Here is a 56,647-nt window from a genome sequence, read left to right as displayed (position 1 = left end):
CTGGGCATGATCTCGGCCCGCCAATGCTACGCCGCCGTACTGGCAGAGAACGGCAGCCTCGCCGATGGCGATGTCGGCCTGACCAGCTGGGTCAACGAGCTGATCTGGCGTGAGTTCTACCAGCACATCCTGGTCGGCTTCCCGCGCGTCAATCGCCACCGTCCCTTCCAGCGCCATACCGAGGCCCTGCAGTGGCGCGATGACGACGCAGGCTTCGCCGCCTGGTGCGAGGGCCGCACCGGCTACCCCATCGTCGATGCCGCCATGCGGCAGCTGGTGCAGACCGGCTGGATGCACAATCGCCTGCGCATGGTGACGGCGATGTTCCTCACCAAGCATCTGCTGATCGACTGGCGGCGTGGCGAGGCCTTCTTCATGACCCATCTCGTCGATGGTGAGCTGGGCGCCAACAATGGTGGCTGGCAATGGGCGGCTTCCACCGGCACCGATGCCGCGCCCTATTTCCGCATCTTCAATCCAACCACCCAGGGCCAGCGCTTCGACAAGGGCGGCGAGTTCATCGCGAGCATGGTGCCGGAACTGGCCGAGCTGCCGGCCAAGCGGCGCCACCAGCCCAGTGCGGATGACTGCCAACAGACGGGCTATCCACGACCGATCGTCGATCACAAGGCCGCCCGCCAGCGGGCGCTGGATACCTTCAAGGCGCTGTCAAAAAGCGAATGACCCCTCAAGCGGCCTGCTGATCTTCAGCAGGCCGCTCTTGTATCCCCCCTTCAGGAGCATTGCCATGCAATCGCTACCCGACGAGATGAGCCCGGCCCTGACTCGGGTATGTCGTCTTTACGAAAAGCTGGACAAAACCTCTACAGAACTGCTCAAATCAGTCTACAGTGACGATATCGTCTTCCGCGACCCCCTGCATGAAGTCCGCGGTCTGACGGCACTCAACGCCTATTTCTCAGGGTTGTACATGAATGTCGCCGCCATCGACTTCGTCTTTCATCACCCGCTGGGGCCGGTGCCTGCGCAAGCCGCCGGCCCTGCGGATGAAGGCAATGAACAGGGACTTGCCTGGCTAAGCTGGACGATGACCTATCGCCATACCCGTCTGAACGGGGGCAAGGACATCAGCGTGCAGGGCGCCTCACGCCTCGAGTTCCGAGACGGGAAGGTCATCCAGCACCGTGATTTCTTCGATGCCGGTGAGCTGCTCTACGAGCAGGTGCCTGTACTGCGCAACGTGATCGGCCTGCTGAAACGTCGCATGGACTGAGCAGCAGAGGGTTGAACCTTGGCGACATCCATACGGACACGCCCGGCGTTCTCTGAGTCAGTGCCATCCAGATTCGCCAGGCCAGGCAAGGCGCAGACACGCAGACACGCAGACACACAGACACACAGACACGCAGAGACAGACAGGCACGCCAGACACATACATGCCAAGGAGGGGAAATGGCCAGTCATGGTTCGAGCACCACATCGACGACCACATCGACGACTGCAAAGGCTCGCAAACGCATCTGGCTGACCGGCGCCAGCTCCGGCATCGGCGAAGGTCTGGCGCGCCGGCTGCTGGCGGATGGCCACCGGGTCGCCCTGAGCGCGCGCTCCGCCGACAAGCTGGAAGCCATCGCAGCCGATGCCGAGCAAGGCCCCGGGGAAGCGCTGGTCGTGACGCTCGACCTCACCGACCGTGAGGCCATCCGCGCGGCGGCCAGCCAGATAGAGGCCCGCTTTGGTGGACTCGACCTTGCACTGCTCAACGCTGGCACCTGCGAATATCTGGATGCACGGGAATTCGAGGCAGACCTGGTCCACCGCGTGTTCGCGACCAACTTCCAGGCCGCCGTGGATGTGATCGAAAGCGCCTTGCCGCTGCTGCGCATGGCAGCGGCAGACGGCGGTGAGCGACCGCAGCTGGCAGCGGTCTCCAGTGCCTCGGCCTACCTGCCGTTGCCACGCGCGGAGGCGTATGGCGCCTCCAAGGCCGCGGTGAGCTACTTCCTGGAGTCGCTGCGACTGGACCTCGACAACCAGGGCATCGATGTCAGCGTGATTCACCCCGGCTTCGTCAAGACGCCGCTGACCGAACGCAATGACTTCCCGATGCCGATGCAGGTCACTGTCGACCAGGCGGTCGAGGCGATCGTGGCGGGGCTCGCGCGTCACCGGCTCGACATCCATTTCCCGCGCCGCTTCACGCTGTTGGTCAAGTTGCTGGGCATCCTGCCCGCCCCCTTGCGCCGCAGCATCGGCCTGCGCATGACCCGCGACTGACGATTCATTGCCGGTGAGGCAAACAGGCCTGCCAGTGCACCTTCCCGCAGCCCAGCTGCTGACGACATGGTTCGACTCGTTTTCCTTCTGGAGTGGCATGAATACAACAACGACACACGCGACAGCACCTCTGGACCGCCAGCGCATCGCCGTCATCGGCAGCGGCGTCAGCGGCATGTCAGCGGCCTACTACCTGAGTCGCAAGCATGAAGTACATGTCTTCGAGTCAGCCGAGCGCCTGGGCGGTCACACCGCCACCATGGATGTACAGTGCGCCGATGGCAGCGACTGGGCCATCGACACCGGCTTCATCGTCTTCAATGACCGCACCTACCCGCATTTCCAGCGCCTGCTGGAACGCCTCGACGTGGCCTATCAGCCCACCGAGATGAGCTTCTCGGTGCACACCACCGCCGAGGACTTCGAGTACAACGGCCATACCCTGCTGTCGCTGTTCGCCCAGAAGCGCAATCTGCTGCGCCCGCGCTTCTATCGCCTGCTGCGCGACATCCTGCGCTTCAACAAGCAGGCTGCCGCCGACCTGGACAACGGCAAGCTCGCCGAGGGCGCGACCCTGGGCAGCTACCTGGATGCCAATGGCTACTCGCAGGTATTCCGTGAGCATGACCTGCTGCCGATGGGCGCAGCGATCTGGTCCGCCAGCATCGCGGACATCGCGCAATTCCCGCTGCTGTTCTTCGTGCGCTTCTTCCGCCATCACGGCCTGCTGTCGGTCAATGATCGCCCACAGTGGTTCACGCTGGTCGGTGGCTCGCGCGCCTATATCGCGCCGCTGACCGAGGGCTATGCCGAGCGCATTCGCCTCAACAGCAAGATCACCCGGGTCCTGCGTGACGCCGACGGCGTGACGCTTGAGCATGCCGATGGCCGCCGTGAACGCTTCGACCAGGTGGTGATGGCGTGTCATGCGCCGCAGGCACTGGCGCTGCTCGGCGATGCCAGCGAGCAGGAGCGCGCGGTGCTGGGGGCGATCACGACCCAGCGCAATGAGGTGGTGATGCATACCGACACCTCGCTGCTGCCCAGGCGCAAGGCAGCCTGGGCGAGCTGGAACTACCGCCTCGATGGACGCGACGACGCCCAGCGGGCCAGTGTCACCTACGACATGAACATCCTGCAACGCCTTGATGAGCGCGAGCACCCGCCCCGCGAGACCTTCTGCATCACGCTCAATGACAGCGACGCGATTGATCCCGCTCGGGTGCTGGGCCGTTATGCCTATGACCACCCGCGCTTCACGCTGGCCGCCGAAGCCGCCAAGGCACGCTTCACGCAGATTTCCGGCGCGCAGGCCAAGGCGGAGGGCGCGGTGGGCCGAACCCATTTCTGTGGCGCCTGGTGGCGCAACGGCTTTCACGAGGATGGCGTATGGAGTGCGCTGCGGGTCGCCGAGGCACTGGGTGCGCGCGAGGCAGACGATTGAAGGCGCCCGCCAGCCGCATCGGTTATGGCACGCTGCGCCACCGTCGCCACGCGCCGCGCCAGCATGCCTTTCGCTATCGCGTCGCCATGGCATGGCTGGCACTGGATGAGTTGCCGGCACTGATGGCCGGCAAGCGCCTGGTGAGCGCCAGTCACGCCGCGCCACTGGCCTTTCGCGACAGTGACCATCTGCCGGCCGCGGTCCACGACATTGCCGATGGCCCACTCGAGGAACGGGTGCGCGCCGCCTGCCAGCGCGAGCTTGCCCGCAATGGCGATCACGCGCCGCTGCCGCAGGGACGCATCTTTCTGCTGACCCAGCTGCGCCACTTCGGGATCGGCTTCAACCCGATCCGCCTCTATTACCTCTATCACGCCTCAGGCCAGCTGGGCGCCGTGCTCGGTGAGGTAACCAATATCCCCTGGGGAGAGCGCGTACTGTATGCCGCCCGCACGGACCCGCAGCGACGCATGCAGGCGGCGCAGTTCGACAAGCGCATGCATGTCTCGCCCTTCATGCCGATGGGCATGCGCTATCACTGGCGCTTCAACGACCCCAGCGCGGATGAGCTGTTGCTGCACATGGAAAACCACCCCCTCTCCGGGGATACGGCGCGGAAAGCGCAGCACTCGCTGTTCGATGCCAGCCTGAGCCTGCATCTGGAACCGGCTACGCCGCGCGCCTTTCATCGCCTGCTGCTGCGTTTCCCCTGGATGACGCTCAAGACGGTCGCAGGCATTCATTTCGAGGCGCTGCGTCTGGCGCTCAAGCGCGTGCCGATCTTCGACCATCCGCGCTCGCCGTCTTCATCATGAGGAACTCATCATGAGCCAATTCGAACCCGCTCCCCCCACACTGGCCACGACCCGGGCACCGGCGGACCGCCTGACGCGGCTGCTGCGGCCACGCCTGCTGCGCATGCTCGACAAGCTCGAGGGTGGCAGCCTGACGGTGCTGGAAGGCCGTGAGCGCCACGTGCTGGGCAAGGGCGGCGCGCGCAACGTCACGCTGCGTATCCATGACTCACGCGCGTGGCGGCGCATGGCGCTGGGTGGCACCGTCGCGGCGGCGGAGGCCTACATGGATGGCCAGTGGGAGACGGATGATCTGGTCGGGCTGGTGCGCCTGTTCGCCTACAACCTCGAACAGGTCAATGACTCGGTGGACAGCGGGACGTCGCGCCTGTCCAAGTGGGCGCTGAGCGTCGCCTACGCGCTGGCACGCAATACACTGGCGGGTTCGAAGCGCAATATCTCGGCGCATTACGATCTCGGCAATGATCTCTTCGAGCTGTTCCTCGATCGCGAGCACCGCATGTATTCCGCGGCGGTGTTCCCCTATCCCGAGGCCAGCCTGGAAGCGGCCTCGACCCACAAGCTGGAGAAGCTGTTCAACCTGCTGGAACTCGGGCCTCAGCATCACCTGCTGGAAATCGGCACCGGCTGGGGCGGGCTGGCGATCCATGCCGCAAGAACACGCGGCTGCCGCGTGACCACCACGACCATTTCCGATGAGCAGCACGCCTATACCAGGGCGCGTATCGCCGCGGAAGGGCTGGAAGATCGCATCACGCTGCTCAAGGAAGACTACCGGGCACTGGAAGGTCGCTTCGATCGCATCGTCTCGGTGGAGATGATCGAGGCGGTCGGCCATCAGTATCTGCCGACCTATCTGAAGACCCTCGAGCGCCTGCTCGAGCCGTCAGGCCTGATCGCGCTGCAGGCCATCACGATTCGCGATCAGCGCTTCGTGGCCGCCAGCCGCGAGATGGACTTCATCAAGCGCTACATCTTCCCCGGCGGCTTCCTGCCGTCCCATGCGGCGATTCTCAGCGCCATGCAACAGGATACCCAGCTGAACCTGTTGCAGCTCGAGGATATCGGCCTGCACTACGCCGCCACGCTCAAGGCTTGGGGGCAGCGCTTCGAGGCGCGTCTCGGGGAGGTCTATGCGCAGGGCTACGACGAGCGCTTCGTGCGCATGTGGCGTTACTACCTGGCGTACTGCGAGGGGGGCTTCCGCGAGCGCACCATCGGCACCTGTCAGCTGCTGCTGGGGGGGGCCGGGGGCGCGCCCGACACAGGCGGGGCTCCAGGATTGGGACGCCTGAACATGCTGTCCGAGCGCCCTGGAGCACTACTCAATGCCGGGCTCTTCCAGCTCGGCTGGTTCTGCTGCGTGCTGGCCGGCTCGACGGTCGCCCTGCTGGCCACGCCGCTGATACTGGCCGTGCATCTGTGGCTGATCGTGCCGACGAGTGAGCGCCTGCGCGAGCTGCGCTGGCTGGCCGCCTTCGTGGCGCTGGGCATGGTGGTGGATGGCAGCCTGTCACTGGCCGGTGGCTACACCATCACCTCGGACACGCCTGACTGGGAGCACTGGCTGCCCCTGCCTGTCTGGATGTGGTGTCTGTGGCCACTGTTCGCCAGCACGATCCATCATGCGCTGCGCTGGTTGTGGCAGCGGCCCTGGCTTGCGGCGGCTGGCGGTGCCATCAGTGCCCCGCTGTCCTATTACGGCGGGGCGCAGCTCGCCAATGTGACCCTCGCCGACTGGCTGCTACCGGCGCAGGCGCTGATCTGGGGCGGCCTGTGCCTGGGTATCGCACGTCTGCAGGGGCATGCCGAGCGCGCCTGAGGACATCAGGCAGCCTTGATGGCCAGATTGCCGGCCTCGTAGCCATTGAGCCGCTCGATGACCTCCCCCGCGGGTGCCGGCCGCGAGAAGTAGAACCCCTGGATCCAGCCGCAGCCATTCGATACCAGATATTCACGCTGTTCGGCGGTCTCGACGCCTTCCGCGATCATCTCCATGCCCAGGCCCTTGGCCATCGCCAGCACCGCCATGGTGATGGCGGCATCCGCACGCTCGCCGGGTAGACTGCGGATGAAGGCGCGGTCCAGCTTGAGCTTGTCCACCGGCAGGTCCTTCAGATAGGCGAGTGACGAATAGCCGGTGCCGAAGTCATCCACCGCGATCTGGTGGCCGCGAGCGCGTAGTGCCGCCAGGCGCCGTGAGACGTCGCCGGCACGCTCATCCAGCAATACCGATTCCGTCAGCTCCAGCCCAATGGAGCTGGCAGGCACGCCATACTCCATCAACAGGCCCGCCAGCGAGGCCTCAAAGCCACCCTGGATCAGCTGCAAGGCCGAGACATTGACCCAGATGCACAGGCGGTGACCGGCGCGCCGCCAGCTGGCCTGCTGCTGTACCGCCTCGCGCAGCACCCAGTTGCCCAGGCGCAGCATCAGGCCATGGCGCTCGGCCAGCGGCACGAATTCGGCCGGTGAGATGGCACCCCGCAGCGGGTGCTTCCAGCGCAACAGCGCCTCGACACTCGCGACCTTGCCGGTGCTGGCGTCGTGCTGACATTGATAGTGCAGCTGCAATTGCCCCTGGCTCTCGATGGCGACCCGCAGGTCATTCGCCAGCCCCAGCTGCAGGTCACCACCAGCATCCAGTGCGGGCTGGAAGCGCATGTCGGTATTGCGGCCATGCCGCTTGGCGGCATACAGGGCACTTTCCAGACTCTGCATCAGCACATCGGCATCAGCGCCATCCTCCGGGGCGCGGCAGCTGCCGATCGACAGCGCAAGGTGCAGCGCCTGATCGCCGATCTCGAAAGGCTTGGTCAGCACCTGGCGCAGCTCATCCACCCAGGCGGTATGCTCGCCACCCGCCGTGGAGCGCAGAATGACGAACTCGTCGCCGCCGATGCGCCCTACCACACCGCCACGCGCCAGCGCCGTCAGACGCTGGGAGAACTGCTGCAGCAGGCGATCGCCCCCTTCCGCGCCCAGGGCATCATTGATGCTCTTGAGCGCATCGATATCGATCAATGCCAGGTCCATCGCCTCCCCGGCGCGCAGGCCATTGAGGCGACTGACCAGCAGGTCGCCCAGCCGGCGGCGATTGGGCAGGCCCGTCAGGGCATCTTCCAGCCCCAGGCGCTGCAGATCCTGCTCGCGTGCCTTGTGGCGGGTGATATCGGTAAAGAGAGCGACATGAAAGACGTCGCCGCCCTGCTCGATACGGCGTGCTCGCAGCCACTCGGGGTATTCATCCCCCTGCTTGCGCCGGTTCCAGACCTCGCCTTCCCAGTGGCCATTGGCCTCGAGCGCCTGGCGATAACGGGCGTGAAACTCCTCGTCATGGCGCCCGGAAGACAGCAGGGAAGGGTTGCGACCGATGATCTCTTCCGGTGCGTAACCGGTGATATGACTGAAGGCGGCGTTCACGGCCAGCACCCGATTGTGGCGATCACTGATCACCAGACCATCACTGCTCAGGTGCACGGCGGCTTCCAGCAGCTGACGATGCAGCAGCTGGCGACGACGCTGGCGCGCGATGTCCAGCCCCGCCAGAACGGCAGGCAGCAACGCGGCAAGACGCAGCTCGAGCCCCGGCAACCAGGGCAGCGCTGTCAAGGCAACGAACGCCCCGATGATCAGGGGCCGATTGAAGTGGGCTTGCGGCCACATAAGCAGCTCTCGGTGGAAGGGGTCATCGGGGGTGATCCTGCATTTGCAGGCAGCGGGCCACTCTCGGCATGGCTCCAGCGGATTGCGGCCGATGCCGGCAAAGGGGATCCCGCGCGAATCACACACTAGCTCCTATCGACCACTTCCCCCCCAGCTGTAGGACTTATTTGCACCCGCCCTTGCCGCCCTTTAGTCTGGCCCCCACGTGCATTCAGGGGTGCCAGCCATTAGACTAGCCCCATTCAGGCGCTCAGGTGCCTCGTACGGCATTACCATCCCGCTACTCGGAATGACTCAGTGACCAAGCAACACTCCTTTACTCGCGACGAGCTGCTGGCCTGTGGCCAGGGCGAACTCTTCGGCCCGGGCAATGCGCAACTGCCTGCTCCCAACATGCTGATGCTGGATCGCATCACTCACATCAGTGAGGAAGGCGGTAGCCACGGCAAGGGTCAGCTGATTGCTGAGCTGGATATCTCTCCGGACCTGTGGTTCTTCGACTGCCACTTCCCGGGTGATCCGGTGATGCCGGGCTGCCTGGGCCTCGATGCCATGTGGCAGCTGGTGGGCTTCCACCTCGGCTGGCTGGGCAATCCGGGCCGTGGCCGCGCGCTGGGCTGCGGCGAGGTCAAGTTCTCTGGCCAGGTGCTGCCGACCGCCAAGAAAGTGACCTACACCATCAACATCAAGCGAGTCATCACTCGCAAGCTGATCCTCGGCATCGCCGATGGTACAGTGACAGTTGACGGTCGCGACATCTATCAGGCCAACGACCTGCGCGTCGGTCTGTTCACCTCCACTGCGAACTTCTGAACGGGAGGCTCCCATGCGTAGAGTGGTAGTCACCGGGCTGGGCATTGTTTCCTGCCTGGGCAATGATCGCCAGCAGGTCCTGGAATCGCTCCGCGAAGGACGTTCTGGTATCCGCCGCAAAGAGGAATACGCCGAGCTGGGCTTCCGTAGCCACGTGGCCGGCGTTGTCGACATCAATCTCGAAGACCACATCGATCGCAAGCAATTGCGCTTCATGGGGGATGCTGCGGCCTATGCCTACATCTCCATGGCGCAGGCGATTGCCGATTCCGGTCTCACCGAAGAGCAGGTTTCCCACGAGCGTACCGGCCTGATCGCCGGTTCCGGTGGCGCTTCCTCCGCGAACCAGGTCGAGGCCGCAGACGTGATGCGCGCCAAGGGCCTGCGTCGCGTCGGTCCCTACCGCGTCACTCGCACCATGGGCTCGACCGTCTCTGCCTGTCTGGCCACGCCGTTCAAGATCAAGGGTATCAACTACTCGATCTCCTCGGCCTGTGCCACGTCTGCCCACTGCATCGGTAGCGCCGTGGAACAGATCCAGCTGAACAAGCAGGACATCGTGTTTGCCGGTGGCGGTGAAGAAGAGCACTGGACCCTGTCCTGCCTGTTCGACGCCATGGGCGCCCTGTCCACCAGCTACAACGACACGCCGGAAACCGCGTCGCGTCCTTACGACAAGACCCGTGATGGCTTCGTCATCGCTGGCGGCGGCGGCATGCTGGTACTCGAGGAGCTGGAACACGCCAAGGCACGCGGCGCGAAGATCTACGCCGAAGTGACCGGCTATGGCGCGACCTCCGATGGCCACGACATGGTGGCACCGTCCGGCGAAGGTGCAGCACGCTGCATGCGTCAGGCGATGGCAACCGTGAATGGCGATATCGACTACATCAACACCCACGGCACCTCGACGCCGGTGGGCGATGTGGCCGAGCTCAAGGCCATCCAGGAAGTCTTCGGCGCCGCCAGCCCGGCAATGAGCTCGACCAAGTCGCTGACGGGTCACTCGCTGGGCGCCACTGGCGTGCAGGAAGCTATCTACTCCATGCTGATGATGGAGAACGACTTCATTGCCGCGTCTGCCAACGTCAGCGAGCTGGATGACCGCGCCGAAGGCCTCGACATCGTCACGACCCGTCGTGATGGCGTCAAGATCGACCGTGTGCTGTCCAACAGCTTCGGCTTCGGTGGCACCAACGCCTGCCTGATTCTGGAACGTTTCCAGGACTGATTCAGCACGCGTTCAGCAGACATGCAGTCTGCAGATACGCGCTGGTGTTAGACACGAAAAGGCCGCCCTTCGGGGCGGCCTTTTTGGTGGCTGTCCGGTGCTCGCTGGCAGCACCGGATGCATCAGCCGAGCAACAGTGAAGGCGAGAGACAGTCAGGCGCCGACGCTATCGGCCGCCGCTTCCTCTTCCAGCGGCGGACGCTGGACACTGGAGATTTCCTGCAGCTTGGCCTCGACCCAGGCCTCGACATCGGCGATCACCGCATCCGGCTTGCGCCCCGCCGTCTCGATGGCCGGGCCATAGGCGACATGGATGGTGCCCGGGCGCTTGATCCAGCTGTCATTGGGCCAGATCTCACCGGCATTGTGCGCCACCGGCACCACCGGCACGCCGGCACGGCAGGCAATCGCGGCGCCGGACTTGTTGAACTTCTTGCGCGTCCCCGGCGCGATGCGCGTGCCTTCCGGGAAGATCAGCACTGTAAAGCCGTCCTTGAGGCGCTGGGTACCCACTGACAGCACCTGTTTGAGCGCCTTGGCCGGCTGGGTGCGATCCAGCGGAATCGGCTCCAGCAGTTTCAGCCCCCAGCCGAAGACCGGAATCTTCAGCAGCTCCTGCTTGAGCACGGTGCATAGCGGGCGCTTGGCCACCTGCAGATAGATGGTTTCCCACTCGCTCTGGTGGTTGGCCAGCAGCACGCAGGCCCCCTCAGGCAAGGCGTCACGTCCAGTCACCTGCACCTTCACGCCGCAGGTCAGACGGAACCACCACAGCACGATATGGTTGTAGCTATGCAGGACACGGTAGCGCGCCTGTAGCGGAAGGCAGGCCGCCAGCGGCACCAGCACCACGGCGCTGAGCAGCAACGCCATGAAATAACCTACATAAAACAGCACGCTACGCAGCGCATTCACAGGCACAGTCTCCACAGGTCAGATCGAATCAGGGCGAGATGAGCCGGAGGCGCGCTGCGCGATCCAGTCATCCATCAGGCGGGATAGTTCGAGGCGCCACGGCTTCTGATGCACACCGAAGGTGTCCAGCACGCGACGACAGTTGAGCACACGCCGCAGCGGCGTACCGGCGTTGAGGGTCAGCGCCTTGAGCGGGCCCGCGGCCACCGTCTCGCCAAGCCCCTCGAGGCGGGTGATCAACTGGGTGCGTACGACACTGACGAAGGCGTAGGTGCTGATGGGCTCGGTGCCGGCCAGATGGTAGGCCCCCCAGGCACCCGCACCGCAGCGCTGTTGCTGGAGCATGCCGATCAACGCCATCGCCACGGCATCGACACTGGTCGGGCACAGGATGACGTCTTCGGCGGCACGCACCTCTTCCCCCGCCAGCAGGCGCTCGATCAGCGTCGGCAGCCAGGCATCACGCCCTTCCGGGCCGAACAGCGGGCCAAGACGCACGATCAGGTGATTGGGCAGCTCGGCACGGATGCGATCACCGGTCGCGATGACGCGGCGCAGCGCCGTATCGATCGGCGAGGGCACCTCGTCCTCGTCGAGCAAGCCTTCGCCGCCCTGCTCGAACATCTGATCTGCCACGCACCACACCAGCGGTGTGCCGGTCTCGATGCAGGCGGCCAGCACTTGCTCCACCGCCTCGGCATGCGCCATCACCTCGGCAGGTGCGGAATCGGCCGGGCGTGCGAACGGCGGCACGATGACGACATCCGCCTGGCTGGCGCGGATGTCATCGGCACCAATACGGTCAGACTCGACGGCGTTGAGCTCAAGATCGGCGCGCGTACCGGCCGCACGAATCAGACCCAGGCCAAGACAATGCCCGGCATCTAGCAGCAAGAGTTTCACAGGCAGGCTCCAGCAAACAGGAGCATCGCCGCAAGAGGCGACGATGCAAAGGTGTCATTCTATCAACCTTGCAGACTGGCTGCAGGCCCGTTGTTGCGTGGAGTGATGGGGATCAAAGGGGCGCCGATCGGGTGAGGGCGACCGATGCCGTAGCCTTGCACGAAGTCGACACCGATCAGCTCGAGGGCGGGGATCAGCTCAAGGCGCTCGACATATTCCGCCACCGTGATGATGCCCATCTGGGCACAGATGCCACAGATGGCGGAGACGATGGCGGCGTCGAGGCTATCGCGAGTCAGGTTGCGCACGAAGGCGCCGTCGATCTTGAGCTGGTTGACCGGCAGCTCCTTGAGGTAGGCAAAGGACGACATGCCACTGCCGAAGTCATCCAGGGCGAAGCTGCAGCCGAGCCGGCGCATGCTATAGATGAACTCGCGCGCCTGGGCCAGATTGCTGATGGCCGCCGTCTCGGTGATCTCGAAGCACAGCCGCTGGGGCATGACGGAGCTTTGCGTGACCAGCGCCGCCAGCTGATCGCGCATGCGCAGGTCACCCATGCTCTGGCCGGAGAGGTTGATCGCCAGCACGGCGTCCGATTCGATGCGACCATCATCGGACTCCAGCACCTGCAGCGCCTGGGTGACGACCCAGATATCAATCTCGGGCATCAGGCCGAATCGCTCCGCCGTCGCCATGAAGTGCGCCGGGGCCAGGTGCTCGCCCGAGTCGTTGACGTAGCGCAGCAGCACCTCATAGTAGGGCTTGCTGGTGGCATCACTCAGCGAGCGGATCGGCTGGATATACAGCGTGAAGCGATCATTCTCCAGCGCCTCGTGCAGCAGCGGCAGCCATTGTACCTCGCGCTGGGCGCGCTCGAACCCCGCATCTCCGTCATGGTAGGCATGCACCTGATTGCGCCCGCTCTGCTTGGCCATGTAGCAGGCCCCATCCGCCTGACGCAGGACTTCGGAGGCCTGGACACCGCCCTCGACCGGCGCGACCCCGATGCTGACGCCCAACTGGAATGGCCGCCCCTCATCATAGTAGCGATAGGCACTGACGGCCGCGCACAGCGCTTCGGCACGCTCGATGGCCTGCTCGCGAGAACAGCGATAGAGCAGCACGGCGAATTCATCGCCCCCCAGGCGTGCCAGTACATCCGTTTCCCGCACATGTGCTCGCATCAGCGCGGAGAGCTCGCGCAATACGGTGTCTCCCGCCGCGTGCCCACAGGTGTCGTTGACCACCTTGAAGAAGTCGAGATCCAGGTACAGCAGCTGGTGAAAGCCGCCATCGGCCAGCGCCGCGGTGAGAGCGTCATCGAAGGCGGTGCGATTGTGCAGGCCGGTCAGACTGTCGTGATGCGCCTGAAAGTTGAGGCGCCGAATCATGGCCTGGCGATAGCTGATGTCGCGGAAGACCAGTACGGCCCCCTCGACATCCCCACTGCGACGGCGCACGGGCGAGGCCTTGAGCTCCACGGCACATTCACTGCCATCACGTGCCACCAGCAGCGTCTGGCTGGACATGTGCACCACTTCGCCACGCTGCAAGACCCCTTCCAGCTGGCTGGCAACCGACTGCAACGTACCTTCATGGCGCAGCTGCAAGATGCGCACCCAGGGACGACCGCGGGCCAACGACGGGTCCCAGCCACACAGTTCGGCAGCGATGGGATTGATGTGCTGGATATGGCCCTCGTGATCAAGGCTGATCACTCCTTCATCGATGGAATCCAGCATGACCGCCACCTGATCGCGCTCATGACGCAACTCCCGGGTCCGATACTCCAGCAGGCCATCCAGACGCGAGCGGTAATGGCGACTGCGACGCATGCGCTGCTCGGCACTGATGGCTAGGAGTGCCAGCCCCAGCACGGCCAGGGTCGCGATAGCGATGGCCAGGGCCAGCCACAGATTCTGCCCGGAGTTCATGCCCGCCCCGGCGGGAGAGATGATGGGCGTGGTCAGCGGCATCATCTCCATCGCCGCCATGCCGATGTAATGCATGCCGGCGATCGCAAGTCCCATCGCGCCGGCCGCCAGGGCCTGATAGATGCGATTGGGGCGGCGCTGGCGCAAGAAGAAACCTCCCAGCCACAGGGCCGCCGTCGCGGCCACCACCGCCACCACGATGGACACCGCGAACAGCAGCGGGTCATAGCGGTATGGCATGTGCATCTGCATCGCCGCCATGCCGGTGTAGTGCATCGTGGCGATGCCGCCGCCCATGATGGTCCCGCTCGTCATCAACAGCATCGGCGTCAGGCGTGGCAGCGTATTCACCCAGAGCGCCAGCCCCGAGGCCAGCATTGCGATCAGCACCGACAACGCCGTCAGGCCGGGCGCATAGGTGACCGAAGCCTGGCTTTCATACGCCAGCATGCCGATGAAATGCATGGCCCAGACACCCAGCCCCATCGCCACGGCTCCGCCCACCAGCCAGCCGAGGCTGGTGGCGCGCGAAGGGGCCAGCGCGACCTGACGAATCAGCTGCAGCGCTGCATGTGAAGCCAGCACGGCGACCACGATTGACAGGGCGACCAGTGGGTAGGAATAACTGCCATGCATGAATAACCTCAATCATCAGGGGCATGCCACAGTCGGCAAGATAGGGGCGGAAATCCGACAACGGCGTCATGTCGCCAGCACCCCCTCTGGAGTACCACGACAGGCTTCTCAGGCCATGGATTGCCACCCGACAACACTGGCAGTCCAACGGCGAGATACCAAGAGAATACGGCCATGAAGCGTTTTTGCACAACGCTCGTTTGCAACGCATGTATGAGCCGCAATGGAGTGGCGCTCAACCTCCCTTACGCGCGGCACAAGCCACTGGATGTCGCGCTCGGCACCATTTTTCATGATCAGAAATAATTCATGAAAAACAGACGCTTACATAAACAAAAACGCGAACATCTTATGGTTAATTCAAAAAAAAAGCCCTCGCTGAACGAGGGCCTTTTCATCGCTATCGCTTGCGCGTTCTATCGGCGCACAGACGAAAAACTTTATTCAGAACGGGATTTCATCATCGAAATCATCGAAGCTGCCCGCGGGCGGCGCACCAAAATTGTTGTTCTGGGAGCTGTTCTGCTGCGCAGGCTGCTGGCCACCGAAGTTGTTGCCCTGCTGAGGTGCCGGCTGCTGACCACCGAACTGACCGCCTTGCTGAGGGGCTGGCTGCTGACCACCGAACTGGCCACCTTGCTGCGGGGCCGGCTGCTGACCACCGAACTGGCCACCCTGCTGGGGTGCTGCGGCCGGTTGCTGGCCGCCCTGCTGAGGCGCCTGCTGCGGGCGACCACCAGCGAAGTTGCCGCCGCCACCTTCACCACGCGTATCCAGCATCTGCATGTCGTTGGCCACGATTTCGGTGCTGTAACGGTCATTGCCGTTCTGATCCTGCCACTTGCGCGTCTGCAGGCGACCTTCGATATACAGGCGTGAGCCTTTCTTGACGTATTGCTGGGCCACTTCAGCCAGCTTGTTGAACATCACCACACGGTGCCATTCGGTACGTTCCTGACGCTGACCGCTCTGGCGATCATTCCAGGTGTCCGTCGTCGCGAGGTTCAGGTTGCACACCGCACTACCGGACGGGGTGAAGCGAACTTCCGGGTCTTGACCGAGATTACCGATCAGAATGACCTTGTTTACGCCACGAGCCATGAAGATTACTCCTGCAAATAGACCGGCGCGCCATGGGCACCGGAGAAGGTATCGAGTGCACCGGCAATGTGTTGCCGATGTCAGGGTTCAGCTGGCAGGCACTTCCGCGCCTGCCGGAGTTTCGTCATCACGCTGGCGAGTGAAGCGGGCCAGCGCCTTGTCATCCAGTGTATCGCGTGTGACCTTGAGATAAGCGACCCGTTCCTCACGCACCACGAGCGCCTCTTCCACGCCGGCGATCGCCAGCAGGCGTGTCTGCAGCTCGACGGCCGACAATTGCGCGGCCTCGGGTGACAGGCCGATCACTTCACTGCCCAGATGTCGCGGCGGTTGCATGCCCCACACCACGGCCAGCCACAGAATGGCGACCAGTCCCATGGCGAAGAACACGCCGCTCAGACCGAAATGCCCGGTCAACCAGCCGCCCCCGACACCGCCCACGAAGGCGCCCAGGAACTGACTGGTGGAATAGACCCCCATCGCCGTGCCCTTGGCACCGGCCGGGGCCAGCTTTGAGATCATCGACGGCAAGGTCGCCTCAAGCAGATTGAAGGCGACGAAGAACAGCCACAGCAGGCCGAGGAACATCGCCAGCCCCGCATGCTCGATGCCATCGACTCCCAGCAGCAGCAAGCTTGTCGCGATGGTCGCGACGGCCCCCAGGAAGACGGGCTTCATGCGCCGATACTTCTCGGCCACGACGACCAGCGGCAGCATGGCGACAAAGGCCAGCCCCATCAATGGCAGGTAGATCCAGCCATGATGCGCGGGGGCGATGCCGAAATTGACCAGCTGCTGGGGAATGGCCACGAAGCAGGCGGTCAGGATCATGTGCAGCGCAAAGATCGACACATCCATGCGCAACAAGGCGGAATTCGCGAGGATACCCTTGAGCTGGCGCCTATCAAGCCCCACATCCTGATGTTGACGCCTGGGCGCAGCCGGCACCAGCTTCCAGAGCACGAACAGGCTCGCGACGGCCATCACGGCGGTCAACCAGAAGACCCCCGACAGGCCGAAGGCATCTGCAGCCAGTGGCCCTGCGACCATCGCCAGTGCAAAGGCGACCCCGATCGACATGCCGATGGAGGCCATCGCCATGGTGCGAACCTCCTCCCGGGTCTGATCGGCCAGCAGTGCCATGATCGCTCCCGCCACGGCGCCGCTGCCCTGCAGACAGCGCCCGAGGATGATCATCTCGATGCTGTCGGCCGTCGCCGCGACCAGCGAGCCCAGAATGAACAACCCGAGCCCGAAGCCGATCACGGCCTTGCGCCCCAGTCGGTCTGACAGCCAGCCGAACGGAATCTGCAGCAATGCCTGGGTCAGCCCGTAGCCACCCAGCGCCACACCGACCAGTGTCGGCGTCGCTCCGGCGAAGTCACGGGTATAGAGCGCCAGCACCGGCAACACCATGAACAGCCCCAGCATGCGAGTCGCATAGAGGCTGGCAAGGCCGACGATGGCGCGGCGTTCCGGCGCGAGCAGTCGAGAGGTTTTCATGGGCGGCGGCGGGCTCCGGAGCATGACAGTCAAGAAGAGGGAGGCCGACCACGTGGGTCGCCGAGATGTGACATCCAACGGTGGTCGCCCACCAATGGACTGCATATTCTAAGGCCCGCTTGGCGGCTTTGAAAGCATGCAGCCTTTGCCGGGTGTTTCACCCGCGCCTTATAATCGTTGCTTTTATCGACGCAGCCCGAGGTGGCAATGGACAGGATTCAGGTGAGGGGTGCGCGCACCCACAACCTCAAGAACATCGATGTCGAACTGCCGCGTGACAAGCTGATCGTGGTGACCGGACTTTCCGGTTCCGGCAAGTCTTCACTTGCCTTTGACACTCTCTATGCCGAGGGACAGCGGCGCTACGTCGAATCACTGTCCACCTACGCACGTCAGTTCCTGTCGATGATGGAAAAGCCGGACATCGACCATATCGAAGGTCTGTCACCGGCGATTTCCATCGAACAGAAATCGACCTCGCACAACCCGCGCTCCACCGTCGGCACCATTACCGAGATCTACGATTACCTGCGCCTGCTGTATGCACGCGCCGGTACGCCGCGCTGCCCGGACCACGCGATCGACCTGGAAGCCCAGACCATCTCGCAGATGGTCGATCAGGCGCTCGCCTTGCCGGAAGGCAGCAAGCTGATGCTGCTGGCTCCCGTGGTCAGTGGCCGCAAGGGTGAGCACCTCCAGCTGCTGTCAGAGCTGCGCGCCCAGGGCTTCGTGCGGGCCCGCATCGACGGCGTGATCGTCGAGCTGGATGATCTCAAGCCGCTGGAGAAGAACAAGAAGCATGACATCGACGTCGTCGTCGATCGTTTCAAGGTGCGCGAAGACCTCAAGCAGCGCCTGGCCGAATCCTTCGAGACCGCGCTGAATCTGGCCGACGGCAGCGCGCGCCTGCACTTCATGGATGGCGAACAGGAAGACCTCGTCTTCTCCTCGCGCTTCGCCTGCCCGGTGTGTGGCTATGCGCTGGCCGAGCTGGAACCGCGCCTGTTCTCCTTCAACAACCCGGCGGGCGCCTGCCCGACCTGTGACGGCCTCGGCGTGAAGCAGTATTTCGATCCCGACAAGCTGATCAGCCATCCTGAGCTGTCACTGGCCGAAGGCGTCATCAAGGGCTGGGACCGCCGCAGTGTCTACTACTTCAGCCAGCTGCAGGCCGTTGCCGAGCATTATGGCTTCGCGCTGGAAGCGGCCTGGGAGTCGCTCAGCGATGAAGCGCGTGACGCCGTGCTCAACGGCAGCGGCCGCGAGGACATCGCCTTCAGCTACGTGAATGACCGTGGCCGCAAGGTGACCCGCGAGCACCCCTTCGAGGGCGTGCTGCCCAACATGGAGCGCCGTTACCGCGAGACCGAATCCAACATGGTGCGCGAGGACCTCGCCCGCTATCTGGCGGTCCAGCCGTGCCCGAGCTGCGACGGCTCGCGCCTGCGTCGTGAAGCGCGCAACGTCTATGTCGATGACCGCACACTCTCCGAGGTCGTGCGTCAGCCGATCGGTGAAGCATGGGAAGAGTTCGGCAAGCTGAGCCTGCCGGGACGCAAGGGCGAGATCGCCGCCAAGATCGTGCATGAGATCCAGGCGCGCCTCGAATTTCTCGTCAATGTCGGCCTCGACTATCTGACCCTGGAGCGCAGCGCCGACACCCTGTCTGGCGGTGAGGCGCAGCGTATCCGTCTCGCCAGCCAGATCGGTGCCGGCCTGGTCGGGGTGATGTACATCCTCGATGAGCCGTCCATCGGCCTGCATCAGCGTGACAATGATCGCCTGCTCAAGACGCTGATCCATCTGCGCGACCTGGGCAACACCGTGATCGTGGTCGAGCATGATGAGGACGCGATTCGCGCCGCCGACCACGTGCTGGATATCGGCCCGGGCGCCGGCGTGCATGGTGGCGAGATCGTCGCCCAGGGCACGCCGGAGCAGATCGAGGCCACGCCTGGCTCATTGACCGGGCAATATCTGAGCGGCGAGCGCGAGATCGCCGTGCCGCCCTACCGCCTTCCGGCCAACCCTGACAAGGTGCTGCGCCTGACCGGTGCCACCGGCAACAACCTGCAGGATGTGACGCTGACGCTGCCGACAGGCCTGCTGACGTGCATCACCGGGGTCTCGGGCTCAGGCAAGTCGACGCTGATCAATGCTACCCTGATGCCGCTGGCGGCGCGTGAGCTCAATCGGGCCACCACCCTGACGCCCGCGCCCTACGGCACCATCGAAGGGCTGGACCTGTTCGACAAGATGGTGGATATCGACCAGAGCCCCATCGGGCGGACGCCGCGCTCCAATCCGGCGACCTATACCGGCATCTTCACGCCGATTCGCGAGCTGTTTTCAGGCACCCAGGAAGCACGCGCCCGCGGCTACAAGCCGGGCCGCTTCAGCTTCAACGTCAAGGGCGGCCGCTGCGAGGCCTGTCAGGGCGACGGCCTGATCAAGGTCGAGATGCACTTCCTGCCCGACATGTACGTGCCCTGCGATGTCTGCAAGGGCAAGCGCTACAACCGCGAGACGCTTGAAGTGCAGTACAAGGGCAAGAACATCCACGAAGTGCTGGAGATGACTATCGAGGAGGCGCTGGAGTTCTTCTCGCCGGTTCCGGCCATCGCCCGTCGTCTGCAGACGCTGATGGATGTCGGCCTCTCCTACGTACGCCTCGGCCAGAGTGCGACCACGCTGTCCGGCGGTGAAGCCCAGCGCGTCAAGCTGGCACGCGAGCTGGCCAAGCGCGATACCGGCAAGACGCTCTATATTCTCGATGAGCCGACCACCGGTCTGCACTTCGAGGATATTCGCCAGCTGCTGGTCGTGTTGCACCGCCTGCGCGATCACGGCAACACCGTGGTCGTGATCGAGCACAACCTGGATGTGATAAAGACCGCCGACTGGCTGATCGACCTTGGCCCGGAGGGCGGCTCAGCCGGCGGCCAGATCATCGCCGAAGGCACGCCGGAGCAACTGGCCACGCAGGAGATCTCGCACACCGGTCGCTTCCTGGCCCCGCTGCTGGAGCGCCAGAAAGCCACCAGTGCCACCGCGAGCAGCAAGAAGAAGGCCGAGACCAGCAGCTAGGCGCCGGCTCACGCCCCTTCCGCTCCTCTGATTCACCTCGCCCCAGCACACTCTCAGCACACCCCGGGGCGAGGTGAATCTCCGGCAAATGACACGCCCGTGTCACCCGGCCAACTGCCAGGCATAAAAAAAGGCCAACCCGTGAGGGTTGGCCTTTTCTTGTGGACGAAGCAAGCCGAAGCTTACTCTTCGCCCGCTGCCTCGGAGGCAACCGGACGATCGACCAGCTCGACGAATGCCATCGGGGCATTGTCACCGGCGCGATAGCCGCACTTCAGGATGCGCAGGTAACCGCCCGGACGGGAGGTGTAGCGCGGGCCGAGCTCATTGAAGAGCTTGCCGACCGCTTCCTTGGAGCGCGTGCGAGAGAACGCCAAACGGCGGTTCGCAACGGTGTCCTGCTTGGCCAGGGTGATCAGCGGCTCGATATGACGACGCAGTTCCTTGGCTTTCGGCAGGGTAGTCTTGATGACTTCGTGCTCTACCAGAGAGATGCACATGTTCTTGAACATGGCTTCACGGTGAGAGCTGGTACGGTTCAGGTGACGACCACTCTTACGATGACGCATGGTTGTGATTCCTTACCAGTCTGGGGCTTGAGCCGACCGGGCTTCCTTAAGCGGAAGCCTTGTCGTCCTTCAGGCTTGCGGGCGGCCAGTTTTCCAACCGCATGCCGAGGGACAGACCACGCGCGGACAGCACGTCCTTGATTTCATTCAAGGACTTCTTGCCGAGATTCGGGGTCTTCAGCAGCTCAACTTCGGTGCGCTGAATGAGATCACCGATGTAATAGATATTCTCGGCCTTGAGACAGTTCGCACTGCGAACAGTCAGCTCAAGATCGTCTACGGGACGGAGAAGGATCGGATCGATTTGATCTTCCTCTTCTTCGACTTCCTGTTCCTTGTCTGCTTCCAGATCAACGAAGGCGGCCAGCTGCTCCTGCAGGATAGTTGCGGAGCGGCGGATCGCTTCTTCCGGATCCAGTGTGCCGTCGGTTTCCAGGTCGATCACCAGCTTGTCGAGGTTGGTGCGCTGTTCAACACGCGCAGCCTCGACGGCATAGGAGACCCGACGAACCGGGGTAAAGGTCGCATCCAGCTGGAGGCGGCCAATGGCACGTGATTCGTCATCAGCAGAGATGCGAGCATCTGCCGCTTCGTAGCCGCGGCCACGAGCGATCTTGAGCTGCATCTTCAGCTCGCCACCATCATTGAGGTGAGCGATGACGTGATCCGGATTCACGATTTCGAGATCGTGGTCGCCAGCGATGTCGCCAGCAGTCACGATACCCGGGCCCTTCTTGTTCAGCGCCAGCACAGCTTCGTCGCGACCATGCATCTTGATGGCCACGTCCTTGAGGTTCAGCAGGATTTCGATTACATCCTCCTGCACCCCTTCAATGGCGCTGTACTCGTGCAGAACGCCTTCGATCTCAGCTTCCACGACGGCACAGCCGGGCATGGAAGAAAGCAGGATGCGACGCAGAGCATTCCCCAGGGTGTGGCCGAAACCACGCTCGAAGGGTTCGAGGACGATTCGCGCGTGATGGGCGCTGACTTCCTCGACCTTGATATCGCGAGGACGGAGAAACTCTGTCACTGAGCGCTGCATAAGAACACCTTTAAGGCTGCCAAACGGATAATCTGGGTACTCCAGCCGGGCCGACGAATCGGCCCGGCGTTACATTACTTGGAGTACAGCTCGACGATCAGGTTTTCGTTGATATCGGCAGACAGGTCGCCACGCTCGGGGACAGCCTTGAAAGTGCCTTCCATCTTCTTGGAGTCGACGTCGACCCAGGAGACATCACCGCGGTTGGCAGCGAGTGCCAGAGACTGCTGGATGCGAGCCTGGTTCTTGGCCTTCTCACGAACGGTGACCACATCGCCAGCCTTCACTTTGAAGGAAGCAACGTTGACGGTACGGCCGTTCACGGCGATCGCCTTGTGGCTGACCAGCTGACGTGCCTCGGAACGCGTGGAGCCGAAGCCCATGCGGTAGACGACGTTGTCGAGACGAGTCTCGAGGAGCTGGAGCAGAACCTCACCGGTCGCACCCTTGAGGCGAGCGGCTTCTTTGTAGTAGTTGCGGAATTGCTTTTCCAGCACGCCGTACATGCGACGTACCTTCTGCTTTTCACGCAGCTGCAGGCCGTAGTCTGAAAGACGCTGACGGCGCTGGCCATGAACACCCGGGGGTTGTTCGGATTTGCACTTCTTCTCGAACGGAGTCACGCCACTCTTCAGGAAGAGGTCGGTGCCTTCACGACGAGACAGTTTGCACTTCGGTCCAATATAACGAGCCATGAGTCTGTCTCCTTAAACGCGGCGTTTCTTCGGCGGACGGCACCCATTATGCGGGATGGGGGTCACGTCGGTGATGCTTTGCACGCGGAAGCCTGCGGCATTGAGAGCACGCACGGCGGACTCACGACCCGGACCCGGGCCCTTGACCAGCACGTCGACGTTCTTCACACCATATTCGGCTGCAGCGGTCGCTGCACGTTCACTTGCGACTTGCGCAGCGAACGGGGTGCTCTTGCGAGAACCACGAAAACCCGAACCACCGGCAGTTGCCCAGGAAAGAGCATTGCCCTGGCGGTCTGTGATCGTCACGATAGTGTTGTTAAAAGAGGCGTGGATATGCGCGATGGCATCCACTACCTGCTTTTTAACCTTCTTGCGCTTACTCGGGTTAGCCATTAGATGTTTCCTGTCTAAACGCCAGTTCGTTTACTTGCGAATCGGTTTACGCGGACCTTTGCGTGTACGTGCGTTGGTCTTGGTGCGCTGACCGCGCAACGGAAGACCACGACGATGGCGCAGGCCACGATAGCAACCGAGGTCCATGAGACGCTTGATGTTCAGCGTGATCTCACGACGCAGGTCGCCTTCGACGGTGTACTTACCCACCTCGGCACGAACCAGGTCCAGTTGTTCAACAGACAGATCAGCGATCTTGACGCTCGGTTCTAAACCGAGAGCGGCGCAGATCTGCTGTGCACGCGTACGGCCAATCCCGAAGATATAAGTCAGCGAGATCGCCGCGTGCTTGTTGTCCGGGATATTGACGCCAGCAATACGGGCCATCAGTTTTCTCCGAAAGGTTAGCGGCGGATTTTACATCCACAAAGGGCGCAATAGCATACCCCTTGATCCCATTGGGAACAAGGGGGTATGCCAGCACCCGAGCTTGTATTCAGCTAAGCGGGTCGAGGGAATTAACCCTGACGCTGCTTGTGGCGGGGCTCAGTGCAGATGACCCGCACTGCGCCACGACGCCGAATGATCTTGCAGTTACGGCAAATTTTCTTGACGGAAGCTCGAACTTTCATCGTTCTCTCCAGTTTGCTAACAGGGGCTGCGCAATCAGCGCATCATGCCACCGCTGCCATAGCCTTTGAGGTTGGCCTTCTTCATCACCGACGCATACTGATTTGACATCAGATGCGACTGCACCTGGGCCATGAAGTCCATGACCACCACGACCACGATGAGCAGAGAGGTGCCGCCGAAATAGAACGGAACCTGCCATGCAACAACGAGGAATTGAGGCATCAGGGAGACTAGGGTGATGTAGAGGGCGCCGAACAGCGTCAGGCGAGTCATCACCTTATCGATGTAACGGGCGGTCTGTTCGCCTGGGCGAATACCCGGCAGAAACGCTCCTGACTTCTTGAGGTTGTCAGCAACATCCTTCGGATTGAAGACCAGCGCCGTGTAGAAGAAGCAGAAGAATACTACAGCGGCAGCGAAAAGCAAGATATACAGTGGCTGACCCGGCCCGAGAGCCTGAGATGCCGTCTGCAACCATTGCATGCTTTCACTCTGGCCAAACCATTGACCCATCGACGCAGGGAACAGCAGGATGCTTGACGCGAAGATCGGCGGGATGACCCCGGCCATGTTGACCTTCATCGGCAAGTAGCTGCTCTGACCTGCATACATCTTGTTGCCAACCTGACGGCGCGGATAGTTCACCGTGATGCGGCGTTGGCCGCGTTCGATGAACACCACGAAGGCAACGGTAATGACTGCGAGCAGCGTCAGCGCCAGCAGCGGAAGCACATTCCAGGCACCATCATTGCGCGCCAGTTCGAAAGACTGGCCGATGGCACTCGGCAGCCCGGCGACAATACCAGCAAAGATGATCAGTGAGATCCCGTTGCCGATACCCTTCTCGGTGATCTGCTCTCCCAGCCACATCAGGAACACTGCACCAGCCACGAACGTACTCACGGCGGTGAAGTAGAAGCTGAAGTCAGCGGAATAGGCGACACCGTTTCCGACCAGTCCGACTGCCATGCCGATCGATTGGACCAGGGCCAGTACTACCGTGCCGTAGCGCGTGTACTGGCTGATCTTGCGACGGCCGGCCTCGCCTTCCTTTTTCAACTGCTCAAGCTGAGGCGAGACCACCGTCAGGAGCTGCATGATGATCGACGCGGATATGTAGGGCATGATGCCCAGCGCGAAGATACTCATTCGCTCCAGTGCACCACCGGAGAACATGTTGAACATGCTCAGGATGGTGCCCTGGTTTTCCCTGAACAAGGCAGCAAGCTGGTCAGGATTGATACCGGGAACGGGGATGTGTGCACCGATTCGGTACACCACGATGGCGATGAACACGAAGCGCAAACGCGCCCAGAGTTCGCTCAACCCACTTCCCTGCATCGCCGGTACGTTTCCTGACTTAGCCATTTAGTCCTCTACCTTGCCACCGGCAGCTTCGATCGCAGCACGGGCACCCTTGGTGACCTTAATGCCGCGAACCGTGACTGCCTTGTCCAGTTCGCCGGAGAGCATGACCTTCGCGAACTTCGTGGAATCACGAAGCACGTTGGCCTTCTTCAGCGTTTCGAGGTCGACGATCTCGCCGTCTACCAGTGCCAGTTCGCTCAGGCGCACTTCTTCGGAAATCAGAGACTTCGCGGAAGTGAAACCAAACTTCGGCAGGCGACGCTGCATAGGCATCTGACCGCCTTCGAAGCCCGGCTTGACGCTGCCACCGGAACGGGACTTCTGGCCCTTGTGGCCACGACCGCCGGTCTTACCAAGACCGGAGCCGATACCACGACCGACACGCTTTGCAGCGTGCTTGGAGCCCGGGGCCGGACTCAGGGTATTCAATTTCATGGATTACTCTCCCTCAACACGGACAAGGTAGTGAACCTTGTTGATCATGCCGCGTACCGCGGGGGTGTCTTCCAGCTCGACAGTGTGACCGATGCGGCGCAGGCCAAGACCTTTCATAGTGGCCTTGTGCTTTTCGAGGACGCCGATGGTGCTGCGGATCTGGGTTACCGTGATCTTAGCTGCCATGGTGCCTTACCCCGCAATCTTGTCGACAGACAGGCCACGCTTGGCGGCGATGTCTTCCGGAGATTTCATGGCAGCGAGACCGTTGATGGTCGCGCGCACCACGTTGACCGGATTGGTGGAACCGTAGCACTTGGCCAGGACGTCATGGACGCCTGCCAGTTCGAGCACGGAACGCATCGCACCGCCGGCAATGATGCCGGTACCTTCGGACGCTGGCTGCATGTAGATCTTGGATGCGCCGTGACGAGCCTTCACCGGGTACTGCAGGGTGTGGCCCTTCAGGTCAACCTTGATCATGTTGCGACGAGCTTGGTCCATTGCCTTCTGGATCGCGACCGGCACTTCACGCGCCTTGCCACGGCCGAAGCCAACACGACCATTGCCGTCACCAACGACAGTCAGAGCGGTGAAACCGAAGATACGGCCGCCCTTGACTACCTTGGCGACGCGGTTGATCTGCACGAGCTTCTCTTGCAGGTCACCGCCCTTCTGTTCGATATTCGCCATCGTAAAACCCTTTAGAATTCCAGGCCGCCTTCACGTGCGGCATCGGCCAGGGCCTTCACGCGACCGTGGTACTTGTACCCGGAGCGATCGAAAGCCACTTGCTTGATACCCGCTTCCTTCGCGCGCTCGGCAATCAGAGCACCCACCTTGGCGGCGGAGTCCGAGTTACCGGTAGAACCTTCGCGCAGGCTCTTGTCGAGCGTGGATGCGGTGGCCAGGACCTGGCCGCCATCCGGCGAGATGATCTGCGCGTAGATGTGACGCGGGGTGCGGTTCACGCACAGGCGAAACACGCCCAGCTCGCGGATTTTCGCACGAGCGCGGCGGGCACGACGGAGACGAGATTCTTTCTTCGCGTTCATAACCCTGCCTTACTTCTTCTTGGCTTCTTTACGACGGACGACTTCGTCGCTGTACCGAATACCTTTGCCCTTGTAGGGCTCCGGCGGACGGAATGCGCGAATCTCTGCGGCGACCTGACCCAAAGCCTGCTTGTCAGCAGACGTGAGGACGATCTGAGTGTTCTTCGGCGTTTCAGCCGTAACACTTGCCGGCAGTTCATAGTCGACCGGGTGTGAGAAGCCCAGTGTCAGGTTGATTGTCTGGCCTTTGGCCTGGGCACGATAACCCACACCATTGATTTCCAGAGACTTTGTGAAGCCTACGGAAACACCAGACACCATGTTGTTGACCAGAGCACGAGTGGTACCAACCATTGCCCAGTTCTTGGCGGTCTCGGACGGAGCGAAGGTCATTTGACCTTCTTCCATAGAGATGACCACGTCCTGGTGGACGGTCAGTTCCAGCTGGCCTTTGCTGCCCTTCACGGTCAGCTTGTCGCCGTCGAGCTTTGCCTCGACGCCGTTCGGCAATTTAACCGGATACTTGGCTACGCGGGACATTCCAAACTCCTAGAATACGGTGCAGAGGACTTCGCCGCCGACACCAGCTTGACGGGCCGCACGATCGGTCATCACGCCCCGGGAGGTGGAAACGATCGCAATACCCAGGCCATCTGCGACTTTCGGAAGCTCACCCTTGCCTTTGTACTGGCGCAGGGACGGCTTGGAAATACGCTTGATGCTCTCGATAACCGACTTGCCTTCGAAGTACTTGAGGGTCACGGTCAGTTCCGGCTTGGCGCCTTCTGCGACGGCAAACTCGGAAATATAACCCTCTTCCTTCAATACGCGGGCCACTTCAACCTTGAGCTTGGAAGACGGCATGGTAACCGTCTCCTTGGTGGCCATCTGCGCATTGCGGATACGAGTGAACATATCCGCCAGAGTGTCTTGCATGCTCATTTACGTTGCGCTCCTGAATTCTTGCAGTGGTGTTACCAGCTGGACTTGGTCAGACCAGGCACGTCACCACGCATAGCGGCTTCACGCAGCTTGTTGCGGCTCAGGCCGAACTTGTTGTAGTAGCCGTGCGGACGGCCAGTGATACGGCAGCGGTTACGCTGACGGACCGGGCTGGCATCACGCGGCAGCTGCTGCAGCTTCAGCTGTGCGTCGAAGCGCTCTTCTTCAGAAGCGTTGACGTCGTTGATGATGGTCTTCAGTGCGTCGCGTTTGGCGGCGTACTTAGCGACCAGCTTGGTGCGCTTGAGCTCGCGCTCAACCATGCTTTTCTTTGCCATGATCCACCCTTATTTCTTGAACGGGAAGTTCAGCGCGCCCAGCAACGCACGACCTTCATCATCGGTGTTGGCGCTAGTGGTGATGGTGATGTCCAGGCCACGAATCCGGTCGATCTTATCATACTCGATCTCCGGGAAGATGATCTGCTCACGCACACCCATGGAGTAGTTTCCACGGCCATCGAAGGACTTCGGGTTCAGACCACGGAAGTCACGAACGCGCGGGATAGCCACGTTCACGAGACGGTCCAGGAAGTCCCACATACGATCGCTGCGCAGGGTCACCTTAACACCGATCGGCCATCCTTCGCGGACTTTGAAGCCAGCGATGGACTTGCGTGCCTTGGTGACGATGGGCTTCTGACCAGAAAGCATCTGGAGATCGGCAAACGCGTTGTCGATCAGCTTCTTGTCAGCGGTGGCTTCACCGATACCCATGTTCAGGGTCACCTTGGTGATGCGGGGAACCTGCATCACATTGGCGTAGCCGAACTGCTCTTTAAGCTGGGCGGCCACTTCGTTCTGATAACGTTCTTTCAAGTTCGCCATGTTGTACCCGACTCGCGTTAGGCGTCGATCAGCTTCTGAGTCGACTTAAAGATGCGTACCTTAGTACCGTCTTCCTGTACCTGGATTCCGACACGATCCGCCTTGCCGGTCTCCTGGTTGAAGATGGCCACGTTGGACGCGTGAATCGGAGCCTCGCGCTCGACGATACCCCCCTGGGTGCCCAGCATCGGGTTGGGCTTGGTGTGACGCTTGATCATATTCACACCGGACACGAGCAGACGCTCACCTTTCAGCACCTTGCTGATGGTACCGCGCTTGCCCTTGTCCTTCCCGGCGATGACGATGACTTCATCGTCACGTTTGATCTTTTGCATATCCGCTTCCGCTCCTTACAGCACTTCGGGCGCCAGGGAAATGATCTTCATGAACTTCTCACTGCGAAGTTCACGGGTAACCGGGCCGAAGATACGGGTACCGATCGGCTGTTCGTTGGTGTTGTTCAACAGAACGGCCGCATTACCGTCGAAGCGGATCACGGAACCGTCATTACGACGGACACCGGCTTTGGTACGAACGACCACTGCCTTCATGACCTGGCCTTTCTTGACCTTGCCACGCGGGATAGCTTCTTTGACGGTGACCTTGATGATGTCTCCAACACGAGCGTAACGGCGGTGTGAACCACCCAGCACCTTGATGCATTGCACCCGGCGCGCGCCACTGTTGTCGGCGACATCCAGCATTGTCTGAGTCTGAATCATCGGTTTTCTCCAAACCTAATCTGACTGCCTGGTGGGAACTGGCCTAGGGATTAACCCTTGGCCTGTTCAACCACCTCGACCAGGGTCCAGGCTTTCTTCTTGGACAGCGGACGAGTCTCGGCGATAGAGACGGTGTCACCGATCCGAGCCTGATTCGCCTCATCATGGGCGTGCAGCTTGGTGGAGCGTCTCAGGTACTTGCCATAGATCGGGTGACGCTCACGGCGCTCGACCATGACAACGATGGATTTTTCCATCTTGTCACTCACCACCTTGCCGGTGAGTGTGCGTGCTTTAGTTTCTTCGGCCATTTTACTCACCTGACTTCTGGTTGAGCACAGTCTTAACCTGAGCAATTTGGCGACGAGTCTGCTTGAGCAGGTGAACCTGGCTCAGCTGGCCTGTTGCCTTCTGCATGCGCAGATTGAATTGCTCACGCAGCAGTTCGAACAACTGCTCCTGGAGCGCCTCGACTGACTTTTCACGGAGTTCTTGGGCTTTCATCACATCACCGTCCGCTTAACAAAGGTGGTGGAGATCGGCATCTTCATAGCGGCCAGGCTAAATGCTTCACGGGCCAGCTCTTCGGATACACCTTCGATCTCGTAGAGGACCTTGCCGGGCTGGATCTGAGCGACCCAGTACTCGACAGAACCCTTACCTTTACCCATACGAACTTCCAACGGCTTGTTGGAGATCGGCTTGTCTGGGAAGACACGGATCCAGATCTTACCGCCACGCTTGACGTGACGAGTGATGGCACGACGGCCAGCTTCGATCTGACGAGCGGTGATACGACCACGGCCGGTGGCTTTCAGGCCAAACTCACCAAAGCTTACCTTGCTTCCGCGATGCGCCAGGCCACGGTTGCGACCTTTCTGCATCTTGCGGAATTTCATACGCTTGGGCTGTAACATCGATTACCCCCTTACTTGCCTTTCTTCTTGGGTGCGGACGCGGGCTGCTTCGCCTTGGCTCGCACCTCTTCGATGCCACCGAGGATCTCGCCTTTGAAGATCCAGACCTTGACACCAATGATGCCGTAGGTGGTGTGAGCTTCGAAGGTGGAGTAATCAATGTCAGCACGCAGGGTGTGAAGCGGAACGCGGCCTTCGCGGTACCATTCGGTACGGGCGATTTCGGCACCGCCGAGACGACCAGAGAGCTGAATCTTGATGCCCTTGGCGCCCAGACGCATTGCGTTCTGCACAGCACGCTTCATCGCACGACGGAACATGACACGACGCTCGAGCTGACCTGCCACATTGGCAGCAACCAGCTTGGCATCGAGTTCCGGCTTGCGAATCTCCTCGATGTTGATGTGGACGGGAACGCCCATCATCTCGGAAACTTCACGACGAAGGCGGTCGACATCTTCACCTTTCTTACCGATCACGATACCCGGACGGGCGGTGTGAATGGTAATACGGGCGTTGTTTGCCGGACGCTCGATGCTGATGCGGCTCACGGAAGCGCTTTTCAGACGCTCTTCCAGGAATCCACGCACCTGCAGATCGTTGTTCAGTTTGTCGGCATAGGTAGCGCCTTCGGCGTACCAGACAGAGGTATGATCCTTGACAATACCCAGTCGGAAACCTGTCGGATTAACTTTCTGACCCATTGGTCGTCTCCTACTTCTCGGCTACCTTGACGGTGATATGACAAGTGCGCTTCAAGATACGATCCGCACGGCCTTTGGCACGTGGCTGGATGCGCTTGAGCGTCATGCCCTCGTCGACACAGATAGTCGAGACGCGAAGCTCGTCAATGTCCATGCCGTTGTTTTCTTCCGCATTCGCGATCGCGGACTGCAGAACCTTGCGAACAATCTTCGCGGCCTTCTTCGGTGAGAAAGCGAGCAGATTCAGCGCCTCGGCGACCGGCTTACCGCGCACCTGGTCAGCCACCAAACGGGCCTTCTGGGCGGATAAACGAGCGCCGCGCAGCTTAGCAGCTACTTCCATCTCTTAAATCCTCTCTGGCTTACCGTTTGGCTTTTTTATCTGCAGCGTGCCCGCGGTATGTGCGGGTGGCAGCAAACTCGCCGAGCTTGTGACCGACCATTTCCTCAGAAACGAGAACCGGGACATGCTGGCGACCGTTATGGACGGCAATGGTGAGCCCGACCATGTTCGGCAGGATCATGGAACGACGCGACCAGGTCTTGATCGGTTTGCGGTCGTTCTTTTCCACTGCTGTCTCAACCTTCTTCAGCAGATGAAGGTCAATAAAAGGACCTTTCTTCAGTGAACGTGGCACAGCCGTTACCCCTCAATATCTGTTACTTGGCCTTGCGGCGACGGACGATAAGCTTATCGGTGCGCTTGTTCTTGCGAGTCTTGTGACCCTTGGTCGGGACGCCCCACGGGCTGACCGGGTGACGGCCACCAGAGGTACGACCTTCACCACCACCATGCGGGTGATCGACCGGGTTCATCGCGACACCGCGAACAGTCGGGCGCACGCCTCTCCAACGCTTAGCACCGGCCTTGCCCAGTTGACGGAGGCTGTGCTCGGAGTTGCCCACTTCGCCGAGAGTTGCACGGCATTCGGACAGCACCTTACGCATCTCGCCAGAGCGCAGACGCAGCGTGGTGTAGTTACCGTCACGCGCCACGACCTGGGCACTGGTACCTGCACTACGAGCGATCTGGGCGCCCTTGCCTGGCTTCAGCTCTACACAGTGAACGGTGGAACCCACCGGGACATTGCGCAGCGGCAGAGCGTTGCCTTTCTTGATCGGTGCGTTAACACCAGACTCGAGACGATCGCCAGCAGAGACACCTTTCGGTGCAATGATGTAGCGACGTTCGCCGTCAAGGTACTTCACCAGCGCGATGTTCGCGCTACGGTTCGGATCGTACTCCAGACGCTCAACGATGGCCGGAATGCCATCCTTGTTGCGCTTGAAATCGACCAGACGGTAATGGTGACGATGACCACCGCCGATGTGGCGAGTAGTGATGCGACCATTATTGTTACGACCACCGGACTTTGACTGCTTTTCAAGCAGCGGAGCGTACGCGCGACCTTTGAAAAGTTCGTCATTGACGACCTTTACCAGGTGGCGGCGACCGGCGGAGGTAGGTTTTGTCTTAACAATTGCCATGTTCCGTACTCCTGCCTTACTCGGCGCCAGAGAAGTCTTCGATGGTCTCGCCGGCGGCCAGAGTTACATAGGCCTTGCGATAACCAGCGCGACGACCAACACCGCGAGCGGTGCGCTTGGTCTTGCCTTTCATGTTCAGAACCTGAACACGATCGACTTTCTTACCAAACAGCGCTTCGACGGCTTTCTTGATTTCGGGCTTTGTCGCGTCGCTGGCAACCTTGAACACGTACTGGTTGTTCTCGGCAGCGACCGCGGCCTTCTCGGTCATGTGAGGACCAAGCAGGACCTTGAATACGCGTTCCTGATTCATCCCAGGTTCTCCTCGAACTTGCGCAGGGCAGCGACAGTCATCAGCACCTTGTCGTAACCGACGAGGCTGACCGGGTCAGCGCCAGCGACATTGACGACGTCAACATACGGGATGTTGCGCGCGGCCAGGTACAGGTTGACGTCCTGCTCTTCAGTGACGATCAGCGCTTTCTCAAGGCCCAGTTCCTGGAGCTTGGCGATCAGCAGCTTGGTCTTCGGAGCTTCGACGCTGATAGCATCGACCGCGACCAGGCGATCCTGACGGACCAGCTCGGACAGGATGGAACGCATGGCAGCGCGATACATCTTGCGGTTGACCTTGTGCGAGTGGTCCTGAGGACGCGCCGCAAAGGTCACACCGCCAGAACGCCACAGCGGGGAACGGATGGTACCGGCACGTGCACGACCAGTACCTTTCTGACGCCACGGCTTCTTGCCACCGCCGGACACGTCAGAACGGGTCTTCTGAGCCACGGTACCTTGACGTGCACCAGCCAGATAGGCGGTGACGACCTGGTGAACCAGAGCCTCGTTGAAGTCCTTACCAAAGGTGGCATCGGAGACGTCTACTGCGCCGCCTGCACCTGCAAGATTAAGATTCATCGGTTAATTCCCCTCAGCGAGCTTTCACAGCGGAACGCACGATCACTTCGCCGCCCGGAGCACCTGGAACGGCACCCTTGACCAGCAGAAGATTGCGTTCAGCGTCGACGCGGACCACTTCCAGGCTCTGGACGGTGGAACGGACGTTGCCCATCTGGCCAGCCATCTTCTTACCTTTGAAGACGCGGCCCGGGGTCTGACAGTTACCGATGGAACCCGGCGCGCGGTGCGACAGTGAGTTACCGTGGGTAGCGTCTTGGGTGCGGAAGTTCCAGCGCTTAACTGCGCCCTGGAAACCTTTACCCTTGGAGGTGCCGGTCACGTCAATCTTTTGACCAGCTTCAAAGAGGGATACGGTGAGTTCGCCGCCCACTGCAGGAGCTTCGTCGCCTTCGTTCAGGCGGAATTCCATCAGGGTACGGCCAGCCTCAACACCCGCCTTGGCATACTGACCAGCAGTTGCCTTGGTAAGGTGCTTGGCTTTACGAGAGCCAGTTGTCACCTGAATAGCATTGTAGCCGTCAGTCTCGAGAGACTTGATGGTCACGATGCGGTTCGGCTCAACTTCAATCACGGTAACCGGCACAGAGGCGCCAGCTTCGGTGAAGACACGGGTCATCCCGGCCTTCTTACCGACTAAACCGATAGACATGTTCAGTCTCCTTTAGTGTACGGGGCTGTCACCCGCTATGGCTGCCCTTTCCAGAGCATTCCACTAGCACATTGTATGACGCCATCCCGGCGTGGCGGCTGCTGCTCTATCAGTGAGAGCGCTGGGCCGCAGTGACTAGTGAGGTATCAGTCAACCTTGATCTGGACGTCCACACCGGCAGCCAGGTCAAGCTTCATCAGCGCGTCGACAGTCTTCTCTGTCGGCTCGACGATGTCGAGAACGCGCTTGTGGGTACGAATCTCATACTGGTCACGCGCGTCCTTGTTGACGTGCGGAGAGACCAGGATGGTGTAACGCTCGCGACGGGTCGGCAGCGGGATCGGGCCACGAACCTGAGCACCGGTACGCTTTGCAGTTTCAACGATCTCTGCAGAGGACTGGTCGATCAGACGGTGGTCGAATGCTTTCAACCGGATGCGAATCTTCTGGTTTTGCATTGCCCAAAACTCCAATGGATGTCGACGGCGTAGGCCGTCACCCACGCATTCAAAGGATGCGCATTATAGGCAGACTGACATCAGGTGTCAAACATGCGAGAAAAGGGGGCCCATCAGGGCCCCCTTCTGTGTCAGGTAAGGAGAACCTTACTCGACGATTTTGGCCACGACGCCAGCGCCGACGGTACGACCGCCTTCACGGATAGCGAAACGCAGACCATCTTCCATGGCGATCGGAGCGATCAGAGACACGACCATCTGGACGTTGTCGCCCGGCATGACCATCTCGACGCCTTCCGGCAGCTCACAGGTACCAGTGATGTCAGTGGTACGGAAGTAGAACTGCGGACGATAGCCTTTGAAGAACGGAGTGTGACGACCGCCTTCTTCCTTGGACAGGACGTAGACTTCGGCTTCGAACTTGGTGTGCGGCTTGATGGAGCCCGGCTTGGCCAGAACCTGGCCACGCTCGACGTCATCACGCTTGGTGCCGCGCAGCAGGGCGCCGACGTTTTCGCCAGCACGACCTTCGTCCAGCAGCTTGCGGAACATCTCGACACCGGTAACGGTAGTCTTGGTGGTGTCACGCACGCCGATGATCTCGATCTCTTCGCCAGTCTTGACCAGACCACGCTCGATACGGCCAGTGACGACGGTACCGCGGCCAGAGATGGAGAAGACGTCTTCGATCGGCATCAGGAACGGCTGGTCGATAGCACGCTCCGGCTCCGGGATGTACGCATCCAGGGCCTTGATCAGGTTGGCAACGGCGGTAGTACCCATGCCGTTGTCGTCCTTGCCTTCCAGAGCCATCAGGGCAGAGCCGATGATGATCGGAGTGTCGTCGCCCGGGAAGTCGTACTCGCTCAGGAGTTCACGAACTTCCATCTCGACCAGCTCGAGCAGTTCTTCGTCATCGACCATGTCAGCCTTGTTCAGGAAGACAACGATGAACGGAACGCCGACCTGACGGGACAGCAGGATGTGCTCGCGAGTCTGCGGCATGGGGCCGTCAGCAGCGGAACAGACCAGGATAGCGCCGTCCATCTGGGCAGCACCGGTGATCATGTTCTTGACGTAGTCGGCGTGACCCGGGCAGTCGACGTGCGCGTAGTGACGCACTTCGGACTGATATTCCACGTGAGCGGTGGAGATGGTGATACCACGCTCACGCTCTTCCGGGGCGTTATCGATGGAGTCAAACGCACGCGCGTCACCACCGAAAACTTCTGCAGAGACACGAGTCAGTGCCGCAGTCAGAGTGGTCTTGCCGTGATCGACGTGACCAATGGTGCCGACGTTGACGTGCGGCTTCGAACGCTCAAATTTTTCCTTAGCCACTGCTATAACCTCTTTCGTTAGCTAATCGGTTACTTCTGGTTGATGACGGCTTCGACGATGCTGTTCGGCGCTTCGTCGTATTTCGCAAACTCCATGGAGTAGCTTGCGCGGCCCTGGGTCTGTGAGCGCAGGTCGGTCGCATAACCGAACATCTCACCCAGCGGCACCAGTGCATTGATGATCTTGCCTGTGGAAGAGTCATCCATGCCCTGAACGAGACCACGACGACGGTTCAGGTCGCCCATGACGTCACCCATGAAGTCTTCAGGGGTTACGACTTCGACTTTCATGAGCGGCTCAAGCAGCACTGCACCCGCTTTCGGGGCACCGGCCTTGATCGCCATGGAAGAGGCGACCTTGAACGCAGTCTCGTTGGAGTCGACGTCGTGGTAGGAACCATCGAACAGCGTGACCTTGACGTCGATCATCGGATAACCGGCGATGACACCATTCTTGAGCTGCTCAGCGGCGCCCTTCTCGACGGCCGGCACGTATTCCTTCGGAACAGCACCACCGACGATTTCGGACACGAACTTGAAGGTCATTTCTTCGTCGTCGCCCTTGTCCTCTGCAGTCAGAGGCTCAATGCGGACCCAGACGTGACCAAACTGACCACGACCACCGGACTGACGAACGAACTTGCCTTCCTGCTCGACCTTGGTACGAATGGTCTCACGGTAAGCCACCTGCGGCTTGCCGATGTTCGCCTCGACATTGAACTCGCGACGCATACGGTCAACGAGGATGTCCAGGTGAAGCTCACCCATACCGGAGATGATGGTCTGGCCAGACTCTTCGTCGGTCTCGACGCGGAAGGACGGATCTTCCTGGGCCAGCTTGCCCAGTGCGATACCCATCTTTTCCTGGTCAGCCTTGGACTTCGGCTCGACAGCGACGGAGATGACCGGCTCAGGGAATTCCATGCGCTCAAGCACGATCTTGTGATCCGGGTCACACAGGGTGTCACCGGTGGTCACGTCTTTCAGACCGATACATGCGGCGATATCGCCAGCATAAACTTCCTTGATCTCCTCACGAGAGTTGGAGTGCATCTGGACGATACGACCGACACGCTCCTTCTTGCTCTTGACGGAGTTGAAGACGCCATCTCCAGACTTCAGCACGCCCGAGTAGACGCGAATGAAGGTCAGGGTACCAACGAACGGATCGGTCGCGATCTTGAACGCCAGCGCCGCGAACGGAGCCTTGTCGTCAGCTTCGCGGGTCTCGATGGTACCGTCCTTGTCGTCAAGCTCACCTTCGATGGCCTTGACTTCAAGCGGAGACGGCATGTATTCGATGACCGCATCCAGAACCGCCTGGACACCCTTGTTCTTGAAGGCAGAACCACAGGTCACGAGGCAGATTTCGTTGGCCAGGGTACGCTGACGCAGCGCAGCCTTGACTTCTTCCTCGGACAGCTCGCCTTCTTCAAGGTACTTGTCCATCAGCTCTTCGGACGCTTCAGCAGCAGACTCGAGCATGTGCTCACGCCATTCGGCAGCTGTATCTTGCAGCTCGGCCGGAATGTCGATCAGCTCGTAGTTCATGCCGTGGTTGTCTTCGTCCCAGACAATAGCCTTCATCTTGATCAGGTCGATGACGCCCTTGAACTCGTCTTCCGCGCCCCAGTTGATCTGGATCGGCACGGCATTGGCGCCCAGACGCTTGCGCACCTGGTCGACAACCATGAAGAAGTCCGCGCCAGCACGGTCCATCTTGTTGACGAAGATCATGCGCGGAACTTCGTAACGGTTGGCCTGACGCCAGACAGTCTCTGTCTGCGGCTGGACACCGGAAGAAGCACACAGCACCACGACCGCACCATCGAGAACACGCAGTGAACGCTCGACTTCAACAGTGAAGTCAACGTGCCCCGGAGTATCGATGATGTTGATACGGTGCTCGTCGAACTGCTTGCTCATGCCCTGCCAGAAGCAGGTGGTCGCCGCAGAGGTGATCGTGATGCCACGTTCCTGTTCCTGCTCCATCCAGTCCATGGTGGCAGCACCATCGTGGACTTCGCCGACCTTGTGAGACAGGCCGGTATAGAACAGGACGCGCTCGGTAGTGGTAGTCTTACCGGCGTCGACGTGGGCACAGATACCGATGTTGCGGTAACGCTTAAGTGGAGTCTTGCGTGCCACGGTGAGTATCCCCGTTGTTTAGAAGCGGTAGTGGGAGAAGGCCTTGTTGGCTTCTGCCATGCGGTGCACGTCTTCACGCTTCTTCACAGCAGAACCCTTGCCTTCAGCGGCATCCAGGATCTCGCCAGAGAGGCGCTGCACCATGGTCTTTTCGCCGCGCTTGCGCGCAGCGTCCACCAGCCAACGCATGGCCAGTGCCTGACGACGGGAAGGACGAACTTCAACCGGCACCTGGTAGGTTGCACCACCAACACGACGGGACTTCACTTCGACCATCGGCTGGATGGCTTCCAGCGCCTTGTCGAAGAGGTCCAGCGGCTCGTCATTGGAGCGTTCGGCAACACGATCGAGAGCACCGTAAACGATGCGCTCAGCTGCAGACTTCTTGCCGCTGATCATCAGGTGGTTCATGAACTTGGCCAGGCGCTCGCTTCCGAACTTCGGATCCGGCAGGATTTCGCGCTTAGCTGCTACACGTCTTCTAGGCATGATAAGCCCTCAGTAGAAGGGTCCTTCAGGTAAACCCGGGACGCCTCGCGTTGGACGCGACGCCCGACCTTACTCTTATCAGACCGATATTAAACTTTGAATTACGCCTTCGGACGCTTGGCGCCGTACTTGGAACGACCTTGCTTACGACCTTGAACGCCAGAGGTATCCAGTGCACCACGAACGGTGTGGTAACGGACACCCGGCAAATCCTTCACACGACCGCCACGGATCAGAACAACAGAGTGTTCCTGAAGGTTGTGACCTTCACCGCCGATGTACGAAGAAACTTCGAAGCCGTTGGTCAGACGAACACGGCAAACCTTACGGAGTGCGGAGTTCGGCTTCTTCGGGGTAGTAGTGTATACACGGGTACACACGCCACGCTTCTGCGGACATGCCTGCAGCGCAGGGACGTCGCTCTTGGACGCCTGACGCTTGCGCGGCTTGCGCACGAGCTGGTTAACGGTTGCCATTTGCTTGCTCCAATGGGTTGTACTGCCTTCCAACGACAGGACAGGATTCACCCGCCCTATTGTTAAAGGCTGCATATTCTAGGGCTTGGGCCACAAGGGCGTCAACCCCGCCGTCAGAGACGGCGGGGCGCAAGACCTCAGAGGTCGTCGTCGTCCGCGTCGAGGGCAGTGAGCTGAGCGCCCAATTCCTGCTCGACGTCCTGTGCCGACGGGGCCGGTGCGAGCGGCAGGCCATCGCGACGGCGGCGACGCTCGTCGTGATAGGCCAGGCCAGTACCCGCCGGAATCAGGCGACCGACCACGACATTCTCCTTCAGACCACGGAGATAATCGCGCTTGCCGGTGACAGATGCCTCGGTCAGAACTCGCGTGGTTTCCTGGAAGGACGCCGCGGAGATGAACGATTCAGTTGCCAGGCTCGCCTTGGTGATACCGAGCAGGATGCGATCGAACTTGGCCGGGAACTTGCCGTCGGCCTCGAGACGCATGTTTTCTTCGACGACGCGGGCGTATTCCACCTGGTCGCCTGTAATGAAGGTGGAATCGCCAGAATCGGTGATCTCGACCTTGCGCAGCATCTGACGCACGATGACTTCGATGTGCTTGTCGTTGATGCCGACACCCTGGAGGCGATAGACCTCCTGGACTTCGGTGGTGATGTACTTGGTCATTTCCGCGACGCCGAGCAGACGCAGGATATCGTGCGGGTTGCTCGGGCCATCGGAGATGACTTCACCCTTCTCGACCGTTTCACCTTCGAAGACGCTGATCTGGCGCCATTTCGGGATCAACAGCTCGAACGGATCACCTTCCACCGGCGTGATGGTCAGACGACGCTTGCCTTTGGTTTCCTTGCCGAAGGTCACGGTACCGGAGATCTCGGCCAGGATGGCCGGCTCTTTCGGACGACGTGCTTCGAACAGGTCGGCAACGCGCGGCAGACCACCGGTGATGTCCTTGTTACCGGACGCTTCCATCGGGATACGTGCGATGACGTCACCCACGCCGACGGCTGCGCCATTCTCGGCGGACACCACGGCATTGCCCGGCAGCAGGTACTGGACAGGCGTGTTCGAGCCCGGCAGTGTCACGTGCTTGCCGCTACCGTCTACCAGCATGATCATCGGACGCTTGTCACGGGCCGCGGACGGACGTGAAGCGCTTTCGATGACCTCGATGGAGGACAGGCCGGTCATTTCGTCAGTGGTACGGTTGATGGTCTGGCCATCTTCCATGTCCGTGAACTGCACCTGACCCGCGACTTCCGCGACGATCGGGTGAGTGTGCGGATCCCACTTGGCGACGGACTGGCCAGAGGCCACCGGATCGCCGTCACGTACGGACAGCTCAGCACCGTACGGGAGCTTGTAGAATTCGCGCTCACGGCCGTGGTCATCCGCCACTGCCAGTGCGCTGGAACGTGAGACGACAATCAGCTTGCCATCGGCACGTTCGACCGACTTGATGTTGTGCAGACGCACGCTGCCGCCATGCTTGACCTGGACACTGTCCACGGCGGAGGCACGCGAAGCGGCACCACCGATGTGGAAGGTACGCATGGTCAGCTGGGTACCCGGCTCACCGATGGACTGTGCCGCGATGACACCGATGGCTTCACCGACGTTGACCTGATGGCCACGCGCCAGGTCACGACCGTAACAGGCCGAGCAGACACCGTGCACGGTTTCACAACCGATGGTGGTACGCACGATGATCTCATCGACGCCCATGGTATCGAGCTGAGCACACCAGGCTTCGTCGAGCAGCGTACCGCGTGCGATCAGGACCTCATCAGAGACCGGATCGATCACGTCCTGCGCCACGACACGACCCAGCACACGCTGGGACAGCGGGACGATGATGTCACCGCCTTCGATGACCGGGTGCAGAATCAGACCTTCCTGAGTGCCGCAATCCGCTTCGGTGATGACCAGATCCTGGGCAACATCGACCAGACGACGGGTCAGGTAACCGGAGTTGGCGGTCTTCAGTGCCGTATCCGCCAGACCCTTACGGGCACCGTGCGTGGAGATGAAGTACTGGAGTACGTTCAGACCTTCACGGAAGTTGGCGGTGATCGGCGTCTCGATGATCGAGCCATCCGGCTTGGCCATCAGGCCACGCATACCAGCCAGCTGACGAATCTGTGCGGCGGAACCACGCGCACCGGAGTCGGCCATGATGAAGACGCTATTGAAGGAGTCCTGCTCCATCGGCTTGCCGTCTTCGTCATTGACCACTTCACCTTTCCAGTTGACGACGGTCTCTTTCGAGATACCTGCCATCATCTCCTTGGCGACACGGTCGTTGGCACGCGCCCAGATATCGATGACCTTGTTGTACTTCTCGCCCGCGGTCACGAGACCGGAGGAGAACTGGTCTTCGATCTCTTTCACTTCGTCTTCGGCCGCGTCGATGATGACCTTCTTCGCGTCCGGGATGACGAAGTCGTTGACGCCGATGGAGGCGCCGGACCAGGTCGCGAGACGGAAGCCGGTGTACATCAGCTGGTCAGCGAAGATGACGGTGTCCTTCAGACCGACACGACGGTACGCCTCGTTGATCAGACCGGAGATGGCTTTCTTCTTCATCACCTGGTTGATCAGCTCGAACGGCATGCCCTTCGGCAGAATGCGGAACAGCAGTGCGCGACCGATGGTGGTGTCGTGCAGGGACGTCTTCTCGTACAGCTCGCCGGACTCTTCGTCCTTGAGTGTCTCGGTCAGACGGACCTTGACCATCGCGTGCAGGTGAGCGCTGTGCGTACCGAAGGCACGCTCGACTTCACCCAGGTTCGCGAAGGCCATGCCCTCACCCTTGGCACCGATCTTCTCGCGGGTCATGTAATACAGACCCAGCACGACGTCCTGGGACGGCACGATGATCGGCTCGCCATTGGCCGGCGACAGCACGTTGTTGGTCGACATCATCAACGCACGCGCTTCCAGCTGGGCTTCCAGCGTCAGCGGTACGTGGACAGCCATCTGGTCACCATCAAAGTCGGCGTTGTACGCAGCGCAGACCAGCGGGTGCAGTTGGATGGCCTTGCCTTCGATCAGCAGCGGCTCGAACGCCTGGATACCCAGACGGTGCAGAGTCGGGGCACGGTTCAGCAGCACCGGGTGCTCGCGGATGACGTCGGCGAGGAAATCCCAGACTTCCGGGGCTTCGCGCTCGACCATCTTCTTGGCGGCCTTGATGGTGCTGGCGTGACCGGAGGCCTGCAGTTTGGCGTAGATGAACGGCTTGAACAGCTCAAGCGCCATCTTCTTCGGCAGACCACACTGGTGCAGACGCAGGGTCGGGCCGACGGTGATGACGGAACGACCGGAGTAGTCGACACGCTTGCCCAGCAGGTTCTGACGGAAACGACCCTGCTTGCCCTTGATCATGTCGGCCAGCGACTTCAGCGGACGCTTGTTGGAACCGGTGATGGCGCGACCGCGACGACCGTTGTCGAGCAGTGCATCCACGGATTCCTGCAGCATGCGCTTCTCGTTGCGCACGATGATGTCCGGCGCATTGAGGTCGAGCAGACGCTTGAGGCGGTTGTTGCGGTTGATCACACGACGATACAGATCGTTCAGATCCGAGGTCGCGAAGCGGCCGCCGTCCAGCGGTACCAGCGGACGCAGGTCCGGCGGCAGCACTGGCAGCACTTCCATGATCATCCAGCCCGGCTTGTTGCCGGAATAGTAGAAGGCTTCCAGCAGCTTGAGGCGCTTGGACAGCTTCTTGATCTTGGTCTCGGAGTTGGTCTGCGGAATCTCTTCACGCAGGCGCTCGACCTCTTCTTCCAGCTCGATGTCCTCGAGCAGCGCCTTGATGGCCTCGGCACCCATGCGGGCGTCGAAATCATCACCGAACTCTTCCAGCGCTTCGAAGTACTGCTCATCGTTGAGCAGATGACCCTTCTCGAGGGTCGTCATGCCCGGATCGATGACCACGAAGCTTTCGAAGTACAGCACGCGCTCGATATCACGCAGAGTCATGTCGAGCAGCATGCCGATACGGGACGGCAGAGACTTCAGGAACCAGATATGCGCGACCGGGCTCGCCAGTTCGATGTGAGCCATACGCTCACGACGCACTGCCGCCTTGGTCACTTCAACGCCACACTTCTCACAGATGATGCCGCGATGCTTCATCCGCTTGTACTTGCCACACAGGCACTCGTAGTCCTTCACCGGGCCAAAGATCTTGGCACAGAAAAGACCATCACGTTCCGGCTTGAATGTCCGGTAGTTGATGGTTTCAGGCTTCTTCACTTCACCAAAAGACCACGAGCGAATCATGTCCGGAGACGCCAGGGTAATCTTGATGGCGTCGAATTCTTCGGACTGCGCCTGCGATTTGAGAACTTTCACCAAATCTTTCATGGGTCGCTCCGTTGCGGAGTTGTCATGGGCAAAGCCTGGCTGCTGACACCAGGCTTTGCGGACCGTCAATACTTGTGGCTTTTCGGCGTCAGCCTTCCAGCTCCATGTCGATACCCAGCGAGCGGATTTCCTTCACCAGCACGTTGAAGGATTCGGGCATGCCCGCCTGCATGGTGTGATCGCCATCTACGATGCTCTTGTACATCTTGGTACGGCCTTCCACGTCATCGGACTTGACCGTGAGCATCTCCTGGAGGGTGTAGGCAGCGCCGTACGCCTCGAGGGCCCAGACCTCCATCTCACCGAAGCGCTGACCACCAAACTGCGCCTTACCACCCAGCGGCTGCTGCGTGACGAGGGAGTAGGAGCCGGTCGAACGCGCATGCATCTTGTCATCCACCAGGTGGTTGAGCTTGAGCATGTACATGTAACCGACGGTCACCTTGCGATCGAACTTCTCGCCGGTGCGGCCATCGTAGAGGTCCATCTGTCCGGAATCAGGGATACCGGCCAGCGTGAGCAACTGCTTGATCTCGTGTTCCTTGGCGCCATCGAAGACCGGCGTTGCCATCGGCACGCCCTTCTTCAGGTTGTGCGCCATGGTGATGATTTCATCATCGCTGAGCACGGAGAGGTCTTCCTGGCGACCGCCGACGGTGTTGTACACCTTGTCGAGGAATTCGCGGATCTGCTTGACCTGCTCGGCACGTTCTTCGCGCAGCATGTGCTCGATCTTCACACCCAGACCACGCGCGGCCATGCCGAGGTGGGTCTCGAGGATCTGACCGACGTTCATGCGCGACGGTACACCCAGCGGGTTCAGCACGACGTCAACCGACTCGCCATTGCCATCGAACGGCATGTCTTCGACCGGCATGATCGCGGAGATGACACCCTTGTTACCGTGACGACCGGCCATCTTGTCACCCGGCTGGATACGACGCTTCACGGCGACGTACACCTTGACGATCTTGAGCACGCCCGGTGCCAGATCATCACCCTGGGTGAGCTTGCGCTTCTTGTCTTCGAAGCGCTCGTCCATCTCGCGACGACGGATCTCGAGCTGCTCATCGGCCTGAGCCAGCAGTTCGTTGAGAGACTCGTCCTGCAGACGCAGCTTGAACCACTCCTGGCGCGGCAGTGCTTCCAGGTAGTCATCGGTCAGCACGTCGCCCTTCTTGAGCTTCGGACCACCGTTGACGGCCTGACCGACCAGGTTGCGCTGCATACGCTCGAAGGTCGCCTCTTCCGCGATGCGGTAGGTTTCCTGCAGGTCCTTGCGGACCTCGGCCAGCTGCATCTGCTCGATGGAGAGCGCACGCTGATCCTTCTCGACGCCGTCACGGGTGAAGACCTGAACGTCGATGACGGTGGCCTTCATGCCGGTCGGGGCACGCAGAGAGGTGTCCTTAACGTCGGACGCCTTCTCGCCGAAGATGGCACGCAACAGCTTCTCTTCCGGCGTCAGCTGGGTCTCGCCCTTCGGCGTGACCTTGCCGACCAGGATGTCGCCCGGGTTCAGCTCGGCACCGATGTAGACGACACCGGACTCATCCAGCTTGGAGAGTGCGGATTCGCCGACATTCGGGATATCGGAAGTGATTTCTTCCGGCCCGAGCTTGGTGTCACGCGCGACACAGGTCAGTTCCTGGATATGGATGGTGGTGAAGCGATCTTCCTGCACCACACGCTCCGAGAACAGGATGGAATCCTCGAAGTTGAAGCCGTTCCAGGGCATGAACGCCAGGCGCATGTTCTGACCCAGGGCCAGATCACCCATGTCGACGGACGGGCCGTCGGCCAGGATGTCGCCGATGGCGACTTCGTCGCCAGGGCGCACGATCGGGCGCTGGTTCTGACAGGTATTCTGGTTCGAGCGCACGTACTTGGTCAGGTTGTAGATATCAACGCCGGCTTCACCGCCGATGATCTCTTCTTCCCGCACACGTACGACGATGCGCTTGGCATCGACGGAATCGATGACGCCGCCACGACGTGCCACGGCGCAGACGCCGGAGTCACGCGCCACGAAGCGCTCCATGCCGGTACCGACCAGCGGCTTGTCAGCCTTCAGAGTCGGAACGGCCTGACGCTGCATGTTCGCACCCATCAAGGCGCGGTTGGCATCATCGTGCTCGAGGAACGGGATCAGTGCGGCAGCGACAGAGACGACCTGACGCGGAGACACGTCCATCATGGTGACCTTTTCCGGCGCCATGAAGGTGGTCTCGCCACGGTGACGAACCTGAACCAGGTCGTCGACCAGACGGCCGTTCTCGTCGACGGTCGCGGAGGCCTGGGCGATGATGAAATCGCCTTCCTCGATCGCGGACAGATCGACGACATCGTCGGTGACCTGACAATCCACGACCTTGCGGTACGGCGTCTCGAGGAAGCCATAGCTGTTGGTCTTGGAGTAGGTCGCCAGCGAGTTGATCAGACCGATGTTCGGGCCTTCCGGCGTTTCGATCGGGCACAGACGGCCGTAGTGCGTGGCGTGAACGTCACGAACTTCGAAGCCGGCGCGCTCACGGGTCAGACCACCCGGGCCAAGCGCGGAGACACGGCGCTTGTGCGTCACTTCGGACAGCGGGTTGTTCTGATCCATGAACTGGGAGAGCTGGCTGGAACCGAAGAATTCCTTCACCGCCGCCGCAACCGGCTTGGCGTTGATGAGATCCTGCGGCATCAGGCCTTCGCTCTCGGCCATGGACAGACGCTCCTTGACCGCACGCTCGACGCGGACCAGACCGACACGGAACTGGTTTTCCGCCATTTCGCCCACAGAGCGAATACGACGGTTGCCCAGGTGGTCGATGTCATCGACATCGCCATTGCCGTTACGGATGCTGATCAGCTCCTTCATGACGGTCAGGATATCGTCCTGATCGAGCACGCCGCTGCCGGTATCGCTTTCGCGACGCAGGCGACGGTTGAACTTCATGCGGCCCACGCCCGACAGGTCGTAGCGGTCTTCGCTGAAGAACAGGTTCTGGAACAGTGACTCTGCTGCATCCTTGGTGGGCGGCTCGCCCGGACGCATCATGCGGTAGATCTCGACCAATGCCTCGAGCTGGTTACGCGTGGTATCCAGTTTCAGGGTATCGGACACGAACGGACCGCAATCCAGGTCGTTGGTGTAGATGACTTCGAACTGGGTGATCTTGGCCTGAGCCATCTTCTCCAGCAGTTCCGGAGTGATCTCGCTGTTGCTTTCGCAGACCAGCTCACCAGTGGCCGGATCGATCTGATCCTGGGCCAGCACCTTGCCGTACAGGTAGTCCATCGGCACTTCGAGACGCTCGAGGCCGGAGGCTTCCATCTGACGGACGTGCTTCTGTGTAATACGACGACCTTCCTCCACGATCACGCTACCGTCGGCATCCTTGATGTCGAAGGCGGCGGTTTCGCCACGCAGACGTGCCGGCACCAGCTCAACGGAGAAGCCGCTGCGCTCGATGTGGTACATCGTGGTGTCGAAGAACGTACCGAGAATCTCTTCGCTGGTCATGCCCATGGCACGCAGCAGAACGGAAGCCGGCAGCTTGCGACGACGGTCGATACGGACGTAGACGTTGTCCTTCGGATCAAACTCGAAGTCCAACCAGGAACCGCGGTAAGGAATCACACGTGCGGAGTACAGCAGCTTGCCGGACGAGTGGCTCTTGCCCTTGTCGTGGTCGAAGAACACACCCGGCGAGCGGTGCAGCTGTGACACGATGACACGTTCGGTACCATTGATGACGAAGGTACCGTTCTCTGTCATCAGGGGGATTTCCCCCATGTAGACTTCCTGCTCCTTGATGTCCTTGATCGCCTTGTTCGACGATTCCTTGTCATAGATCATCAGGCGCACTTTCACGCGCAGCGGTGCAGAGTAAGTGACTCCGCGCAGCTGACATTCCTTGACGTCGAACGCCGGCGTACCGAAGCGGTAGCTGACATACTCGAGCGCTGCGTTGCCAGAGAAGCTGGCAATCGGGAACACGGACTTGAAGGCAGCGTGAAGGCCGACTTCCAGGCGCTGTTCTGGCGCCCTGTCCTGCTGGAGAAAGTCGTGGTAGGAATCAAGCTGGATGGCCAGCAGGTAAGGCACATCCATCACTTGGGGCAGTTTGCCAAAATCCTTGCGGATGCGTTTTTTCTCAGTGTATGAGTAAGCCATCTGTATTCCCCAGCTTGTTCACCTTGGGTGACCGATGCGTGGTCGGCTCATACCTGATGGCGCGGCGATGTCCATCAGGCGCGGACGGCAAGCCTCCCTTGCGGGCTGGCTCGCCGTCATAATTCGTCTTGCAACAGAAAAAGGCTGGTGGCGGAGTCCGCCACCAGCCAGGAAGCTTACGCAGCGTGCGCAGCCTGGAACACGAGTTACTTGAGTTCCACGGACGCGCCAGCTTCTTCCAGCTTCTTCTTAGCTGCTTCTGCATCTTCCTTGCTCACGCCTTCTTTCAGGGTGGCCGGAGCGCCGTCAACAGCTGCCTTGGCTTCTTTCAGGCCCAGGCCAGTCAGTTCACGAACAGCCTTGATGACGTTGACTTTCTTGTCACCAGCAGCAGTCAGAACGATGTCGAACTCGGTCTGCTCTTCAACAGCTTCAGCGGCAGCCGGGCCAGCAGCGACGGCGGCAGCGGCAGAAACGCCGAACTTCTCTTCCATTGCTTCGATCAGCTCAGCCACTTCCATGACGGTCATGTCAGCGACGGCGTTGATGATGTCTTCTTTGGTCAGTGCCATTTTAGCAATCCTAAACTTTGCGGAGCAAAGATGCTCAGTCAAACGGAAATCGATTCAGGCTGCACGAGACAGCCAGGAGGTCAAAGCGCTGCTTACGCGGCGGCTTCGGCTTCCTTCTGATCGCGCAGTGCTGCGATAGTACGGACCAGCTTGCCTGCAGAAGCTTCCTTCATGACAGACAGCAGCTTGGACAGTGCTTCATCGCGGGTCGGCAGAGATGCCAGACGGTCGATATTCGCCGCCGGGATGAACTCGCCTTCGTAGGCCAATGCCTTGACTTCGAACGCCTCGACCTGCTTGGCAAATTCCTTGAACAGACGAGCGCCAGCGCCCGGGTGTTCCATGGAGAATGCAAGCAGAGTCGGGCCGACGAAGGACTCGTTCAGCACCTCGTAAGAGGTACCGGACAGCGCACGACGAGCCAGAGTGTTGCGAACAACACGCAGCTGGACGCCCGCTTCGCGGCACTGTTTGCGCAATTCGGTCATTGCACCAACAGTTACACCACGAGAGTCGGCAGCGACTACGGAGAGAGCACCCTTGGCGGTTTCGCTGACCTCAGCAACAATTGCCTTCTTGTCTTCGAGACCTAAAGCCACGGTGTTGACTCCATTTCGTGCCGGGGAACGAATTCCCCAGTGGTTTACCATCTCTCTCACCAGAACTGCGCGGGAGAGTCTTGGAGGATGGCTGCCACCAGCAGGGCTGGGACACCATCTGCGCAGGCTACGCGCAATGCAAGCATCGCGGCGCGATTAAGCCGGCCCCGTCACCGAGGTGACAAGGCCAGCGCCTGCGGTCTTTGACGGCGCCCCGCGGCTGAGCACGGGGACCGCAAAGTGAAACATTCTGAGACTGCCTTACGCGTACTTGGCGTGATCGACAGTCAGACCCGGGCCCATGGTGCTGGACAGGGTGATCTTCTTCAGGTAGATACCCTTGGAAGTGCTCGGCTTCAGCTTCTTGACTTCGGCCACCAGGGCGTCAATGTTACCCTGAATGGAGTCAGCACTGAAGTCGATCTTGCCGATACCGGCATGAATGATGCCGTTCTTGTCAGTACGGAAACGCACCTGACCAGCCTTGGCATTCTTCACGGCAGTCGCGACGTCAGGCGTCACGGTACCGACTTTCGGGTTCGGCATCAGGCCGCGCGGACCGAGGATCTGGCCCAGCTGACCGACAACGCGCATGGCATCCGGAGAAGCGATGACGACGTCGAAGTCCATCACGCCTTTCTTGACCTGTTCTGCCAGGTCGTCCATGCCGATCACGTCTGCACCGGCTTCCTTCGCTGCTTCAGCGTTGGCGCCCTGGGTGAAGACAGCGACGCGCACTTCGTTACCGGTGCCATTCGGCATCACGGTAGCGCCGCGAACGACCTGATCGGATTTACGCGGATCAACACCCAGGTTCAGAGAGACTTCGATGGTCTCCTTGAACTTGACGGTGGACAGCTCGGACAGCAGAGCAACAGCTTCTTCGACGCTGTAGACCTTGCCGGATTCAACTTTCGCGTTGATCGCCTGGGCGCGCTTTGAAATCTTGGCCATGATCAAAGACCCTCCACGTTCAGGCCCATGCTACGGGCAGTACCGGCGATGGTGCGAACAGCAGCGTCCAGATTGGAAGCTGTCAGGTCCGGTTCCTTGGTGGTCGCGATCTCTTCGAGCTGAGCGCGAGTCACGGTACCGACCTTCTTCTTGTTCGGCTCGCCAGAACCGGACTTCAGACCAGCCGCTTTCAGCAGCAGGACGGCCGCAGGCGGCGTCTTGGTGACGAAAGTGAAGCTACGGTCGGAGTAGACAGTGATGACCACGGGAGTCGGGAGACCCGGCTCGACGTTCTGGGTAGCGGCGTTGAACGCTTTACAGAACTCCATGATGTTGACACCGTGCTGACCGAGGGCAGGACCCACGGGCGGGCTCGGGTTAGCTTTACCGGCTGCAACCTGCAGCTTGATGTAAGCCTGTACTTTCTTGGCCATGATAGGACTCCAGTATGGGTGGTAGCGCCTTGCGGCTCCCCGTAAAACCGGGCCGCCTCAGGCGACCCGTCGTGTTGCCGTGATGCTCGTATTCAAACAGGTGAGATGATGATCCTGGGATCAGTCCTTCTCGACCTGGGAGAACTCGAGCTCCACCGGCGTAGCACGCCCGAAGATCAGCACGCTGACCTGCAGACGGCTCTTTTCGTAATTCACTTCTTCGACTACGCCATTGAAGTCCGCGAACGGACCATCAGTGACACGCACCGTTTCACCCGGCTCGAAGAGAGTCTTCGGACGCGGCTTGTCGGTGCCATCCTGAACGCGACGCAGCATGGCGTCAGCTTCTTTCTGGGTAATCGCTGCCGGCTTCTCCGGGGTTCCGCCAATGAAACCCATGACGCGCGGGGTTTCATTCACCAGGTGCCAGGACTGATCATTCATGTCCATCTCGACCAGCACGTAGCCCGGGTAGAACTTGCGCTCGCTCTTGCGGCGCTTGCCGTCACGCATTTCGACGATTTCTTCGACCGGCACGAGAATCTCACCGAAGTGATCTTCCATGGCATAAAGCTTCACACGCTCGTTGAGCGAACGCATGACCTGCTTTTCGAAACCGGAATAGGCGTGTATGACATACCAACGCTTGGACATGGAAACTCCGTTAACTGACGATGCCGGACATCAGCCAGCCGAGGGTGGTATCGATGAGCCATAGCAACAGGCCCACGATAAGCACGGCACCCAGCACGATGGCAGTTGTCTGGACAGTTTCCTGTCGGGTCGGCCAAACGACGCGCTGGATCTCGCGGCGCGCACTACTTGCCAGCTCGACAACATCACGGCCTTTGTTGGTCGTGATCGCCAGAGCAGCCGCTGCAACACCAAGCACGACGACGCCAAGCACGCGATAAAGCAGCGCTTGGTCAGCAAAATAGGCGTTGCCAGCAACAGCCAGCACAAGAAGAATGACAACGACCGACCACTTGAACCCGTCGTGGCGCGCTTCCTGCACCTCGGCGTTCTGTTTCATCAAAGAGACTCCTCAAGGGTGCAGCGATCGCTAGAATCGAGAATCGGTAAGAAGTCGAATACCATCCTGGGGAAGGATGGCAGGCCAGGAGGGAATCGAACCCCCAACCTGCGGTTTTGGAGACCGCTGCTCTGCCAATTGAGCTACTGGCCTGTAACACTTGCGTGTTCCAGAGACTAAAAACAAGGCTGAATGAACAGCGGGCGCCATCATAGCTGAGACAACCCAAACTGACAAGCCTTATCTTTGACCGCGACCTGGGAGGTCGTCGGAAACGAAAAAGACGAGCCAAACTGCGACTCGCCTTTCCGTTGTATGGAGCTCGTGGGCGGATTTGAACCGCCGACCTCACCCTTACCAAGGGTGTGCTCTACCCCTGAGCTACACGAGCAAAACCTTTGCGCAATCTCGACTGGCGAGATGAACTGGAGCGGGCAGCGGGAATCGAACCCGCGTCATCAGCTTGGAAGGCTGAGGTTCTACCATTAAACTATGCCCGCTTTCCAACTCTTGCTGCCCTGATGCACGCGGCATCATAAGCGAATCTGGTGGTGGGGGAAGGATTCGAACCTTCGAAGCTTTCGCGGCAGATTTACAGTCTGCTCCCTTTGGCCACTCGGGAACCCCACCATCTGTGACGACGAACCTTACGTCGCTTGGGATACGCTGTCAAGTGCTTGATTTCATTCTACTTCAAGCGCTTGAGGGAATGTATCGCCTCAGAACGGGACGTAGTATGTCAAAGCATCTGGGTGAGCGCAAGCCCTGAGCGAAGTTTTTCTAGATCAGGCACTCGCGGCTGGTCGGGCGCACCTGACAGGCGCCCTGCCCGCTCGGCAGCGGTCAATGGATACAGCGCCTCCAGGCCGGCATACACCATGTCTGGCCACAGCGCATGCGGCACCCGCAGACCGCGTGCCACCACCCGCGCGTCGCCGCCGGTCAGCAGCAGCGGCAAGGCTACCCCTTCGCGATCGCAGACCTCGGCATAGAGACGATTGACCGCGCTGACGGCCGCCATGTAGATGCCGTGATTGACGGCCTCTACCGTATTGCGACCCGGCGCGAGCAGCGTATCCACCTCGGTATCCGGGTCGATGGCCACATTGCGCGTGCCCAGCTTGAGGCTTTCCTTCATCAGACGCAGCCCCGGGAGAATATACCCCCCCAGATGCTTGCCACCCGGCAGCACGAAATCCACCGTGATCGCGCTACCGCAATCGACGCTGCAACAGCCCCCGGTGAGATGATGGCCGGCGAGTGCGCCCAACCAGCGATCGACGCCCAGGCGTTGCGGCTCTTCATAGCCGCAAGTGACGCCCAGCGCCTCCCGCGTCGAGTGCGCGACATGCACGACGCCGACCTGCTTGCGCAGCAACTCCACCGTCTCATCCAGCACCTGCTTGCGCGCCACGCTGGAGATACGCACGGCCGTGACGACATCCAGGTCAGGAATGTCCGCGCCCGGCCGCCACTCCTCTCGCGTCCAGACGGCGCCGCGCGAGCGGATCTCGCTGGAAACGGTGTCCTTGAGACGCCATTTTGACAAGGTGTTGCCGATATCAAGATCCAGAATCATGAGACGGCGCGCAGACTGATCTCGCCACCGGCGAGAGTGATGGTTTCGCCATTCATGCGCACCTCGAGATTTCCATTGATATCGACACCTTCTGCCACGGCTTCTTCTCGTCTGTCTCCGCGCAGAATCACCACATCACGCCCCTTGAAGGCATTGCGCTCATTCCAGCGCGCCTGCCATCCGGCAAAGCCCTGCGACTCGAACTCGGGCAACAGCGCCAGCAATGACTCCATCAGACGCGCGGCATAGCGATTGCGTGAAGCACCGGGAATGATGTCACGTACCGCAGCCACCGGTTGAGTGATCGCCTCGCGTCGGGAGGCCGGCAACTCGATGTTCATGCCGATACCGATGACGACATCACAGGGACCGGACACATCCCCTGTGACCTCGACCAGGATACCGGCGATCTTGGGTTGATCCTTCTGGATCTGCAGCAGGACATCGTTGGGCCACTTGAGGCGCGCGGGCAGGCCATCGGCCTCGAGCACCTCCGCCACCGCCACGCCGATCGCCAGACTCAGGCCCTCAAGCGATGCGGCGCCTGATTCGAAGCGCCAGCCAAGCGAGAAGACCAGGCTGCGCCCCCAGGGGGTTTCCCACTCACGCCCACGACGGCCACGCCCAGCCGATTGCACCTCAGCCAGACAGACCTCGGCATGGCCGGCTCCCTGACGAAAGCGCTCGCGGATGAAGGTATTGGTCGAGTCCACCGACTCCTCGACGAACAGGCGCGTCAGGTGTTTGCGAGTCTCGCGCGGCAGCGCCTCGATGATCTGTTGACCATCGAGCAACTCGATGGGGTTGGCCAGTCGATAGCCAAGCCCCTTGATGGCTTCCAGCGGAATGTCGAGCGCCTCAAGTTTCTTGAGCTGCTTCCAGACCGCCGTACGCGACACCCCGAGCTCTTCGCCCAGGGCCTCTCCGGAGTGGTAGCCACCATCTCCAAGCAGACGAATGAGATCACGGATGGTCATGCGGAGGCCTATCCCTGTGCAAAAGCGCACATTCTATCGGATTCATGGGCTTGCGAGCCAAGAACAACGACCAAAGATAACGCTCTTTTCGTCAATTCCGCTCCCCGGCACGCATTCCCGCCCCCGCCAGGCGATTGAACAAAGCGGAAAGCAGCATCAGGACACTGCCCAGTCCCAGCCATGAACCTACTCGCCACAGCCCCTCAAGGGTGGCGGTATCCCATACCCCCACCTTGATCACGGTGAGGATCAGAATGCCCTGTCCGATACGCTGCCAGTGTTGCTGCCCCACCTTGGCACCACTCACGACCAGAGCCGCCGCGACGACCAGCATCAGCACACTGTAGGCATATAGCTCCGCCTGCTCGATGCCATGCCATAGCCCCAGCTCAGCGCCATGCCAGCAATGCCGCAAGTTGAGCGCCAACCACCATCCGGCTGACAACAGACCGAGCACTTCACTCAGCCCGCGCATTCGTGAGCGTGACGCGGCGCTTCTCGCATCCACGTCCGATGCGCGCCTGGATGTCATGCGCCAGAGCATTGCGGCGCCGAGTGCAGGCAGGCCGTAGGCCGGCAGAAGCCAATTGACCAGCGGCCAGCTCCCGACATCCCCCGGGTGCCAGAGCGGATTGAAGATGCCCAGCACGCCGACACTCCAGAGAATCACGGCTGCTCCGCCAACCACCAGTGCCAGCACGCGATAGAGCTGCGTCCCTGCCCGGGCCTCAGCACCGTCGCCACGGGCACGCCAGGCATAGCTTGCCGCCACCCCGGCCAGCGCCAATACCTGCAGGGAAAGCTCCGCCAGGGTGAGGCTGCCCTCGAAGGGCTTTCCACCGGTCAACACATAACGGATTTCCATCACCACCGTCACGACGGCAAGCTGGACAACGGCACCTTCCAGCCAGCGCTGTGTCCGCGGGCGGCGGCGCATGCCGAGACTGGTCATGGCAACACAGGCCAATACCGGCAGCAGTATCTGCAGTGGCCAGTGCGCGATATCGGCATAGTCGTCATGCGCCATGCCATACATCAAGCGAGCCACGACACCCCACGCCAGCAAGCGTGACAGCTCAGCAAACACGGAGCGCGCCGCGGTATGCCCCTCGCGATACCAACGCCATTCACAAGCGGTCAAACCCAACAGCTGCAGCGCCAGCGCCAGGGTCAGCGATGGCCCCTCCAGCACTGCCACCAAGGCAAGGAATATCCCGGCCTGCGCCGGCAGCCACAGTCCTGCGGCAAGCTGAGCGCCTTCACGCGCCTGGAAGCGCATGGCACCTGCCCAGCACACCAGCCCCCAGATCAATGGCGGCAATCCTATGTTGACCAGCCCTGTGTTGATCAGCCTTCCTGCATCGTTCGCCTCGGCCGCCCATGGCATGACGCCCTGCCAGAGGGCCAGAGCCCATGCCAGCAGCGGCACCATGGTCGCCAATGCCCACCAGCAGGCTGCAAGCGGCCTCTCTGCTCTTTCACCGACATCATGACGTGGTCGCCAACTCGCCAGCGACAACAGGCCGACACTCAGTATCAGCGGGCTGATCAACGCGCTGCTCGACTGCGGTGCCGTCAGGGCAAGCCCCCACACCAGCAACCAGAGTGCGTTGCCAGCAACCACCATCGACCACAGCACCGCATGGCGGCGACTAGACCAGGCAATCACCAGCATCGGCATGAGACTAGCCAGCCACCCCTGTTGCCACTGGGACACACCGGAGCCGGCCATATCAGAAGGCGCCACCAAGGAGTCAAAGGAGACGCCATGCACGAGACTGCCCAGCCAGGGCAGCCAGAGTCCCAGCACGACGCTCACTGAGACAAGGCCCCCGGCGAGCCAGTGCTGACGCAGCTCAAGAGATGCGCGCCAGGGCAACCAGGTCGCAAGTGAGGTCTTCGCCTGTCGCTCATCCTTTTCTGCAGCGCCCGTGGATGACCCCCGCTCCCACAGATACCCCAACGCCAGCACGGCCAGCCAGACACCACCCACCCAGGGTAACAGCCCCACCAGCAATGTCGTGCCAGAGGTGATACCGAAGGGCATCAACAGCAACCACCAGGCGAGCGCTCCCACCAGGCCGCCCCAATACAGCCAGCTCACCGCGACCTGCCGGTACAGCACACGACACGCAGCCGCGATCACACCCGCATGCCCCAGCAACAGCAAGGTCGAGGCTTCCTGCCACTGCTGGTGAATGGGCAGCGCCAAAGGCAGAGCATATCCGCCCAACATGCCCAATGCTGCCAGCCATGGCCCATGGTGCCGCGCACGCTCCAACATCCACAGGCTCAAGGCTGCCAGCAGTGCGAAGGTGACCGGCATGGACACCAGCGAAAGCAGAAAGTGACCAGCCAGCAGGCTCGCCGCGAGCACCAGACTGCCGGCACCGCTGACGGCGCCGGTCAGACTCGATGACTGGGACGTACGCAGTCTCAGCCACTCGGCCAATACCGTCATGCTCAGGCCGAACCCGAGACCCAGCGACAGCCGTACCCCCGGCCCCAGTAAGCCCTGCTCAAGGGAGTACCCGACGAGCAGGATGCCTGCCATCACCAGAGACAAGGCACCCACAAGAATCATCCAGTGTTCCTGAAGCAGCGTCAGCAGACGTGACATGCCCCCCGGCAGCACCTCTGATACCTTGCTTGCAGGGTCTGCGCCCTGCCCCTTCTCGCCTGAACGACTGGAGGCAGCGCCATGCAACAAGCGCTGAAGTAGCCGGTAGGACAGAGAGTGGCCGCCACTGGATGATGCAGTGGTCCGCGAGTCGCTGATCGATGGCGTTGCATCGGCTGCTGCCAGTCCCTCCCGGGGCGGCACTTCGGCAGGCGATTTGTCCACACCCCCTTCTTGCAAGGGGGTGTGCATAACCGGAGCGCCATGAGCAGGAAGCTCGCGAGCAAGCCTGGCCTCCATATCGCGCAGTCGCTGCTCCAGCGCCTTGATGCGCAGCATGCTGAGCCACCCCATCAAGGAACCACCCAGTACCAGCAACGCCATCATGACGCCCACCAACATCAGCTCATCCATCGCCCAGCCCGTCATCGAAGAGTCGTGCTCAGAGACTACGGCATTTTGCCTGGCACCTCATGCTGTCAGTCTCTCAGCACCGTATTTGCACATTGAACGCAAAAAGCCCGACTCCTGGGGGAGCCGGGCTTTCTTTTCCTGCGCACAAAGAGAACCGCCCCTGCAGCAAGGCTACAGGGGCGGTTCGGTATAAGTGCCTGACGATGACCTACTCTCACATGGAGAAACTCCACACTACCATCGGCGCTAAGCGGTTTCACTTCCGAGTTCGGCATGGGATCGGGTGGTTCACGCTCGCTAT

General features: G+C 60.9%; 58 protein-coding genes, 4 tRNA genes, 1 rRNA gene and 1 pseudogene (1 of these 64 cut by a window edge). 10 read left to right on the top strand and 54 right to left on the bottom strand.

Annotation, left to right across the window (positions count from 1 at the left end; genetic code table 11):
• The 7 genes and pseudogenes from phrB to IZU87_RS08645 form a co-directional block, all read left to right on the top strand.
• Positions 1 to 684: the end of a deoxyribodipyrimidine photo-lyase gene (gene phrB / locus IZU87_RS08675; RefSeq protein ID WP_213114265.1), read on the top strand. Its footprint begins 813 nt before the window's first position; 684 of the gene's 1,497 nt are visible here — the last part of the coding sequence; its start codon lies beyond the left edge, outside the window; its stop codon occupies positions 682 to 684.
• Between the two features lie 64 nt (positions 685 to 748).
• Positions 749 to 1,234, top strand: a complete 486-nt coding sequence (locus IZU87_RS08670; RefSeq protein ID WP_249330504.1) for a nuclear transport factor 2 family protein — start codon at positions 749 to 751, stop codon at positions 1,232 to 1,234.
• 179 nt (positions 1,235 to 1,413) lie between these two features.
• The gene (locus IZU87_RS08665) at positions 1,414 to 2,238 is read left to right on the top strand and encodes an SDR family NAD(P)-dependent oxidoreductase (RefSeq protein WP_213114264.1); all 825 of its coding nucleotides are present in this window, start codon (positions 1,414 to 1,416) and stop codon (positions 2,236 to 2,238) included.
• A 97-nt stretch (positions 2,239 to 2,335) separates the two neighbouring features.
• Positions 2,336 to 3,682 (top strand): NAD(P)/FAD-dependent oxidoreductase, encoded by a 1,347-nt coding sequence (locus IZU87_RS08660; protein ID WP_213114263.1) that lies wholly within the window; start codon positions 2,336 to 2,338, stop codon positions 3,680 to 3,682.
• Positions 3,679 to 4,497: a DUF1365 domain-containing protein gene (locus tag IZU87_RS08655; RefSeq protein ID WP_249330503.1), complete on the top strand. Its 819-nt coding sequence runs from the start codon at positions 3,679 to 3,681 to the stop codon at positions 4,495 to 4,497. The genes IZU87_RS08660 and IZU87_RS08655 overlap by 4 nt, the downstream gene beginning before the upstream one ends.
• A gap of 10 nt (positions 4,498 to 4,507) precedes the next feature.
• A pseudogene (locus IZU87_RS08650) lies at positions 4,508 to 5,758 on the top strand (class I SAM-dependent methyltransferase); the annotation flags it as partial.
• Between the two features lie 36 nt (positions 5,759 to 5,794).
• Positions 5,795 to 6,319, top strand: coding sequence for a DUF2878 domain-containing protein (locus tag IZU87_RS08645; RefSeq protein ID WP_213114287.1), 525 nt, complete (start codon positions 5,795 to 5,797; stop codon positions 6,317 to 6,319).
• 5 nt (positions 6,320 to 6,324) lie between these two features.
• Here IZU87_RS08645 and IZU87_RS08640 read toward each other — a convergent pair whose 3' ends face one another.
• Positions 6,325 to 8,163, bottom strand: coding sequence for a putative bifunctional diguanylate cyclase/phosphodiesterase (locus IZU87_RS08640; RefSeq protein WP_213114261.1), 1,839 nt, complete (start codon positions 8,161 to 8,163; stop codon positions 6,325 to 6,327).
• A gap of 297 nt (positions 8,164 to 8,460) precedes the next feature.
• Between IZU87_RS08640 and fabA the strand changes: the two genes are divergently transcribed.
• On the top strand, positions 8,461 to 8,976 hold the full coding sequence (gene fabA / locus IZU87_RS08635) for a 3-hydroxyacyl-[acyl-carrier-protein] dehydratase FabA (RefSeq protein ID WP_043334808.1): 516 nt from the start codon (positions 8,461 to 8,463) through the stop codon (positions 8,974 to 8,976).
• A gap of 13 nt (positions 8,977 to 8,989) precedes the next feature.
• Entirely contained in the window at positions 8,990 to 10,207 is a 1,218-nt protein-coding gene (gene fabB, locus IZU87_RS08630; protein WP_043334810.1) for a beta-ketoacyl-ACP synthase I, read from the top strand.
• 153 nt (positions 10,208 to 10,360) lie between these two features.
• On the opposite strand, the gene IZU87_RS08625 is transcribed toward fabB, so the two are convergent.
• From IZU87_RS08625 to IZU87_RS08605, 5 genes are all read right to left on the bottom strand, one after another.
• Positions 10,361 to 11,080: a lysophospholipid acyltransferase family protein gene (locus IZU87_RS08625; RefSeq protein WP_166020099.1), complete on the bottom strand. Its 720-nt coding sequence runs from the start codon at positions 11,078 to 11,080 to the stop codon at positions 10,361 to 10,363.
• A gap of 60 nt (positions 11,081 to 11,140) precedes the next feature.
• On the bottom strand, positions 11,141 to 12,025 hold the full coding sequence (locus IZU87_RS08620) for a sugar nucleotide-binding protein (protein ID WP_213114260.1): 885 nt from the start codon (positions 12,023 to 12,025) through the stop codon (positions 11,141 to 11,143).
• A 62-nt stretch (positions 12,026 to 12,087) separates the two neighbouring features.
• Positions 12,088 to 14,595: a bifunctional diguanylate cyclase/phosphodiesterase gene (locus tag IZU87_RS08615; protein WP_213114259.1), complete on the bottom strand. Its 2,508-nt coding sequence runs from the start codon at positions 14,593 to 14,595 to the stop codon at positions 12,088 to 12,090.
• A 444-nt stretch (positions 14,596 to 15,039) separates the two neighbouring features.
• Positions 15,040 to 15,696, bottom strand: a complete 657-nt coding sequence (ssb, locus tag IZU87_RS08610) for a single-stranded DNA-binding protein (protein ID WP_213114258.1) — start codon at positions 15,694 to 15,696, stop codon at positions 15,040 to 15,042.
• A gap of 87 nt (positions 15,697 to 15,783) precedes the next feature.
• Positions 15,784 to 17,199, bottom strand: a complete 1,416-nt coding sequence (locus tag IZU87_RS08605; protein ID WP_213114257.1) for an MFS transporter — start codon at positions 17,197 to 17,199, stop codon at positions 15,784 to 15,786.
• A gap of 207 nt (positions 17,200 to 17,406) precedes the next feature.
• Between IZU87_RS08605 and uvrA the strand changes: the two genes are divergently transcribed.
• The gene (uvrA, locus tag IZU87_RS08600) at positions 17,407 to 20,286 is read left to right on the top strand and encodes an excinuclease ABC subunit UvrA (RefSeq protein WP_213114256.1); all 2,880 of its coding nucleotides are present in this window, start codon (positions 17,407 to 17,409) and stop codon (positions 20,284 to 20,286) included.
• Between the two features lie 182 nt (positions 20,287 to 20,468).
• Here uvrA and rplQ read toward each other — a convergent pair whose 3' ends face one another.
• The 48 genes from rplQ to rrf all read right to left on the bottom strand — a co-directional run.
• Positions 20,469 to 20,855 (bottom strand): 50S ribosomal protein L17, encoded by a 387-nt coding sequence (gene rplQ, locus IZU87_RS08595; RefSeq protein WP_043334820.1) that lies wholly within the window; start codon positions 20,853 to 20,855, stop codon positions 20,469 to 20,471.
• Between the two features lie 46 nt (positions 20,856 to 20,901).
• Positions 20,902 to 21,900 (bottom strand): DNA-directed RNA polymerase subunit alpha, encoded by a 999-nt coding sequence (locus IZU87_RS08590; RefSeq protein ID WP_043334822.1) that lies wholly within the window; start codon positions 21,898 to 21,900, stop codon positions 20,902 to 20,904.
• 74 nt (positions 21,901 to 21,974) lie between these two features.
• A complete protein-coding gene (gene rpsD, locus IZU87_RS08585) occupies positions 21,975 to 22,595 on the bottom strand; it encodes a 30S ribosomal protein S4 (protein WP_043334824.1) in 621 nt (206 codons plus the stop codon).
• Positions 22,596 to 22,607: 12 nt separating this feature from the next.
• Positions 22,608 to 22,991, bottom strand: coding sequence for a 30S ribosomal protein S11 (gene rpsK / locus IZU87_RS08580; RefSeq protein ID WP_043334827.1), 384 nt, complete (start codon positions 22,989 to 22,991; stop codon positions 22,608 to 22,610).
• A gap of 30 nt (positions 22,992 to 23,021) precedes the next feature.
• Positions 23,022 to 23,378, bottom strand: a complete 357-nt coding sequence (rpsM, locus tag IZU87_RS08575; RefSeq protein WP_024950672.1) for a 30S ribosomal protein S13 — start codon at positions 23,376 to 23,378, stop codon at positions 23,022 to 23,024.
• Between the two features lie 131 nt (positions 23,379 to 23,509).
• Positions 23,510 to 23,623: a 50S ribosomal protein L36 gene (gene rpmJ, locus IZU87_RS08570; RefSeq protein WP_077373351.1), complete on the bottom strand. Its 114-nt coding sequence runs from the start codon at positions 23,621 to 23,623 to the stop codon at positions 23,510 to 23,512.
• 34 nt (positions 23,624 to 23,657) lie between these two features.
• Positions 23,658 to 24,992, bottom strand: coding sequence for a preprotein translocase subunit SecY (gene secY, locus IZU87_RS08565; protein ID WP_043334831.1), 1,335 nt, complete (start codon positions 24,990 to 24,992; stop codon positions 23,658 to 23,660).
• Positions 24,993 to 25,427: a 50S ribosomal protein L15 gene (gene rplO / locus IZU87_RS08560; RefSeq protein ID WP_043334834.1), complete on the bottom strand. Its 435-nt coding sequence runs from the start codon at positions 25,425 to 25,427 to the stop codon at positions 24,993 to 24,995.
• A gap of 3 nt (positions 25,428 to 25,430) precedes the next feature.
• On the bottom strand, positions 25,431 to 25,613 hold the full coding sequence (rpmD, locus tag IZU87_RS08555; protein ID WP_024950669.1) for a 50S ribosomal protein L30: 183 nt from the start codon (positions 25,611 to 25,613) through the stop codon (positions 25,431 to 25,433).
• Between the two features lie 6 nt (positions 25,614 to 25,619).
• On the bottom strand, positions 25,620 to 26,120 hold the full coding sequence (rpsE, locus tag IZU87_RS08550; protein ID WP_054556902.1) for a 30S ribosomal protein S5: 501 nt from the start codon (positions 26,118 to 26,120) through the stop codon (positions 25,620 to 25,622).
• Positions 26,121 to 26,131: 11 nt separating this feature from the next.
• The gene (gene rplR / locus IZU87_RS08545) at positions 26,132 to 26,482 is read right to left on the bottom strand and encodes a 50S ribosomal protein L18 (RefSeq protein WP_024950667.1); all 351 of its coding nucleotides are present in this window, start codon (positions 26,480 to 26,482) and stop codon (positions 26,132 to 26,134) included.
• A 9-nt stretch (positions 26,483 to 26,491) separates the two neighbouring features.
• Positions 26,492 to 27,022 (bottom strand): 50S ribosomal protein L6, encoded by a 531-nt coding sequence (rplF, locus tag IZU87_RS08540; protein ID WP_043334838.1) that lies wholly within the window; start codon positions 27,020 to 27,022, stop codon positions 26,492 to 26,494.
• Between the two features lie 9 nt (positions 27,023 to 27,031).
• A complete protein-coding gene (rpsH, locus tag IZU87_RS08535) occupies positions 27,032 to 27,424 on the bottom strand; it encodes a 30S ribosomal protein S8 (protein ID WP_043334840.1) in 393 nt (130 codons plus the stop codon).
• A 32-nt stretch (positions 27,425 to 27,456) separates the two neighbouring features.
• Positions 27,457 to 27,762, bottom strand: coding sequence for a 30S ribosomal protein S14 (gene rpsN / locus IZU87_RS08530; protein ID WP_043334842.1), 306 nt, complete (start codon positions 27,760 to 27,762; stop codon positions 27,457 to 27,459).
• A 9-nt stretch (positions 27,763 to 27,771) separates the two neighbouring features.
• Positions 27,772 to 28,311 (bottom strand): 50S ribosomal protein L5, encoded by a 540-nt coding sequence (gene rplE / locus IZU87_RS08525; RefSeq protein WP_043334844.1) that lies wholly within the window; start codon positions 28,309 to 28,311, stop codon positions 27,772 to 27,774.
• Positions 28,312 to 28,328: 17 nt separating this feature from the next.
• Positions 28,329 to 28,646, bottom strand: a complete 318-nt coding sequence (gene rplX / locus IZU87_RS08520) for a 50S ribosomal protein L24 (protein ID WP_043334846.1) — start codon at positions 28,644 to 28,646, stop codon at positions 28,329 to 28,331.
• 15 nt (positions 28,647 to 28,661) lie between these two features.
• On the bottom strand, positions 28,662 to 29,033 hold the full coding sequence (gene rplN / locus IZU87_RS08515) for a 50S ribosomal protein L14 (protein ID WP_043334850.1): 372 nt from the start codon (positions 29,031 to 29,033) through the stop codon (positions 28,662 to 28,664).
• Between the two features lie 50 nt (positions 29,034 to 29,083).
• On the bottom strand, positions 29,084 to 29,344 hold the full coding sequence (gene rpsQ / locus IZU87_RS08510; RefSeq protein ID WP_043334852.1) for a 30S ribosomal protein S17: 261 nt from the start codon (positions 29,342 to 29,344) through the stop codon (positions 29,084 to 29,086).
• Position 29,345: 1 nt separating this feature from the next.
• Positions 29,346 to 29,537 (bottom strand): 50S ribosomal protein L29, encoded by a 192-nt coding sequence (gene rpmC / locus IZU87_RS08505; RefSeq protein WP_024950659.1) that lies wholly within the window; start codon positions 29,535 to 29,537, stop codon positions 29,346 to 29,348.
• Positions 29,537 to 29,950 (bottom strand): 50S ribosomal protein L16, encoded by a 414-nt coding sequence (gene rplP, locus IZU87_RS08500; RefSeq protein ID WP_043334854.1) that lies wholly within the window; start codon positions 29,948 to 29,950, stop codon positions 29,537 to 29,539. Before rplP ends, rpmC begins: the two co-directional genes overlap by 1 nt.
• A gap of 11 nt (positions 29,951 to 29,961) precedes the next feature.
• Entirely contained in the window at positions 29,962 to 30,654 is a 693-nt protein-coding gene (gene rpsC, locus IZU87_RS08495; protein ID WP_043334856.1) for a 30S ribosomal protein S3, read from the bottom strand.
• Between the two features lie 10 nt (positions 30,655 to 30,664).
• A complete protein-coding gene (gene rplV / locus IZU87_RS08490) occupies positions 30,665 to 30,997 on the bottom strand; it encodes a 50S ribosomal protein L22 (RefSeq protein ID WP_043334859.1) in 333 nt (110 codons plus the stop codon).
• 19 nt (positions 30,998 to 31,016) lie between these two features.
• On the bottom strand, positions 31,017 to 31,292 hold the full coding sequence (rpsS, locus tag IZU87_RS08485; protein WP_024950655.1) for a 30S ribosomal protein S19: 276 nt from the start codon (positions 31,290 to 31,292) through the stop codon (positions 31,017 to 31,019).
• Between the two features lie 22 nt (positions 31,293 to 31,314).
• Positions 31,315 to 32,142 (bottom strand): 50S ribosomal protein L2, encoded by an 828-nt coding sequence (rplB, locus tag IZU87_RS08480; RefSeq protein ID WP_043334862.1) that lies wholly within the window; start codon positions 32,140 to 32,142, stop codon positions 31,315 to 31,317.
• 16 nt (positions 32,143 to 32,158) lie between these two features.
• Entirely contained in the window at positions 32,159 to 32,455 is a 297-nt protein-coding gene (gene rplW, locus IZU87_RS08475; protein WP_043334865.1) for a 50S ribosomal protein L23, read from the bottom strand.
• The gene (gene rplD / locus IZU87_RS08470; protein ID WP_054556901.1) at positions 32,452 to 33,057 is read right to left on the bottom strand and encodes a 50S ribosomal protein L4; all 606 of its coding nucleotides are present in this window, start codon (positions 33,055 to 33,057) and stop codon (positions 32,452 to 32,454) included. The genes rplW and rplD overlap by 4 nt, the downstream gene beginning before the upstream one ends.
• Before the next feature lie 13 nt (positions 33,058 to 33,070).
• Positions 33,071 to 33,709, bottom strand: a complete 639-nt coding sequence (rplC, locus tag IZU87_RS08465) for a 50S ribosomal protein L3 (RefSeq protein WP_024950651.1) — start codon at positions 33,707 to 33,709, stop codon at positions 33,071 to 33,073.
• A gap of 146 nt (positions 33,710 to 33,855) precedes the next feature.
• A complete protein-coding gene (gene rpsJ / locus IZU87_RS08460; protein ID WP_024950650.1) occupies positions 33,856 to 34,167 on the bottom strand; it encodes a 30S ribosomal protein S10 in 312 nt (103 codons plus the stop codon).
• Positions 34,168 to 34,314: 147 nt separating this feature from the next.
• On the bottom strand, positions 34,315 to 35,508 hold the full coding sequence (gene tuf, locus IZU87_RS08455; RefSeq protein ID WP_043334873.1) for an elongation factor Tu: 1,194 nt from the start codon (positions 35,506 to 35,508) through the stop codon (positions 34,315 to 34,317).
• Between the two features lie 29 nt (positions 35,509 to 35,537).
• On the bottom strand, positions 35,538 to 37,655 hold the full coding sequence (gene fusA / locus IZU87_RS08450; RefSeq protein ID WP_131432844.1) for an elongation factor G: 2,118 nt from the start codon (positions 37,653 to 37,655) through the stop codon (positions 35,538 to 35,540).
• An 18-nt stretch (positions 37,656 to 37,673) separates the two neighbouring features.
• A complete protein-coding gene (gene rpsG, locus IZU87_RS08445) occupies positions 37,674 to 38,144 on the bottom strand; it encodes a 30S ribosomal protein S7 (RefSeq protein WP_043334878.1) in 471 nt (156 codons plus the stop codon).
• Positions 38,145 to 38,245: 101 nt separating this feature from the next.
• Entirely contained in the window at positions 38,246 to 38,620 is a 375-nt protein-coding gene (rpsL, locus tag IZU87_RS08440) for a 30S ribosomal protein S12 (protein WP_107335824.1), read from the bottom strand.
• Positions 38,621 to 38,757: 137 nt separating this feature from the next.
• The gene (gene rpoC, locus IZU87_RS08435) at positions 38,758 to 42,999 is read right to left on the bottom strand and encodes a DNA-directed RNA polymerase subunit beta' (RefSeq protein WP_043334882.1); all 4,242 of its coding nucleotides are present in this window, start codon (positions 42,997 to 42,999) and stop codon (positions 38,758 to 38,760) included.
• 88 nt (positions 43,000 to 43,087) lie between these two features.
• A complete protein-coding gene (gene rpoB, locus IZU87_RS08430; RefSeq protein ID WP_213114255.1) occupies positions 43,088 to 47,164 on the bottom strand; it encodes a DNA-directed RNA polymerase subunit beta in 4,077 nt (1,358 codons plus the stop codon).
• Positions 47,165 to 47,370: 206 nt separating this feature from the next.
• The gene (gene rplL, locus IZU87_RS08425) at positions 47,371 to 47,736 is read right to left on the bottom strand and encodes a 50S ribosomal protein L7/L12 (protein WP_054556899.1); all 366 of its coding nucleotides are present in this window, start codon (positions 47,734 to 47,736) and stop codon (positions 47,371 to 47,373) included.
• A gap of 92 nt (positions 47,737 to 47,828) precedes the next feature.
• Positions 47,829 to 48,335 (bottom strand): 50S ribosomal protein L10, encoded by a 507-nt coding sequence (gene rplJ, locus IZU87_RS08420; protein ID WP_054556898.1) that lies wholly within the window; start codon positions 48,333 to 48,335, stop codon positions 47,829 to 47,831.
• A gap of 261 nt (positions 48,336 to 48,596) precedes the next feature.
• A complete protein-coding gene (gene rplA, locus IZU87_RS08415) occupies positions 48,597 to 49,289 on the bottom strand; it encodes a 50S ribosomal protein L1 (RefSeq protein ID WP_054556897.1) in 693 nt (230 codons plus the stop codon).
• Between the two features lie 2 nt (positions 49,290 to 49,291).
• On the bottom strand, positions 49,292 to 49,723 hold the full coding sequence (gene rplK / locus IZU87_RS08410; protein WP_043334893.1) for a 50S ribosomal protein L11: 432 nt from the start codon (positions 49,721 to 49,723) through the stop codon (positions 49,292 to 49,294).
• 120 nt (positions 49,724 to 49,843) lie between these two features.
• Positions 49,844 to 50,377 carry a transcription termination/antitermination protein NusG gene (gene nusG, locus IZU87_RS08405; RefSeq protein WP_043334895.1) on the bottom strand — a complete coding sequence of 178 codons (534 nt, stop codon included), beginning with the start codon at positions 50,375 to 50,377 and terminating at the stop codon, positions 49,844 to 49,846.
• Between the two features lie 10 nt (positions 50,378 to 50,387).
• Positions 50,388 to 50,756: a preprotein translocase subunit SecE gene (secE, locus tag IZU87_RS08400; protein ID WP_043334897.1), complete on the bottom strand. Its 369-nt coding sequence runs from the start codon at positions 50,754 to 50,756 to the stop codon at positions 50,388 to 50,390.
• Between the two features lie 77 nt (positions 50,757 to 50,833).
• Positions 50,834 to 50,909, bottom strand: a tRNA-Trp gene (locus IZU87_RS08395).
• A 163-nt stretch (positions 50,910 to 51,072) separates the two neighbouring features.
• Positions 51,073 to 51,147 (bottom strand) — tRNA-Thr (locus tag IZU87_RS08390).
• A gap of 35 nt (positions 51,148 to 51,182) precedes the next feature.
• Positions 51,183 to 51,256 (bottom strand) — tRNA-Gly (locus IZU87_RS08385).
• 46 nt (positions 51,257 to 51,302) lie between these two features.
• Positions 51,303 to 51,386, bottom strand: a tRNA-Tyr gene (locus tag IZU87_RS08380).
• Positions 51,387 to 51,495: 109 nt separating this feature from the next.
• Complete coding sequence (locus tag IZU87_RS08375; protein ID WP_054556896.1) at positions 51,496 to 52,335, bottom strand: type III pantothenate kinase; 840 nt, start codon at positions 52,333 to 52,335, stop codon at positions 51,496 to 51,498.
• The gene (locus IZU87_RS08370) at positions 52,332 to 53,312 is read right to left on the bottom strand and encodes a biotin--[acetyl-CoA-carboxylase] ligase (protein ID WP_043334904.1); all 981 of its coding nucleotides are present in this window, start codon (positions 53,310 to 53,312) and stop codon (positions 52,332 to 52,334) included. Before IZU87_RS08370 ends, IZU87_RS08375 begins: the two co-directional genes overlap by 4 nt.
• Before the next feature lie 91 nt (positions 53,313 to 53,403).
• Complete coding sequence (locus IZU87_RS08365) at positions 53,404 to 56,361, bottom strand: DUF2339 domain-containing protein (RefSeq protein WP_213114254.1); 2,958 nt, start codon at positions 56,359 to 56,361, stop codon at positions 53,404 to 53,406.
• Between the two features lie 180 nt (positions 56,362 to 56,541).
• Positions 56,542 to 56,647, bottom strand: a 5S ribosomal RNA gene (rrf, locus tag IZU87_RS08360); the annotation flags it as partial.

Source organism: Cobetia sp. MC34 (assembly GCF_018340035.1).
Taxonomy (GTDB): domain Bacteria; phylum Pseudomonadota; class Gammaproteobacteria; order Pseudomonadales; family Halomonadaceae; genus Cobetia; species Cobetia amphilecti.
This window is presented reverse-complemented; position numbering and strand designations above follow the sequence as displayed.

Bases quoted from the DNA above. Each gene is read 5' to 3' on its own strand.
- IZU87_RS08670 (WP_249330504.1), top strand. From the start codon at position 749: ATGCAATCGCTACCCGACGAGATGAGCCCGGCCCTGACTCGGGTATGT.
- IZU87_RS08665 (WP_213114264.1), top strand. From the start codon at position 1,414: ATGGCCAGTCATGGTTCGAGCACCACATCGACGACCACATCGACGACT.
- IZU87_RS08660 (WP_213114263.1), top strand. From the start codon at position 2,336: ATGAATACAACAACGACACACGCGACAGCACCTCTGGACCGCCAGCGC.
- IZU87_RS08645 (WP_213114287.1), top strand. From the start codon at position 5,795: ATGCTGTCCGAGCGCCCTGGAGCACTACTCAATGCCGGGCTCTTCCAG.
- IZU87_RS08640 (WP_213114261.1), bottom strand. From the start codon at position 8,163: ATGTGGCCGCAAGCCCACTTCAATCGGCCCCTGATCATCGGGGCGTTC.
- fabB (WP_043334810.1), top strand. From the start codon at position 8,990: ATGCGTAGAGTGGTAGTCACCGGGCTGGGCATTGTTTCCTGCCTGGGC.
- IZU87_RS08625 (WP_166020099.1), bottom strand. From the start codon at position 11,080: ATGGCGTTGCTGCTCAGCGCCGTGGTGCTGGTGCCGCTGGCGGCCTGC.
- IZU87_RS08615 (WP_213114259.1), bottom strand. From the start codon at position 14,595: ATGCATGGCAGTTATTCCTACCCACTGGTCGCCCTGTCAATCGTGGTC.
- ssb (WP_213114258.1), bottom strand. From the start codon at position 15,696: ATGGCTCGTGGCGTAAACAAGGTCATTCTGATCGGTAATCTCGGTCAA.
- IZU87_RS08605 (WP_213114257.1), bottom strand. From the start codon at position 17,199: ATGAAAACCTCTCGACTGCTCGCGCCGGAACGCCGCGCCATCGTCGGC.
- uvrA (WP_213114256.1), top strand. From the start codon at position 17,407: ATGGACAGGATTCAGGTGAGGGGTGCGCGCACCCACAACCTCAAGAAC.
- rplQ (WP_043334820.1), bottom strand. From the start codon at position 20,855: ATGCGTCATCGTAAGAGTGGTCGTCACCTGAACCGTACCAGCTCTCAC.
- IZU87_RS08590 (WP_043334822.1), bottom strand. From the start codon at position 21,900: ATGCAGCGCTCAGTGACAGAGTTTCTCCGTCCTCGCGATATCAAGGTC.
- rpsD (WP_043334824.1), bottom strand. From the start codon at position 22,595: ATGGCTCGTTATATTGGACCGAAGTGCAAACTGTCTCGTCGTGAAGGC.
- rpsK (WP_043334827.1), bottom strand. From the start codon at position 22,991: ATGGCTAACCCGAGTAAGCGCAAGAAGGTTAAAAAGCAGGTAGTGGAT.
- rpsM (WP_024950672.1), bottom strand. From the start codon at position 23,378: ATGGCCCGTATTGCTGGCGTCAATATCCCGGACAACAAGCACGCGGCG.
- rpmJ (WP_077373351.1), bottom strand. From the start codon at position 23,623: ATGAAAGTTCGAGCTTCCGTCAAGAAAATTTGCCGTAACTGCAAGATC.
- secY (WP_043334831.1), bottom strand. From the start codon at position 24,992: ATGGCTAAGTCAGGAAACGTACCGGCGATGCAGGGAAGTGGGTTGAGC.
- rplO (WP_043334834.1), bottom strand. From the start codon at position 25,427: ATGAAATTGAATACCCTGAGTCCGGCCCCGGGCTCCAAGCACGCTGCA.
- rpmD (WP_024950669.1), bottom strand. From the start codon at position 25,613: ATGGCAGCTAAGATCACGGTAACCCAGATCCGCAGCACCATCGGCGTC.
- rpsE (WP_054556902.1), bottom strand. From the start codon at position 26,120: ATGGCGAATATCGAACAGAAGGGCGGTGACCTGCAAGAGAAGCTCGTG.
- rplR (WP_024950667.1), bottom strand. From the start codon at position 26,482: ATGAACGCGAAGAAAGAATCTCGTCTCCGTCGTGCCCGCCGCGCTCGT.
- rplF (WP_043334838.1), bottom strand. From the start codon at position 27,022: ATGTCCCGCGTAGCCAAGTATCCGGTTAAATTGCCGAACGGCGTCGAG.
- rpsH (WP_043334840.1), bottom strand. From the start codon at position 27,424: ATGAGCATGCAAGACACTCTGGCGGATATGTTCACTCGTATCCGCAAT.
- rpsN (WP_043334842.1), bottom strand. From the start codon at position 27,762: ATGGCAAAGAAAAGCATGGTTGAGCGCGAGCTCAAGCGCACCAAGCTG.
- rplE (WP_043334844.1), bottom strand. From the start codon at position 28,311: ATGGCGAACTTGAAAGAACGTTATCAGAACGAAGTGGCCGCCCAGCTT.
- rplX (WP_043334846.1), bottom strand. From the start codon at position 28,646: ATGCAAAAGATCAAACGTGACGATGAAGTCATCGTCATCGCCGGGAAG.
- rplN (WP_043334850.1), bottom strand. From the start codon at position 29,033: ATGATTCAGACTCAGACAATGCTGGATGTCGCCGACAACAGTGGCGCG.
- rpsQ (WP_043334852.1), bottom strand. From the start codon at position 29,344: ATGGCCGAAGAAACTAAAGCACGCACACTCACCGGCAAGGTGGTGAGT.
- rpmC (WP_024950659.1), bottom strand. From the start codon at position 29,537: ATGAAAGCCCAAGAACTCCGTGAAAAGTCAGTCGAGGCGCTCCAGGAG.
- rplP (WP_043334854.1), bottom strand. From the start codon at position 29,950: ATGTTACAGCCCAAGCGTATGAAATTCCGCAAGATGCAGAAAGGTCGC.
- rpsC (WP_043334856.1), bottom strand. From the start codon at position 30,654: ATGGGTCAGAAAGTTAATCCGACAGGTTTCCGACTGGGTATTGTCAAG.
- rplV (WP_043334859.1), bottom strand. From the start codon at position 30,997: ATGGAAGTAGCTGCTAAGCTGCGCGGCGCTCGTTTATCCGCCCAGAAG.
- rplB (WP_043334862.1), bottom strand. From the start codon at position 32,142: ATGGCAATTGTTAAGACAAAACCTACCTCCGCCGGTCGCCGCCACCTG.
- rplW (WP_043334865.1), bottom strand. From the start codon at position 32,455: ATGAATCAGGAACGCGTATTCAAGGTCCTGCTTGGTCCTCACATGACC.
- rplD (WP_054556901.1), bottom strand. From the start codon at position 33,057: ATGAATCTTAATCTTGCAGGTGCAGGCGGCGCAGTAGACGTCTCCGAT.
- rplC (WP_024950651.1), bottom strand. From the start codon at position 33,709: ATGTCTATCGGTTTAGTCGGTAAGAAGGCCGGGATGACCCGTGTCTTC.
- rpsJ (WP_024950650.1), bottom strand. From the start codon at position 34,167: ATGCAAAACCAGAAGATTCGCATCCGGTTGAAAGCATTCGACCACCGT.
- rpsG (WP_043334878.1), bottom strand. From the start codon at position 38,144: ATGCCTAGAAGACGTGTAGCAGCTAAGCGCGAAATCCTGCCGGATCCG.
- rpsL (WP_107335824.1), bottom strand. From the start codon at position 38,620: ATGGCAACCGTTAACCAGCTCGTGCGCAAGCCGCGCAAGCGTCAGGCG.
- rpoC (WP_043334882.1), bottom strand. From the start codon at position 42,999: ATGAAAGATTTGGTGAAAGTTCTCAAATCGCAGGCGCAGTCCGAAGAA.
- rpoB (WP_213114255.1), bottom strand. From the start codon at position 47,164: ATGGCTTACTCATACACTGAGAAAAAACGCATCCGCAAGGATTTTGGC.
- rplL (WP_054556899.1), bottom strand. From the start codon at position 47,736: ATGGCACTGACCAAAGAAGACATCATCAACGCCGTCGCTGACATGACC.
- rplA (WP_054556897.1), bottom strand. From the start codon at position 49,289: ATGGCCAAGATTTCAAAGCGCGCCCAGGCGATCAACGCGAAAGTTGAA.
- rplK (WP_043334893.1), bottom strand. From the start codon at position 49,723: ATGGCCAAGAAAGTACAGGCTTACATCAAGCTGCAGGTTGCAGCCGGT.
- nusG (WP_043334895.1), bottom strand. From the start codon at position 50,377: ATGTCCAAGCGTTGGTATGTCATACACGCCTATTCCGGTTTCGAAAAG.
- secE (WP_043334897.1), bottom strand. From the start codon at position 50,756: ATGAAACAGAACGCCGAGGTGCAGGAAGCGCGCCACGACGGGTTCAAG.
- IZU87_RS08375 (WP_054556896.1), bottom strand. From the start codon at position 52,335: ATGATTCTGGATCTTGATATCGGCAACACCTTGTCAAAATGGCGTCTC.
- IZU87_RS08370 (WP_043334904.1), bottom strand. From the start codon at position 53,312: ATGACCATCCGTGATCTCATTCGTCTGCTTGGAGATGGTGGCTACCAC.
- IZU87_RS08365 (WP_213114254.1), bottom strand. From the start codon at position 56,361: ATGACGGGCTGGGCGATGGATGAGCTGATGTTGGTGGGCGTCATGATG.